We start from the raw sequence: 55,996 nt of genomic DNA on the forward strand, positions 1-55,996 counted from the left end.
TCCGCCGCGAACGGAGCGATCTTCGCCTCGGCCAGCGAACGCACCGCCTCACGGAGCATCTCGTGCTCCTCGGAGACACGGAAGAGATCGAAGTCAGCCGCGCTGCCCGCCATGGATGCCTGCCTCGTTCAGTGACCGAAGTCAATTCGGGTTAACTACCGTTCAGTACGAGATCCTAGGGCTCCGACCTGCGGCTGCCTAGCGTTGCCGGATCAACGGGCGATCCCTGCCGCCCCCGACCGGACGGATAGCATCAGGGCACCCGTACTGGTCGAGTCCGCACTAAGGGGAACCCGTGACCCTCCGCATCTCCGTGATCGGCACCGGCTACCTCGGCGCCACCCACGCCGCCGCGATGGCGGAGTTCGGCTTCGAGGTGCTGGGCCTGGACGTCGACCCGGAGAAGATCGCGACGCTGACCGCCGGCCACGTCCCGATGTACGAGCCCGGGCTCGCCGCACTGCTGCGCAAGCACGTGGTCGGGCACGAGGGTTCGACCGGGCGGCTGCGCTTCACCACCTCCGTGCAGGAGGCCGCGGAGTTCGGCGACGTGCACTTCATCTGCGTCAACACCCCTCAGCGCAAGGGCGAGTTCGCCGCCGACATGTCGTACGTGGACACCGCGATCGACGACCTGGCGCCGCACCTGACCCGCCCCGCCCTGGTGGTCGGCAAGTCCACCGTGCCGGTCGGCTCGGCGGCCCGGCTGGCCGAGCGGCTGGCCGCGCTGGCGCCGGTCGGCGAGGCCGCCGAACTCGCCTGGAACCCCGAGTTCCTGCGCGAGGGCTTCGCCGTCCAGGACACCCTGCGCCCGGACCGGATCGTGGTCGGCGCGCACAGCGAGCGCGCCGAGCGGCTGCTGCGCGAGGTGTACGCCGAGCCGATCGCGGCCGGGGTGCCGTTCCTGGTCACCGACTTCGCGACCGCCGAGCTGGTGAAGGCCGCCGCCAACTCCTTCCTGGCCACCAAGATCTCCTTCATCAACGCGATGGCCGAGGTCTGCGAAGCGGCCGGCGCCGACGTCACCCTGCTCTCCACCGCGCTGGGCCACGACGAGCGAATCGGCCGCAAGTTCCTCAACTCCGGCCTGGGCTTCGGCGGTGGCTGCCTGCCCAAGGACATCCGGGCGTTCATGGCCCGGGCCGGCGAGCTGGGCGCCGACCAGGCGCTGACCTTCCTGCGCGAGGTCGACTCGATCAACATGCGCCGCCGCTCCCGGATGGTCGAGCTGGCCCGCGAGCAGTGCGGCGGCGGCTTCCTGGGCCGCCGGGTGGCCGTGCTCGGCGCCGCGTTCAAGCCCAACTCGGACGACATCCGGGACTCCCCCGCCCTGAACGTCGCCGCCCAGATCCAGCTCCAGGGCGCCCAGGTCACCGTCTACGACCCCAAGGCCGTGGACAACGCCCGCAAGATGTTCCCGTCCCTCGCCTACGCCGACTCGGCCCTGGAGGCCGCCGAGGGCGCGCACGTCGTCCTGCACCTCACCGAGTGGGCGGAGTTCCGCGAGCTGGACCCGGCGGTGCTGGCCACCGTGGTCGCCGAGCGCCGGCTGCTGGACGGCCGCAACGTCCTCGACGCCGAGGCCTGGCGGGCCGCCGGCTGGACGTACCGCGCCCTCGGCCGCCCCAGCTGACCACCGGCCCGGGGCGAGCGGCGCCGACGGGAATCACCCGCCGGCGCCGGCCGTTGGGACCGGCATGACGAGCTACCGCGACGACGCGACGGTCCGCGAGATCCTCACCGGCACGGGCGACACCTGGGCGGTGGTCGGCCTCTCCACCAACACCGCCCGGGCCGCGTACGGCGTGGCCCGGGTCCTCCAGCGCTACGGCAAGCGCATCGTGCCGGTGCACCCGAAGGCCGAGACGGTCCTCGGCGAGCCCGGGTACCGGACGCTCGCCGAAATCCCGTTCCCGGTCGACGTGGTGGACGTGTTCGTGAACAGCGCCCTGGCCGGCGAGGTCGCCGACGAGGCGGTGGCGGTCGGCGCCAAGGCCGTCTGGTTCCAGCTCGGCGTGGTGGACGAGGCCGCCTTCGAGCGGACCACGGCGGCCGGGCTCGCCATGGTGATGGACAAGTGCCCGGCCATCGAGATCCCGCTGCTCGACTGAGCCGCCGACCGCCGCGTCACCGCGCTACCGCACGGGGACGGCGACGTCGCAGACCGGCTCGTGCGGGTCGGGCCCGGCGTAGTGGCCGAAGTAGATCTCGCGGGCCGAGCCGACGACCTCCAGCCCCGCCTCCTCCGCGGCCCGGTGGACGGCCTCGTAGGCGCCCAGGATGTGCGGGTACTCCAGCTGCGCCCGGGTCAGCCGGGTGTACAGCTGGCGGTGCGCCGGCTCGACCCGGACGGTGGCCTCCCCGGCCTGCCCGGCCAGGCCCGGGTCGACCGGGACGCAGTTCTCCACCGGGCCGTCGCTGTCCTCGCTGACCTCCCCGTGGTAGATCACGAACGGCGGGCCGGCCACCCCGCCGCAGCGCTCCGCGACCACCTCCAGGAGCCGGAAGGAGGACGGGATCCACGCCGCCAACTCCCCGATCCTGACGTGCTGCCGATCGCTCAGTACGGTCTGTTCCGGCACCTCGCGGCGCTCGATCCGATACATGCTGGGGCTCCTCTCCCTGCCACCCGACAATTGGACGCGGAGGAACACCGCCAACTCCCGCTGCACGGCGATCCGGCGTTCGACGCCCGCCCAGTACGCGGCGACCCGGTCGGCGCCGTCCCGGCCCGGCTCGGCCGCCAGCACCTCGGCGACCGTGGCGAGCGGCATGTCGATCCGCCGAAGCAGCACGATCAGCCGGGCCCGGTCGACCTGTTCGGGCCGGTAGAACCGGTAGCCGGTGCCCGGGTCGACCCGGGCGGGCGTCAGCAGGCCGAGGCGGTCGTACAGCCGCAGGGCCTTGGGCGAGAGCCGTGACCGGCGGGCGAAGTCGCCGATCGTGAGCAGGGTGTCCTCCACGCCGATCACGCTCCCGTCTGTCCCAGGGGCAAGGTCAAGCGGTCAGGAACCGTCCAGCCCGGCGAGGGTGGCGATGGACGGGCGGCGGGTGGCGCGCAGCCGGGCGGCGACCGACTCGGCGTCGCGCAGCACGCGGACGGCGTTGTGCCAGGTGAGCTTGGCCAGGTCGGCCTCGGACCAGTGCCGGCGCAGGAGTTCGGCGATCAGGTTGGGGTAGCCGGCCACCGAATCGAGGCCGTCGGGCAGGAAGGCGGTGCCGTCGAAGTCGCCGCCGATGCCGATGTGGTCGATGCCGGCGACCTCGCGCATGTGGTCGAGGTGGTCGGCGACGGTGGCCGGGGTGGCCATCGGCCGCGGGTTGGCCTCCTCGTAGGCCCGCTGGCAGGCCATCCCGGTGGGGGTGGTGTCGAGCGGGTGGAGGCCGTGGGCGCGCATGTTCTCGTCGGCGCCCAGGGTCCACTCGACGGCGGCGGGCAGGATGAACTTGGGCACGAAGGTCGCCATCGCCACACCGCCGTTGGCGGGCAGCTGGGCGAGCACGTCGTCCGGGACGTTGCGCGGGTGGGCGCAGACCGCGCGGGCGGAGGAGTGCGAGAAGACCACCGGGGCCTCGGTGACCCGCAGGGCGTCGCGCATGGTGTCGGCGGAGACGTGCGAGAGGTCGACCAGCATGCCGAGCCGGTTCATCTCCCGGACGACCTCCTCGCCGAACCGGGTCAGTCCGCCGGCCACCGGCTTGTCGGTGGCGGAGTCGGCCCACGGCACGTTGTCGTTGTGGGTGAGCGTCAGGTAGCGGACGCCGAGCTCGTACAGGGCGCGCAGGGTGGCGAGCGAGCAGTCGATGGAGTGGCCGCCCTCGGCGCCCATCAGGGAGGCGATCCGGCCCTCGGCGCGGGCGGCCTCGATGTCGTCGGCGGTGCGGGCGAGCCGGAGCCGGTCGGGGTAACGCTCGACCAGGGCGTGGACGAAGTCGATCTGTTCCAGGGTGGCGCTCACCGCGTGGTCCCCGGCGAGCCGGGTGGGCACGTAGACGGACCAGAACTGCGCACCGACCCCGCCCTGCGCGAGGCGGGCGAGGTCGGTGTGCAGGCGGTCGCTCTGGTCGGCGGCGAGGTCGAGTGCGCCGAGGTCGTACCCGGCCTGCTCGCGCATCGCCCACGGGAGGTCGTTGTGGCCGTCGACCACGGGGGCGGTGCGCAGCAGGGCGCGGGCACGGTCCAGCAGGGCGGGGTAGTCCGGCTCAGGGGTCATGCGGACTGTTCTACCCCACCCCCACCTGCGGGATTACTTGCCGAAGCCGAAGGAGGTCGATCCGGCCACCTTGGCCCGGAGCTTCTTGCCCTTCTCGGTGGCCTGGTTGTTCAGCTCGGCCTGGAAGTCGGTCATCCGCTCGGTCAGTTCGGGGTCGAACGCGGCCAGCATCCGGACGGCGAGCAGACCCGCGTTGCGCGCGCCGGCCACCGAGACGGTCGCCACCGGCACGCCGGCCGGCATCTGGACGATCGACAGCAGGCTGTCCATGCCGTCCAGGTAGCGCAGCGGCACCGGCACGCCGATGACCGGCAGCGGGGTGACGGAGGCGAGCATGCCCGGCAGGTGGGCGGCGCCGCCGGCGCCCGCGATGATCGCCTTCAGGCCGCGCCCGTGGGCGTTCTCACCGTAGGCGACCATCTCGCGCGGCATCCGGTGCGCGGAGACGACGTCCACCTCGTAGGGGATCTCGAACTCGTCGAGGGCCTGGGCGGCGGCCTCCATCACGGGCCAGTCGGAGTCCGAGCCCATCACGATGCCCACGAGGGGGTGCGCGTCAGCGCCCGAATAGGGGTGGTGGCCGGGCGACGGGTGGGCGGGAGAGGTCATTCGGTGATCGTTCCTCGCAGGTAGGCGGCCGCGTGGCGGGCGCGCTCGCGGACGTCGTCGAGGTCGTCCCCGAAGACGTTGACGTGGCCGACCTTGCGGCCGGGCTTCACGTCCTTCCCGTACATGTGGATCTTCAGGCCCGGGTCACGGGCCATGCAGTGCAGGAAGGCGTGGTACATGTCCGGGTAGTCGCCGCCGAGGACGTTGACCATGACGGTCCACCTGGCGCGCGGCCGGGGGTCACCGAGCGGGAGGTCGAGCACGGCCCGCAGGTGGTTCTCGAACTGCGAGGTGACCGCGCCGTCCTGGGTCCAGTGCCCGGAGTTGTGCGGGCGCATCGCCAGCTCGTTGACGAGGATCCGGCCGTCCCGGGTCTGGAACAGCTCGACGGCGAGGTGGCCGACGATGTCGAGCTCGCCGGCGATCCGCAGGGCGAGCTGCTGGGCCTCGGTGGAGAGGGCGGGGTCGAGGTCGGGCGCGGGGGCGGTGACCTCGGCGCAGACGCCGTTCTCCTGGACGCTCTCCACCACCGGGTAGGCGACGGCCTGGCCGCTGGGCGAGCGGACCACGTTGGCGGCCAGCTCGCGGACGAAGTCGACCTTCTCCTCGGCCAGCACCGGGACGCCCGCCAGGAACGGCGCCTCGGCCTCCTGCTCGTCGTCGACGACCCAGACGCCCTTGCCGTCGTAGCCGCCGCGGACGGTCTTCAGCACGACCGGGTAGCCGGAGCCCTCGTTCGCGAAGGCGGTGACGTCGGCCGGGTCGGCGACGATCCGGTGCCGGGGGCAGGGCACGTCGATGGAGTCGAGCTTCGCCCGCATGACGCCCTTGTCCTGGGCGTTGACCAGCGCGTCCGGGCCGGGCCGGACGGCGACGCCGTCGGCCTGGAGGGCCCGCAGGTGCTCGGTCGGCACGTGCTCGTGGTCGAAGGTGATCACGTCGCAGCCGGCGGCGAAGCGGCGCAGGGTGTCGAGGTCGCGGTAGTCACCGAGGACGACGTCGGAGACCACCTGTGCGGCGGAGTCCTGGGGCGTGTCGGCGAGGAGTTTGAACCTGACCCCGAGCGGGATGCCCGCCTGGTGTGCCATGCGGGCCAGCTGCCCGCCACCGATCATGCCCACCACTGGAAAATTCACATTGCCCGGGGAAGTCACCCCGCCAGGATATCCGGGCCGGTGGGAGGCATTGGAGCCGCGGGCGGGCCGTGAGTAGTGGACGCGCGTAGATGTCAACCCCCGCCCCTGGGGGCTGAGCCGTTCGACGGAAACGGGTAGCCTGGGCGGCTAGGTCCTCGTCCACGCAGTCGGATCATGTGCGTGCACGCAGGGCACAAAGGGTGGACGCGTCCCAACGATCCGCCCTTTCGACCCACGTGCACATGGAGGCAGCCCGGTATGGCGACGACCGCAGCTTCGAGTCCCTCGCTGGTGCAGAAACTGCGCGGGCTCACGGGCGAGGTGGTGAAGTTCGGCATCGTCGGCCTGAGTGGCGTGGTGGTCAACTTCCTCGTCTTCTGGGTCTGCATCAACGGCTTCCACCTGGCATCGCTGCGCTCCAACATCGCCGCCACGCTGATCGCCATCGCGACCAACTACCTCGGCTACCGCTACTGGCTGTACCGGGACCGGGACGCCGCCTCCCGCAAGCGCGAGATCACCCTCTTCCTGGTGTACAGCGGCATCGGCATGCTGATCGAGACCGGTGTGCTCGGCCTCTCGGTGTACGTGCTCGGGCTGGACTCGCACTACGAGCAGCTGGGCGCCAAGGTGGTCGGCCTGGCCGTGGCCACCGTGTTCCGTTTCTTCTCGTACCGCACCTGGGTGTTCAAGGCGCTGCCCGAGCCCGTCCAGGCGCCCACCGCGGCCGAGGTGCCCGCGCCGGCCACCGGGACCGGCCACGAGCTGGCCGCCCAGGCCGAGCTGATGCTGGCCGCCGAGCAGATCCGCTACGCCAAGGCCGAGTAGCCACGCCCCCTCCTCCCCCGGGGATCCTCCACTTGCCCGGCCCGCCTCCCCGAGAGGACAGTTGGTTCCGAGGGCGAGCGCGGCCGGCGAACGATCGAGGCTGAGGGGGTCCGTAGGAGGCTCGCCATGACGTTCGTCCAGATCATCGACTGCAAGACCGACAAGCTCGACGACCTCAACCGGCTGATGGACACCTGGGTCGAGACGACCAAGGGCAGGCGGACGGCTTCCCACGCGGTCGTCGGCACCGACCGCTCCGACGCCACGCACGTGGTGGAGATCGTGGAGTTCCCCTCCTACGAGGAGGCGATGAAGAACTCCAGCCTCCCCGAGACGGACCGGATCTTCCGCGAGATGGTGGCGCTCTGTGACGCCCCGCCGACCTTCACCGACCTCGACGTGGTCCGCGACGCCCAGTTCAACAAGGCCACCGCGACCCGGGTGTTCGACGAGATCGCCAAGGGCAACCTCGACGTCATCAACGAGTGCATGGCCGAGGACTACCTCGACCACGACTACGGCAGCGAGGGCGACGCGCTCGGCATAGCGGCCTTCCGCGAGCGGTGCGGCGGCTACGTCAACGCCTTCGACTTCACCTTCTCCGTCGAGAGCCAGATCGCCGAGGGCGACGAGGTCGCCACCCGGTGGACGTGGCACGCCACCCAGAAGGCCGACTTCATGGGCATGCCCTCCACCGGCAAGTCGGTGGTCGGACGCGGGACGACGACCTTCCGCTTCGCCGACGGCAAGATCAAGGAAGGCTGGTGGCAGTGGGACGTGATGAGCCTGATGCGCCAGCTCGGGATGGCGCCCGGCGCGTGAGCCCTCGGCACGCCTGAGTCCCCCGGCCCGGGTGACCGCTCCGGCGGCCGTCAGTCCTCGTGGCTGCGGCCGAGGAAGAGCGCGAACACCGGCGGCTTCAGCGACAGCAGTTCGAGCCGGCCGCCGTCCGCCTCCGCGAGGTCGCGGGCGACGGCCAGGCCGATGCCGGTCGAGTTGCGGCCGCTGACCGCGCGCTCGAACACCCGGTTGCCGAGGTCCGCGGGGACGCCGGCGCCCTGGTCCTGCACCTCGACCACCACCGAGGTGCCGGACGGCCGCACCCGCAGGGTGATCGTCCCGGCGCCGTGCATCAGCGAGTTCTCGATCAGGGTGGCGAGCACCTGGGCGACCGTCCCCGGGGTGCCGACCGCGGTCACGCCGTGCAGGCCCTCCAGCGAGAGCACCCGGCCGGTCTCGCGCAGCGACGGCCCCCACTCCTCCACCTGCTGCTTGATCACCTCGTCCAGGTCGAAGGCGACCGCGGTGGGGCTGCGCGGGTCGCGCTGGGTGGTGAGCAGCCGCTGGACGACGTCGGTGAGCCGCTCGACCTGCTGGAGGGCGATGTTCGCCTCCTCCTTGACGGTCTCCGGGTCCTCGGCGAGGGCGGTGATCTCCTCCAGCCGCATGGAGAGCGCGGTGAGCGGGGTGCGCAGCTGGTGCGAGGCGTCGGCGGCGAGCCGGCGTTCGGCGGTGAGCATCCGGGCGATCCGCTCGGCGCTGACGTCCAGCACCTCGGCGACGCGGTCGAGTTCGGGCACCCCGTAGCGGCGGTCGCGCGGGCGGGGGTCGCCGGAGCCGAGGCGCTCGGCGGTCTCGGCGAGGTCGGTGAGCGGGCGGGCGAGCCGCTTGGCCTGCCAGACGGCGAGGGCCACCGCGGCCTGGACGGCGAGCAGGGCGACCACGCCGAGCAGCAGCAGCATGTTGGCGATCTCGTGGTCGACGTCCTCGCGGGACTGCTCGACGGTGACGACCTCGCCGCTGTTGCCGCGTTCGACGGCCTTCAGCAGGTGGCCCCCGGTCGGGCGTTCGCCGCTGGAGACGACCGACGTGCCGGGGATCTGCACCTCGACGTAGCTGCCTTCGGTGACCTGGTTGTCGAAGGCCCGGGCGTTGACCGGCTCGCCCGCGTTGATCCGGTTCTCCACCAGGGCGAGCACCCGGACGGCTGCCGCGTCCACCCGGTCCTGGGCCGAGTTGACGATGGTGCGCTTCTCGACCAGGGCGAGCGGTACGCAGAACACCGCGACCACCACCAGGACGACGCCCAGCAGCGAGTTGATCATCCGGCGTTTCACGCTGCCGCTCCCCGTGGTGTTCCGCTTCATCGGCCGTCGCCCGGCCTTCCCGTCCGTACGGGATCCCGTCCGTACGGGCTAATTCTTCTCGAACCGGAAGCCGACTCCGCGCACGGTGGCGATGTAACGGGGGTTCGCCGCGTCGTCGCCGAGCTTCTTGCGCAGCCAGGAGATGTGCATGTCGAGGGTCTTGGTGGAGGTCCACCAGGTGGTGTCCCAGACCTGCCGCATGATCTCCTCGCGGGTGACCACCCGGCCGGCGTCCCGGACCAGCACCCGCAGCAGCTCGAACTCCTTGGCGGAGAGGGTGAGCTCCTCCTCGCCGAGCCAGGCGCGGTGGGACTCGATGTCGATCTTCACGCCGTGTGCGCCGGTGGTGAGCTGGTCGACGTTGCCGCGCCGGAGCAGGGCCCGGACGCGGGCGAGCAGCTCGGCCAGGCGGAAGGGCTTGGTGACGTAGTCGTCGGCGCCGGCGTCCAGACCGACCACGGTGTCCACCTCGTCGGCCCGGGCGGTGAGCACCAGAACGGGGCAGCTCTTGCCGTCGGCACGCAGGCGGCGGCAGACCTCCAGGCCGTCCATCTCGGGCAGGCCGAGGTCGAGGACGACGAGGTCGACCTCCTCGGTGAGGCCGGCGGCGAGCGCGGTCGGGCCGTCCTCGCGCACCAGCACCTCGTAGCCCTCACGGCGCAGGGCCCGGGCCAGCGGTTCGGAGATCGCCGGATCGTCCTCGGCAAGCAGCACACAGGTCATGTGGTGATGGTAGTCGGCCGGGGTGAGGCCGATCGCCCTGTGAGGTAGTTCACAGAGCGTGATCGTTATACAAGTACCTCTGTTCGCTCAACGAACAGCCCCCCACCCGCCGTTCGGCGAAGAATCTCCCTTTGGATCTTGAATACGAAGGAAGAGTTGCCCATTTACCATGGATAGGCCGGGCAGATCTGCCGAAGACTTTGCCATTTCCATACCTGATTCGTGGCTTTTGTCATCTGATAACGCCAAATATGGCCACGTAGAGTGGTTCCGTCCACGTCCGCCGCCACCCCCCTAGGCGGACGCTGTCAGGCAAGGAACCACTACTCATGGCGTCTACGACCCTGGACCCCGGCCTCAAGTCGGCCTCTCCCAGCGGCAAGACCTTCCTCGGGCACCCCCGCGGGCTCGCCACTCTCTTCATGAGCGAGATGTGGGAGCGCTTCAGCTACTACGGCATGCGTGCCCTGCTGGTGCTCTACATGACCGCCGCCGTCACGAGCGGCGGACTCGGCATGGACAAGGCGGTCGCCGCCGCCGTGTACAGCGTGTACACGGCCATGGTCTACCTGCTGGCCCTCCCGGGCGGCTGGATCGCGGACCGCTTCCTCGGCGCCCGCAAGACCGTCGCGGTCGGCGGCACGATCATCATGATCGGCCACTTCCTGCTGGCGGTCCCGTTCAGCGGCTCGTTCTTCGCGGGCCTCGGCTTCATCGCGGTCGGCTCCGGCCTGCTCAAGGCCAACATCTCGACGATGGTCGGCCACCTGTACGACGGCCCGAACGACCCGCGCCGTGACGGTGGCTTCACCGTCTTCTACATGGGCATCAACCTCGGCGCCTTCGCGGCCCCGCTGGTCATCGGCACCATCGGCCAGAACGTCAACTGGCACCTCGGCTTCGCGCTGGCCGGTGTCGGCATGGCGCTCGGCCTCGGCCAGTTCCTGCTGGGCACTCGCCACCTGAGCCCGAAGAGCGACGTCGTCACCTCGCCGATCAGTGCCGAGGAGAAGCGCTCGATCTTCAAGAAGGCCGGCATCTGGCTGGGCATCGCGGCGGTCCTCTACGCCTCGCTCGCCCTGAGCGGCTCCTTCAGCATCGACTGGGTGCTCTGGCCGCTGTCCATCGCGGGCATCGCCATCCCGGTGCTGGTCTTCACCAAGGTGAAGCGCGACAAGGACCTCGACGCCTCCGAGCAGTCCAAGATGAGCGGCTACATCTGGTTCTTCGTCGCCGCCGCCGTGTTCTGGATGATCTACGACCAGTCCGGCTCGACGCTGAGCATCTTCGCCGACGAGCACACCGCGTCGACGCTGTTCGGCTTCGACTTCCCGTCGACCTGGTTCCAGTCGCTGAACCCGCTGTACATCATGGCGCTGGCCCCGGTCTTCGCCTGGATCTGGGTCGCCCTGGCCCGCCGGTCGAAGAACCCCAGCACGACCATGAAGTTCGCCTTCGGTCTGCTGATGATCGGCGCCTCCTTCATCGTCATGATGCTGGCGATGGCCGCCGCGACCGGCGACACCAAGGTCACCCCGCTGTGGCTGGCCATGGTCTACCTGGTCCAGACCGTCGGTGAGCTCACGCTCTCCCCGGTCGGCCTGTCCGTCACCACCAAGCTGGCGCCGACCAAGTACGCCAGCCAGATGATGGGCGTCTGGTTCCTCGCGGTCACCGCGGGCGACTGCGTCGCCGCCATCTTCCAGCTGGTGCTGGGCGACAAGGTGGTCGGCGGCACCGCGTACTTCGCGGTCCAGGGCGTCATGGCGATCGTCGCCGGTGTCGCGCTGGCGATGTACCGCAAGAAGGTCGTCAAGCTCATGGGCGACGTCCACTGACGTCCTGACGACCGACCCCAGTCTCCGGGGCTGCTGTGGATTCCTGAGATCCACAGCAGCCCCGGCTGCGTTTGTGCGGCCACGCGCTCCGGCCGTGGCCGCCCGAAATCCCTCGACCGGGCCCGGGCAGGTGTGCCTATGGTCCCTGACATGCCGACAGACTCCCTCCCCCGCCAGCTCGCCCGTACCCGGCGCTTCACCCTGGGCGCCCCCACCCAGCCGAGTGTCACCGCCGACGGCGCCACCGTGCTCTTCCTGCGCAGCCGCGGCGGCACCGACCCGCTGACCTGCCTCTGGGCGCTCGACACCGGCACCGGCGAGGAACGGCTGATCGCCGACCCCGCCGCCCTCGGTGCCGGCGAGGGTGACGGCGAGCTCCCCGAGGCCGAGCGGATCCGCCGCGAACGCGCCCGGGTCTCCGCCGGCGGCATCACCGCGTACAGCACCGACGCCACCGGTCGGCTCGCCGTCTTCACCCTCGGCGGCGCGCTCTGGCTCGCCGACTGCGAGCGCGGCACCGTCCGGCCCGTCCGCACCGCCGCCGAGGTGTACGACCCACGCCTCGACCTGGCCGGCCGCCGGATCGCCTACGTCGGCGGCGGCGCCCTGCGGGTGGTGACGGTCGACGGCACCGACGACCGCGCACTGGCCGAACCCGAGGCCGCGGACGTCGCCTACGGCATCGCCGAGCACGCCGCCGCCGAGTCGATGTACCGCACCCGCGCCCACTGGTGGTCCCCGGACGGCACCGCCCTGCTGGTCGCCCGGGTCGACAACCGCCCGGTGAGCACCCTGTACCTCGCCGACCCGGCCGACCCGCAGCAGCGGCCGCGCACGATCCGCTACCCGCTGGCCGGCACCGCCAACGCCGAGGTCACGCTCCGGCTGCTCGGCCTCGACGGCGCCCGCACCGAGGTCCGCTGGGACCGCACCGCCTTCGAGTACGTGACCGCCGCCGGCTGGGACGCCCACGGTCCGTACGCCGCCGTGCAGACCCGGGACCAGCGCACCGTGCGGACCCTCGCGATCGAGCCGGACGGCACCACCCGGCTGCTCGCCGAACGGCACGACGAACACTGGGTCGAGCTCGTCCCCGGCCTGCCGGTGCGCACCGCCGCCGGCGCCCTCGTCGACGCCGCCGACCTCGGCGACACCCGCCACCTCACCGTCGACGGCAAGCCGGTCACCCCGCCCGGGCTGCAACTGGCCGAGGTGCTCGGGACGGAGGGCGAGCGGATCCTGTTCACCGCCCTCGACGAGCCGACCGAGACCCAGCTGTGGAGCCGCGAACCCGACGGCGGCCTACGGAAGTTGAGCGACGGACCGGGCGTCCACAGCGGCACCGGCCGGGCCGGCACGCTGGTCCTCACCACCCGCGCCGAGGGCCACCCGGCCGGCCGCAGCACCGTCCTGCGCGCCGGACACCCGGCGCTGCCGCTGACCTCCCACGCCCAGCCGCCCGTCCTCACCGCCCGGCCCGAGCTGCTCCGCCTCGGCCCCCGCGAACTGCGCGCCGCGCTCTTCCTGCCCACCGGCCACCGCCCCGAGGACGGCCCGCTGCCCGTCCTGCTCGCCCCGTACGCCGGGCCCGCGCTGCGCATCGTCACCACCGGCGGCGCCTGGTGGGGCCTGGTCTCCCAGTGGTACGCCGATCAGGGCTTCGCCGTGCTCGCCGTCGACGGCCGCGGCACCCCCGGGCGCGGGCCGCACTGGGACAAGACGATCCACGGGGACAAGGCCGGCCCGGCCCTGGAGGACCAGGTGGAGGGCCTGCACGCGGCCGCCCGGCTCCGCCCCGGGCTGCTCGACCTCGACCGGGTCGCCATCCGCGGCTGGTCCTACGGCGGCTACCTCGCCGCCCTCGCCGTGCTGCGCCGCCCGGACGTCTTCCACGCCGCCGTCGCCGGGGCCGCCCCCACCGACCAGCGGCTGTACGACACCCACTGGCAGGAGCGGTTCCTCGGCCACCCCGACGAGCACCCCGAGCGCTACGACGCCTGCTCGCTGCTCGCCGACGCGCCGAAGCTGCGCCGCCCGCTGCTGATCGTGCACGGCCTCGCCGACGACAACGTGCTCCCCGTGCACGCCCTGCGGCTCTCCGGCGCCCTGCTCGCCGCCGGCCGCCCGCACGAGCTGCTCCCGCTGAGCAACACCGCCCACGACCCCCGCGACGAAACCGTGGCGGAGAACCTGCACCACCACGAACTCGCCTTCCTGAAGCGCTCCTTGGGCCTCGGGTAACGGCAGCTCGGGTAAGCGGAACGTCCGAAGCAGGACGTCCCCCCGCGCGGGGTGCTGGCGCGGGGGGACGTCCTGGGTGCCGGGAGGGCTCAGACCTCCCGGACGCCCGCCCGCCAGACCGCCGCCGTCAGCGGCACGCCCGGACGGTACGCCAGGTGCACGTGCGAGGGCGCGTCCAGCAGCAGCAGGTCCGCCCGCGCGCCGACGGTGACCGTCCCGACGTCGGTGCGCCGCAGCGCGTGCGCGCCGCCGGCGGTCGCCGCCCAGACCGCCTCGTCCGGCGTCATGCCCATCTCGCGCACCGCGACCGCGATGCAGAACGCCATCGAACTGGTGAAGCTGGAGCCCGGGTTGCAGTCGGTGGACAGCGCCACCACCGCCCCCGCGTCCAGCAGCCGGCGCCCGCTCGGGTACTCGGCGCGGGTGGAGAACTCCGCGCCCGGCAGCAGGGTCGCCACCGTCGCCGAGCCGGCCAGCGCCGCCACGTCCTCGTCCGTCAGGTGGGTGCAGTGGTCCGCCGAGGCCGCGCCCAGCTCCACCGCGAGCTGCACGCCGGGCCCGTACGAGAGCTGGTTGGCGTGCACCCGGGGGGTGAGGCCGCGCTCGATGCCGGCGGTCAGCACCGCCCGGGCCTGGTCCCCGTCGAAGGCGCCCTTCTCGCAGAACACGTCCACCCACCGCGCGTACGGCGCACAGGCGTCCAGCATCTCGCCGGTCACCAGGTCGACGTACCCGGCCGGGTCCTCGGCGTACTCGGGCGCGACGACGTGCGCGCCCAGGTACGTGGTCTCCGGGGTGTGCTCGGCGGCGATCCGCAGTGCCCGGGCCTCGTCCGCCACGGTCAGTCCGTAGCCGGACTTGCACTCGATCGTCGTGGTGCCCTGGCGCAGCGCCTCCCGGACGAACCGGGCCAGGTTGGCGTCGAGTTCGGCGTCGCTGGCGGCCCGGGTGGCCGCCACCGTGGTGCGGATGCCGCCCGCCGTGTACGACTGCCCGGACATCCGGGCGTTGAACTCGGCGGTGCGGTCGCCCGCGAACACCAGGTGGGCGTGCGAGTCGACGAACCCGGGCAACAGCGCCCGGCCCTCGGCGTCGAAGCGCTCGTCGGCGGCCGGCGCCGCGGCCGCCGGGCCGACCCAGGCGACGGTGGCGCCGTCCAGGACGACGGCCGCGTCGGTCAGCAGGCCGAGCGGGCCGGTGCCGAGCCCGGGGTCGTTGGTGACCAGGCTGCCGATTCCGGTGATCAGGGTGCTCAAGGCAAGGCCTTCCGAAGGGGTGTCGTTGACGAGGGGGTGTCGTTGACGAAGGAGGTCAGCAGCGGGTCAGCAGCTCAGTGCGCCGATCGAGGCCCGCAGCGCGCCCGGCACGTCGCTGACCAGCTGGTGCACGCCGTCCCGGACGACGTGCCGGCCGCCGACCACCACGTGCCGCACGTCCGACGCCGAGGCCGCGAACACCGCGATCTCGGCGCCCAGCCGGGCCGGCGGGCCGGCGGTGCGCACCGAGTCCAGGGCGATCACGGTGAAGTCGGCCAGTGCGCCGACCTCGATCCGTCCGGCCTCCGGCCAGCCCAGCGAGGCGTGCCCGTCCTCGGTGCCGGCCCGCAGCAGCGCGTTCGCCGTCCAGTGTCCGCGGGTGCGGGTGCGGAGCCGCTCGTCCAGCTCCAGCGCGCGGGCCTCCTCGAACGGGTCGATCACGGCGTGGCTGTCACTGCCCAGGGTGACCGGGCAGCCCGCCGAGGCCAGCCGGCGGGCCGGGCCGATGCCGTCCGCGAGGTCCCGCTCGGTGGTGGGACACATGCAGATGACGGTGGAGGAGTCGGAGAGCAGTTTGACGTCCTCCTCGGTGAGGTGGGTGGCGTGCACGGCCGAGGTCCGCGGGCCGAGCGCGCCGTGGTCGGCGAGCAGCCGGGTCGGGGTGACGCCGTGTGCGGCCAGGCAGGCGTCGTTCTCGGCGGTCTGCTCGGACAGGTGGACGTGCAGCGGCGCCTTGCGCATCGCCGCCCAGTGCGCGACGGTGCCCAGCTGCTCGGCCGGGACGGCCCGCACCGAGTGGATGGCGGCGCCGATCCGGGCGTGCTCGCGCGCCTTGAGCGCGTCCGCCCGCTCGGCCCAGGCGTCGGCGTCGCCGTCGCTGAACCGCAGCTGCGGCTTGGTCGGCTCGGCGCCGAAGCCGGAGGAGAGGTAGCAGGTGTCCAGCAGGGTGATCCGGATGCCGGCCCGGGCGGCGGCCTCGATCAGCGCCTCGCCCATCGCGTTCGAGTCGTCGTACCGGCCGCCGCCGGGCGCGTGGTGCAGGTAGTGGAACTCGCCGACGGCGGTGATCCCGGCCAGTGCCATCTCCGCGTAGACGGCGGTGGCGAGCGCCAGGTAGCTGTCCGGGTCGAGCGCCCCGGCGAACCGGTACATGGTGTCGCGCCAGGTCCAGAAGGTGCCGGAGCCGACCTGGACGTGGCCGCGCAGCGCCCGGTGGAAGGCGTGCGAGTGGGCGTTGGCCTGGCCGGGCAGCAGCAGCCCGTCCAGCCGGACGGCGTCCGGCGGGCAGGGACCGCTGTCCGGGCTCACCGCGGTGATCCGGCCGCCCGGGCCGGTGGTGATCAGCACGTTCTGCTCGACCACCGGCCCGTTGGCGTGCGGCAGCCAGGCGTGCGGCGCCCAGTAGGTCGTCGACACGGCCTCGGACACGGTCGTGGACACGGTCACTGACACGCCAGGTCCTCCAGTACGTCGGCGAGGGCGGTGACCCCGGCCAGGCAGTCGGCCTCCTCGGCGTACTCCGCCGGGGAGTGCGACACACCGCTGGGGTTGCGCACGAACAGCATGGCGGTCGGGATCACCGACGCCAGGATCCCGGCGTCGTGTCCCGCGCCGGTGGGCAGCACCGGGGCGTCCAGCAGCTTGGCCAGCCGGTCGCGCAGCGGGCCGTCGAAGTCCACCACCGGGGTGTAGGACTCGCGGGTCAGCTCGACCCGGACCCCGTCGCGCTCGCCGCGCTCGGCGGCGGCCTGCTCGATCTCGGCGACCAGCGCGGTCAGCGTGGGCTCGTCGGCGGCCCGGGAGTCCAGCCAGCCGCGGACCAGCGAGGCGATCGCGTTGGTGCCGTTGGGCTCCACCGCGACCTTGCCGAAGGTGGCCAGCGCGCCCGCCAGCTTCGCCTTCTTCCGGGCGGCGAGCACGGTGTTGGCGTACGTCAGCATCGGGTCGCGGCGGTCCTCGATCCGGGTGGTGCCGGCGTGGTTGGCCTCGCCGTGGAAGTCGAACCGCCAGCGGCCGTGCGGCCAGATCGCGCTGGCCACCCCGACCGGCCGGTTCTCGGCCAGGTAGCGGCCCTGCTCGACGTGGAGTTCGACGAAGGCGCCGATCCGGGCCAGCCGGTCCTCGTCCGCGCCGATCGCGGTCGGGTCGTAGCCGGCCCGCTCCATCGCGTCGGGCAGCCGGACGCCGTCGGCGTCGCGCAGCTCGTACGCGGCCTCGCGGCCGAGCACGCCGGCGGAGAGCCGGGAGCCGATGCAGGCCACGCCGAACCGGGCGCCCTCCTCGTCGCCGAAGTTGACAATCGCCAGCGGCCTGGTGAACCCGGCTCCGCGGGAACGGAGTTCGTCCAGCGCCGCGAAGGAGGAGACCACGCCGAGCGGCCCGTCGAAGGCGCCGCCGTCCGGGACGGAGTCCAGGTGCGAGCCGGTGACGACGGCGCCGCCGGCGTTCGGATCGCCCAGCCAGGCCCACTGGTTGCCGTTGCGGTCCAGCTCGTAGGTCAGGCCCCGGTCGCGGGCCTGCTGCTCGAACCAGGCGCGGCACTCGGCGTCGGCGGAGTTCCAGGCGAAGCGGCGGTAACCGCCGGAGGAGGCGGAGCGGCCCACGGGGAGCAGCTCCGCCCACATCTCCTGGAAGGAGGAGGTCACAGCTCGCCCATGGGGATGCGGACGCCACGCTCGGCGGCGACCTCGTCGGCCCGGTCGTAGCCGGCGTCCACGTGCCGGATGACGCCCATGCCCGGGTCGTTGGTGAGCACCCGGCGGATCTTCTCCCCGGCCAGCGCGGTGCCGTCGGCCACGGTGACCTGGCCGGCGTGGATCGAGCGGCCGATGCCGACGCCGCCGCCGTGGTGGATGGAGACCCAGGACGCGCCGGAGGCGACGTTGACCATGGCGTTCAGCAGCGGCCAGTCCGCGATCGCGTCCGAGCCGTCCAGCATCGCCTCGGTCTCCCGGTACGGGGAGGCGACCGAGCCGCAGTCCAGGTGGTCGCGGCCGATCACGATCGGCGCGGACAGCTCGCCGGAGGCGACCATGTCGTTGAAGCGCTCGCCGGCCTTGTCGCGCTCGCCGTAGCCGAGCCAGCAGATGCGCGCGGGCAGGCCCTGGAAGTGCACCTTCTCCTGGGCCATCTTGATCCAGCGGTGCAGCGACTCGTTCTCCGGGAAGAGGTCGAGCACGGCCTTGTCGGTCTTGTGGATGTCCTGCGGGTCGCCGGACAGGGCCGCCCAGCGGAACGGGCCCTTGCCCTCGCAGAACAGCGGGCGGATGTACGCGGGGACGAAGCCGGGGAAGGCGAACGCCCGGTCGTAGCCGGCCAGCTGGGCCTCGCCGCGGATCGAGTTGCCGTAGTCGAAGACCTCGGCGCCGCGGTCCTGGAAGCCGACCATCGCCTCGACGTGCTTCGCCATCGACTCGCGCGAGCGGGTGGTGAACTCGGCGGGCTTCTCGGCCGCGTAGGTCGCCATGTCGTCGAAGGAGACGCCGATCGGCAGGTAGCTCAGCGGGTCGTGGGCGCTGGTCTGGTCGGTGACGATGTCGATCGGGGCGTCCATCGCGAGCAGCTCCGGGAAGAGCTCGGCGGCGTTGCCCAGCAGGCCGATGGAGAGCGGCTGCTTCTTGTCGCGGGCGGCGGTGGCCAGCTCCAGCGCGTGGCTGAGGTTCTTGGCCTCGACGTCCAGGTAGCGGTGCTCGATCCGGCGGGCGATCCGGGACGGGTCGCAGTCGATGCAGATCGCCACGCCGCCGTTCATGGTGACGGCCAGCGGCTGGGCGCCGCCCATGCCGCCGAGGCCGGCGGTGAGGGTGATGGTGCCCTCCAGCGAGCCGTTGAAGCGCTTGTTGGCGACGGCGGCGAAGGTCTCGTAGGTGCCCTGGAGGATGCCCTGGGTACCGATGTAGATCCACGACCCGGCGGTCATCTGGCCGTACATGGTGAGCCCGAGGCTCTCCAGCCGGCGGAACTCCTCCCAGTTGGCCCAGTCGCCGACCAGGTTGGAGTTGGCGATCAGCACGCGCGGCGCCCACTCGTGGGTCTGCATGACGCCGACCGGGCGGCCGGACTGGACCAGCATGGTCTCGTCCTGCTTCAGCCCCTGGAGCGTCTTCACCATGGCGTCGAACGAGCGCCAGTCCCGTGCCGCCTTGCCGGTGCCGCCGTACACCACCAGCTTCGACGGGTGCTCGGCCACCTCCGGATCGAGGTTGTTCATCAGCATCCGCAGGGCAGCCTCCTGCTGCCACCCCTGCGCCGTCAGACCCGTACCACGCGCCGCACGCACCTCGCGCGGTCCGCTCACCTGCTGCTGCACCATGTCCCGGCCTCCCTGCGGATGATTTCATTCAGACTTGGTTCGACTGAATATATCCAATCATTCAGCCCTCGACCAGACCTGAATCCATCCGATCAGCAGCAGTCGGCGCGACCCTCCAGGCACGCCGAAGCGCCCGTCCGGCGATGCCGGATCGGGGGCCTCAGGCGGCGGCGTCGCCGTCCCAGTCGATGCCGATCTCGGCCAGCCAGCGGCGGTCGGCGGCGTCGGGGGTGGGCGGGGCGGGCGGGCGGGGGATCTCCTGGACGGGGCCGAGGCCGTACTTCTCGGCGGCCGCGGCGGCTCGGGCGTCGGGTTCGATGACGCCGACGTGGACGGCGGACTCGTCGCCCGGGTCGAGGACGGTCAGTTCGGGGTCGGGCAGGCGCCGCAGGGTGACCCGGCGTCCGCAGGTGGGGCAGGACCATTCGTCGGCACCCGAGGCGAGCCGGGCGACGAACTTCATCTCGTGGATCACGCGCATGGGCGGCACCCCCTGTAGGAGGGGATGCCCGGGTTTGTGACGGCTACTCCCCCGCCGCCGCTCCAAGCCGTGCCTATTCCGGGCGCCTACTCCAGCTGCGGCTATTCCAGGAAGAGCCCGCGGGCCGCCGCCGACTGCTCGATCGCCTCCAACCGGGCCTCCGCGCCCGGGATTTCGTCGCACATGCTCTGCAACAGCACCCGACCGAGCATCATCGGCGCGCACGCGGTGTCGAAGACCAGACCGGTGCCGACGGCGGCCGGCAGCATCAGGTCGGAGAGCTTGGCGACCGGCGCGAAGGCGCTGTCGGCGACGGTCAGCACCGTCAGTCCGCAGTCCCGGGCCACCGCCAGAGCGTCCATCAGCTCGCGCGGGTAGCGCGGCAGCGCGAAGCAGAGCAGCGCCGTCGCCCCGGCCGCGGTGGCCTGCTCCAGCCGGTCGGCGAGCATGCTGCCGCCCTCGTCCAGCAGCCGGATGTCCGGGTGCACCTTGGCGGCGAAGTACGCGAAACCGCGCGCCTGCGCCGAGGCCGCCCGCAGGCCGAGCACCGGCAGCGGGCGGGAGGCGGCGAGCAGCCGGGCGGCGCGGATGATCGGCTCGGGGTCGGCGAGCAGCTCGGCGAGGTGGCGCAGGTGCTCGATCTCGGCGAGCACCGCCTGCTGGTGCTCGTTGCGCACCGCGTCGTCCGGCGTCTCGGGCGCCACCACCTCCCCCGCGCCGAGTTCGCGCAGCTGCTTGCGCAGCGCCGGGTAGCCGTCGTAGCCGAGGGCGACCGCGAACCGGGTGACGGACGGCTGGCTCACCCCGGCGAGTTCGGCGACCTCGACGCTGGAGAGGAACGGCGCCTCGTTGGCGTGCCGGACCAGCGAGTGCGCGATCCGCCGCTGGGTCGGGGTCAGCCGGTGCCCCTCGAAGAGCTGGAGCAGCCGGGCGGACGGGCCGACCGTGCCGGCCTCGTCGGTGGCGGTCATCAGCGGTACCTCCGGTGCGAGCGGTGTGGACGACGACTGTGCAGCAGCGCGTCGCGCCTGGCAAAGACGTCTCGTACGGCGGAACGCCGGGTGAGACGTCCGGTGGGCGGACGGCGTTCCCGGCGGACGGCGTTCCCTGCGGGCGGACACCGGGGGGCGCGCGGCTCGGGGTAACCCTGATTTCTCCCTGAGCCCGCCCGGATTCCCCCCGCGAACGGATGGACCGGGCCCCGCCGCGGCTCCAGGCTTCTCCCATGGACACTCGCCAGGACGAACTGCGGCGCGACCTCGACGCCACCCTGCAGGCCCGCAAGGAACTCGGCAAGGAGTACGAGTCGGAGCTGGTCGACTCCTTCATGAAGCGCCTCGACGCCCGCCTGGACGCCCGGGTCGAGCGCTCGGTCGCCGCCCGACTGGACGACGAGCCCGCGTACCGGCACCGCTCCCGCCGCCCGGGCCGCGGTGGCCCGCGCCCCGGCAGCCGGCTGGCCGTGGTCTCGCTGGCCCTCGGCATCCCGCTGACCGCGATCGCCGGCGACCCCGGGCACGGCGGCATCATCGGCCTGCTGGCCTGCTGGGCCGGCATCGTCGGGGTCAACTTCGCCGCCGCCTTCGCCGACCGCCGCGAGGAGCAGCGCACGCGGTCGCGGGACGACTGGGACTAGGGCCTTCCCAATCGCCCCGCGACCACCGGGCGAACGTCAGGCCAGCGGCCCGGTGACCTTCTCCACGGCCCGCACCAGCTCGCCGGAGGCGACCAGCGCGGCGGCGGCCTCCAGGTCCGGCGAGAGGAAGCGGTCACGCCCGGCGCCCTCGACCCCGGCCTCGCGGGCGGCGGCCAGCGCGGCCGCCGTGGCCGGGGCGATCCGGCCGGCCCCGTCGGCCTGCTGACGGATCTCCAGCGCGCGGGCGGCGGCGGTGAGCTCGACGGCCAGGATCCGGCCGAGGTTCTCGACGGCCTGCCGCAGCTTGCGGGCGGCCGACCAGCCCATCGACACGTGGTCCTCCTGCATCGCGGAGGACGGGATCGAGTCGACCGAGGCCGGGACGGCGAGCCGCTTGTTCTCGCTGACCAGCGCGGCCTGGGTGTACTGGGCGATCATCAGACCGGAGTCCACGCCCGGGTCGTCGGCCAAAAAGGCCGGCAGACCGTGCGACCGGGCCTTGTCGAGCAGCCGGTCGGTGCGGCGCTCGGAGATGGAGCCGAGGTCGGCGGCGGCGATGGCGAGGAAGTCCAGCACGTACGCGACCGGGGCGCCGTGGAAGTTGCCGTTGGACTCCACCCGGCCGTCCGGCAGCACCACCGGGTTGTCGACCGAGGCGGCCAGCTCGCGGGAGGCGACCAGCTGGGCGTGCGCGAGGGTGTCCCGGCCGGCGCCGGCGACCTGCGGGGCGCAGCGGATCGAGTAGGCGTCCTGGACGCGCGGCGCGTCGTCCTGGTGGTGGCCGGTGAGGCCGGAGTCCTTGAGCACGGCCAGCATGTTGGCGGCGCTCAGCGCCTGGCCCGGGTGCGGGCGGATCGGGGCGTGCAGCTCGGGGGCGAGCACCTTGTCGGTGCCGAGCAGCGCCTCCAGCGTCATCGCGGCGGTGATGTCGGCGGTGGTGAACAGGCGGCTGAGGTCGGAGATGGCCATCACCAGCATGCCGAGCATGCCGTCGGTGCCGTTGATGAGGGCCAGACCCTCCTTCTCCAGCAGCTCGACCGGCTCGATGCCGGCGGCGGCGAGCAGTTCGGCGGCGGGCTTCTCCACGCCGTCCGGGCCGGTGGCGACGCCCTCGCCCATCAGCACGAGCGCGCAGTGCGACAGCGGCGCGAGGTCGCCGGAGCAGCCGAGCGAGCCGAACTCCCGGACGACCGGGGTGATGTCGGCGTTGAGCAGGGCGGCCATGGTCTGCGCGACCAGCGGGCGCACCCCGGTCCGGCCGGAGGCCAGCGTCTTCATCCGCAGGAAGACGAGCGCGCGGACCACCTCGCGCTCGACCACCGGGCCCATCCCGGCCGCGTGCGAGCGCACCAGTGAACGCTGCAGCTGGGCGCGCAGCTCCGGGCTGATGTGCCGGACGGCGAGCGCGCCGAACCCGGTGGAGACGCCGTAGACGGGACGCGGCTCGGCCGCGAGGGCGTCGATCCGCGCACGCGCGGCCGCCATCTCGGCGAGCGCGTCGGGACCGATCTCGACCCGGGCATTCCCCCGGGCAACGGCCAGCACGTCCTCGGCACTCACGTCGGCCTTGCCGACCAGGACCAGCGGAGCGTCGGGGGCCACAGCACTGTGCATATCCATATACATAATCAGAGCAGGTGAATGAAGATATGACAACCGTCTGACGCCATTCGGACCAGCGAACCCCTCCCGGCACCCCGGCAGCAGGATTTTCACTCCGCCCGGTCCGTGCCGCACGCTGGGGAGCGACGGGCCGGGAACGACGGGCACGGACGGACACGGCACCGACGGACACGGAGGCGGGAGACGCGATGACGCGGGCGACGGCGCGGCGGCGGGTGGTACGGCTGCGGGGGGCGGAGCGCGGGGTGCGGCCGGACGCGCTGGCCGCGGAGGAGCCGTTGGAGATCCGGCTCGGCGGGGAGCCGCTGACCGTCACCATGCGCACCCCCGGGCAGGACTTCGACCTGGTGGCGGGCTTCCTGGTCGGCGAGGGCCTGGTGCACACCTCCGAGGAGCTGGCCGCGCTGCGGTACTGCGCCGGGACGGACGAGAGCGGCGCCAACACCTACAACGTGGTCGACGCGACCCTGCGCGGTACCGCCCGGGCGCTGCCGCTGTCCGCGCACCGCAACCTGCTCACCACCAGCGCCTGCGGCCTGTGCGGCCGGGACACCGTGGACGCGGTCCGCACCCACGTCCGCCACCCGGTCGGCGAGGACCCGCTCACCGTCCCGCCGTCGCTGCTGTACGCGCTGCCGGACCGGCTGCGGGCCGCCCAGCGGACCTTCGAGTCCACCGGCGGCCTGCACGCGGCCGGCCTGTTCGACGCGGCCACCGGCGAACTGCTCTGCGCCCGCGAGGACGTCGGCCGGCACAACGCGGTGGACAAGGTGGTCGGCTGGGCGCTGCGGGAGGGCCGGCTGCCGCTGACCGGGCACGTCCTGCTGGTCAGCGGCCGGGCCTCGTTCGAGCTCACCCAGAAGGCCGCGCTCGCGGGCGTCCCGCTGCTGGCGGCCGTCTCGGCGCCGTCCTCGCTCGCGGTGGACCTCGCCGAGGAGCTGGGCCTGACGCTGGTCGGCTTCCTGCGCGGCGAGAGCGCCAACGTCTACACCCGCCCGGACCGGATCGCCGAGGCCGTTCCGTCGGCCCTCAGCACGGCCGGCTCCTGAGCTCCGCCTCGATCAGGTCCGCCGCCCGGGTGGTGCCGCCCTCGGCCCGTCCGGCGGCGGCCAGTGCCTTGAGCCGGTCGGCCGCCTCCGGGTCGCCGAGCAGTTCCAGCAGGGCGCCGCGCAACGCCGCCGGGGTGGCCGCGTCGGTGTCCAGGCGGCGGGCCACCCCCAGGGCCACCAGCGCGTCCGCGTTGGCGAACTGGTCGGCGGCTTGCGGCACCGCGATCATCGGCACGCCGTGGAACAGCCCCTCGCCGGCGCCGCCCATGCCCGCGTGGGTGACGAAGGCGTCCGCCTGGGCCAGCACCGACAGCTGCGGCACCCAGCGGTGCACCTCGACGCCGGCCGGCAGCTCGCCGAGTTCGGCGAGGTCGGTGTGCTTGCCGATCTGCAACACCACGTGCCAGCCGGGCAGCCCGCCGAAGGCCTCCACGCAGGCCCGGTAGAACGCCGGCCGGTGGGTGAACGCCGAGCCGAGCGAGACCAGCAGCACCTTTTCGGCGTCCTTCGGGCGGTGCCACTCGCCCTGGTGGGCGCGGTCGCCGAAGCAGGGCCCGACGAAGGTGACGCGGTGCTCGTCGACCCGGTCCGCGTGGGGCTGCAGGGCACGCGGGATCAGGGCGAGCGCCCGCTCCGGGCGGCCCTTGAACGCGTCCACGTCGCGCTGCACCGCCCCGGCCTCGGCCAGCCAGTCGGCGAAGCGCCGGTAGTGCTCGGCGCCGCCGGGCGCGTTGCGGACCGCCTCGAACACCTCCGGCAGGTCCTGCTCGATGCCCTCCCAGCCGACGAAGGTGGGCGACAGCTGCACCACCGGCACGCCCAGCCGCTCGCCGTACGCCCGGGCGGCGTACCCGCCGATGTCGCAGAGCACCAGGTCGGGGCGGTCGTCCGCGAAGGCCTCCAGCAGGACGGGGTACATCGCGAGGGCGTCGTCCAGGAACAGCTCCTGGATCGCCACCGGGTCCTCCGGCCAGCCGCTCGGATCCTCGGCGAGCGGCAGGCTCGTCCGGTACGGGACGAACCGGGCGCCGGTCGACTCGACGAGCCCGGCGAAGGAGGCGTCGTTGACATAGCTCACCCGGTGGCCCCGGGCGACCAGCTCGGCGATCACGGCGAGGCTGGGGTTGACGTGCCCGTGCGCCGGGATGGAGGCCATGAGGATGTGTGCGGGGCGGGTCATGACGTACCTCCGGGGGTCGCAACGAGGCGAGACGTTTCGTCTCGCTGATGCACTCCACCATGCGACATCCCTGGCGATGCGTCAAGACAATACGTTCCGTCTCGTCATCGGAGTAGGATTCCGGCCATGCGCCGCACCACCGCCCCGGACCCGGCCCGCCGCAGCGAACGCTCGCGCGCCGCCATCCTCACCGCCGCCGCCGAACTCGTCGCCGAGGTCGGCTTCGGCAAACTCACCATCGAGGCGATCGCCGCCCGGGCCGGCGTCGGCAAACAGACCATCTACCGCTGGTGGCCCTCCAAGGGCGCCGTCGTCTTCGACGCGTTCCTCGCCGCCGGCGAGCACGAGGGCGGCCTCGCCCTCCCCGACACCGGCGACCTCGCGGCCGACCTGCGGGCCGTCCTGCGCCCCACCGCCGCCGAACTCGCCGACCCCGCCCTCGACCGCACCTACCGCGCCATCACGTCGGAGGTGCTCAACGACCCCGCGATGTTCGCCGAATACCGCGCCCGCCTGCTGGACCCACTGCTCGACGTCACCCGGGAACGCCTCCGCAGCGCCCGCGAGGCCGGCCAGCTCGCCCCCGACACGGACCTCGACCTCGCCATCGAGCTGCTCTACGGCCCGCTCCACTACCGCTGGCTGCACCGCCTCGGCCCGCTCGACGAGGCCCACGCCGACCGCCTGGTCGACGCCGCCCTGCGCGCCCTCGGCGCGGCGGGCTGAGCCCGACGGACTAGCGGCTGTTCCGGCGCCGCATCCGCACCACCAGGACGACCAGCACCACGAGCAGCAGCGCCACGGCGACGAACGCCAGCACCCGGCCGATCGCCCGGCCGAAGAAACCCTTCTTCTTCTTGTTCTTGCGCTTGCCGTGCGAGGCCGCCAACCCGGTGATCCGGTGCGTCGCCGCCCGCGCGTGCCCCACCGCCACCGGAGTCGGCGCGGCCGCCGGGGTGGTCACCGCCCGAGCACCCGGGGCGGCGGGAGCCGCCACCGCCACCCCGCCCCCGAACAGCAGCACCACCGCCACCGCCGCACCCACCAGCCGTCTGCCCACCGCACGCCCTCCCGTCCCCGCCACCTGCCGCCACCGGCCACGCTCCCACCACCCCCACCCCGCCAACACCCCCCGGCCCCCGACCGCGACCCACCCGCAACCCGCCGGTCACCAAACCGGCACATCCCCCGGCGCGCGGCGCGACGGCGGAACAGGGCGCTACAGGGTGGGTGGGGAGGCCGGGCCGGAGAGGGCTACTGAGACGAGGGCGCGCATGGCGCAGGCGGCTTGGCCGAGGGGGAGGGTGGCGTCGTCGGCGAAGAGTTCGACGAGCCAGCCGCCGGCGGGGTTCTGGCCGCCCGCGGCGACCATGCCGCGGTAGCCGGAGACGACGAGCATGGCCTCTTCGGCCGGGTCGTTGCCGGCGGCGCCGGCGCGGAGGGCGAAGGCGCCGCCGCGGACGGCGCGGCGGGTCATCGGGTAGTGGCGCAGGTCGAAGACGGCGTCGGGGGCCTCGATCTGGGCGCGCTGGGTCTCGGCGCGGCTGCTGCTGGGGCCGCTGGTCATCCGGTAGACGGCGTGCTGGGCGGTGCGCATCAGCTGGGAGCCGGGCGGGACGTACGAGACCCACCAGCCGACGGCGTCCAGCAGCCGGGCGGAGGTTTCGGCGACCAGGACGAGCTTGCCGAGGGTGTCGGCGGGGTGGACGGCCCGGGCGGTGGCGGCCTGGTCGAGGGCGGCGAGGACCGCGGTGAGCAGCTGTCCGGGGTCGGCGCTGTGGGCGGCGCCGCGGAAGCGCCGCCGGTCCCCGGCGCCGGCCCGGCCGACGGGGCCCCGGCGGCCGTCGGCGCGGTGGTGCGGGTCGGCGGCGTCGGCGAGCAGGACGGTGGGGTCGGGTGCGAAGCCGGGGCCGTGGCTGCGGCCGGCGACGACGGGGTGGGCGGCGCGGGCGGCCTTGGCCCGGTACTGGGCGGCGTCGGCGAGGCGGAACAGCCGGTCGGGGGTGGTGACGGGGCCGATCGAGTCGCCGGTGGAGGCGACCCCGCAGGCGACGCCCTCGCCCTCGGAGAGGGCCAGCGCCCGGGCGCACAGCTCCTCGGCGACGGCGACCACCTCGTCGGCCTTCTGCCCCTCGACCAGCAGGCAGAACTCGTCGCCGCCGAGCCGGGCGGCGAGGCTGCCGGGGAGTTTGGCGGCGGCCAGGGACAGTTGGTGGGCGAATCGTTCCAGCAGCCGGTCGCCCATCTCGTGGCCGAGCTGGTCGTTGACCCGTTTGAGCCCGTTGACGTCGCACACGACCAGCGAGACGACGGTGTTGTCCCGGTTGTGCGCCGTCAGGGCGCTCTCCAGCCGGGCGTCGACGGCGCGCCGGTTGGCGAGGCCGGTGAGCGGGTCGGAGAAGGCGAGTTTGCGCAGGTCGGCGAGGCGCTCGGTCTGGGCGAGGCCGGCCGAGACCTGGGCGGCGAGGAGGGTGGCGTACTCGGCGTCGGCCTCGGTGAACTCGGGCATCCCGACGGACCGGGCGAGGTAGAGCTCGCCCCAGGCCTGCCCGTGCAGCACGATCGGCGCGACGACGCAGCAGGCCCGTCCGCGCCGGCGCAGCGCCGCGGCGCGCTCCTGGCAGTACGCGCCGGCGGTGGGGTGTGCGTGCCCGGCGTGCGGTTCGGTGTTCTCGGCGGTCTGCAGCCAGGCGCGGGGCAGGCGCCCGGTGGTCCAGCGCTCCTCCAGGTAGGTGACGATCTCCGGGAAGTCGGCCACCGGGTACGACTCGTCCTCGGGGAGCTCCTCCTCGCCGGCCGCGAGTTCGCCGTGGTTGACCAGGACCCGCAGCCGGCCGGATTCGCGGTCCCAGACCGAGACGGCGGCCATGGTGGCGCCGAGCGCCTCGGTGGCCCGGGCGGCGGCGGCCCGGACGGCCTCCAAGGGGGTGAGCGCGCCCGCCATGTCCTGGGCGAGTTCGACCACCGACTGCAACCGCAGGTCGGGCAGCGGGTCCGGCTGGTGGGGGCGGCCGCAGTCGCAACCGCGGTCCGTCATGATCGCCTCGCTGCTCACCGGCTCGCCTCGCTCCCTGTGCTCGGTGGTGCCCGGTCACGCCCGGCCCGAAGGACCGGCCCGACAGCCCGGCCCGAAGGCCCCAGCGCGACAGGCCAGCCCGCCGGCCCAGCCCGAAAGCCCGGCCGCTTGCACCAAGACTATGGCGATTTCGTTCGGTTATGCCCCGTTTGCCGAGATGGACCCGCACCGGACCGTACGGGTTTCAACCGTTCGCCGCCCGAAGAGCCGACCGCGAAGCATCGCCTCGGGCCCGGGGCCCGGGGCTCCCGCTACTCCTCGCGCAGCCGCCGCGACAACAGCCAGGGCTCGACCAGCCCCAGCCCCCGCACCGGCCGCCGCCACATCGGTTGCAGGTTGAACCGGTGCCCGGCGTCCGGGCCCGGCACCGGCAGGCCGGAGGCGGGCATCCCGGCCGCCGCGGAGAGCGCCTCGGCGAGGCCGGGCCCGTCCGCGTCGGCCGGGGCGACGCTGCCGTTCTGCTCCAGCGCGACGGCGAACTCCCCGTCGATCAGCACCGCGTCCTTGGGCGCGATGGAGGTCAGCCGGCTGGCCAGGTTGACGGTGGTGCCGAAGACGTCGCCCATCCGCGAGGTGACCGTGCCGAAGGCCATGCCGACCCGCAGCGCCGGGATGGTGTCGTCCTCGGCCAGCGCCTCGATCAGGCTCAGCGCGATCTCGGCGGCGGTCCCCGGGTCCTCGGAGACGTAGAGGATCTCGTCGCCGAGGGTCTTGATCACCCGGCCGCCCTGGCCGGCGATCAGGTCGGAGCAGGTGTTCTCGAAGGTCTCGACGAGTTTGCCGAGCTCCTCCTCCTCCAGCCGGCGGGAGAGCCGGGTGAAGCCGACCAGGTCGGCGAAGCCGACAGCGAGCCGACCGCTGGTGATCTCGTGGTCCTCGGCGGCCTGCACCACCCGGCCGGTGACGGCGGCGAGCTGTCGGCGCCACACGTAGACCAGGAACTGCTCCAGCTCCGGCAGCAGCAGTTCGACCAGCGGGTAGGCGACGTCGGCGCGGGTCAGCCCGGGTTCGACGGCCTGGGTGAGGTTCTCCAGGAAGGTGTCCATCTGCCAGCCGGCCAGCCGCGCGGTGGTCTGCCCGGTGGAGCGGGCGACCTGGATCGCCATCGACTCGCTGAGCAGGCCGGACTCGATCAGGCCGGCGAGCCGCCGCAGCGCGATGACGTCACCGTCGGTGAGGGCCCGGGACTGCCCGATGTCCGGGAAGCCCATGGCCCGCCAGAAGCGGGTCGCCAGCTCCATCGGGACGTCGGCGGCCCGCGCGGCCTGGTACGGGGTGTAGCGGCGTGGCGCGTCCAGGATCAGGCGTTCCAGTTCGAGCGCGACCGTGGGGTCGTGGGTGCCCGCCGTCGCGCCGCTGCTGCCGTCCTCTGCCACCGGTCCGTCCCCGTGCGGTCGCCGCACTTGCCTCGTGTCCTAGCTGTCCGGGCGCGCGCCCGCCACCCGGCGGGCAGTGGCGCTCCTCACACCCTTGCCAGGTGGAATGTTCGCACGGAATCGCGTGATCCGGGGCATCCGCCCGGGTCAAGGTGAGGTGAAGACTGCCGTTCAGCGGGGCTCGGGGCGCACGTGGACGACGTCGCCCGCGCCGACCGCCCGGCGTGCGCCGTCGGCGGTGCGGACGACCAGGTGGCCGTCGCCGTCGATGGCCACCGCCTCGCCGGTCAGCTCCCGGTCGCCGGGCAGGTGCACCCTGACCTGGCGGCCGAGCGTGGTGCAGCGGTCCAGGTAGGCGGTCAGCAGTCCGCTGGCGTGCGGGTCGCCGGCGGCGGCCGTCCACTCCCGGTACAGGTCGGCGAACTCGCGCAGCAGGGCGCGCAGCAGGATGCTCCGGTCGGTGACCTCGGCGCCGGCCAGCGCGAGCGAGGCGGCGGTGGGGACGGGCAGTTCGGCCTCGCGCAGCGAGACGTTGAGGCCGAGGCCGGCGACCACCGCGCCGCCGCTCAGCTCGGTGAGGATGCCGCCGATCTTGCGTTCCGCGCCGTCGATCTCGACCTGGAGGTCATTGGGCCACTTGAGTCCGACCTCGGCCCCGGCGACCCGGTGCAGGGTGCTGGCCGCCGCCACCCCGACCAGGACCGGCAGCCAGCCGTACCGCTCGACCGGCACCTGCTCGGGGCGCAGCAGGACGGACAGGAACAGCCCGGAGCGGGCGGGGGCGGTCCACTGCCGTTCCAGCCGGCCGCGCCCGGCGCTCTGCGCCTCGGCGACCAGCACCGCGCCCTGCGGGGCACCGGCCCGGGCGCGGGCGGCGAGGTCACTGTTGGTGGAGCCGGTCTCGGTGACGACGTCCAACGAGGTCCAGAACCCGCCCGGCACCACCAGGTCGCGGCGCAGCGCCGCCTCGTCCAGCGGCGGCCGGTCCAGATCGGTCCACGGCGACGGCCCGCTCTGGCCGAAGCCGCGCAGTCCACTGCGGCGGGGGGTCTCGGGTGCGGTCATGGGGCCACCCTAGAGGCGGGACGCGCCCGACGGTGGGACGCGGGCCTGGGGCCAGACCGCCCCATCGTGCCGCAGAACGCGCGCCGACACACTGTGTCGCTGACCATAACGGCCGGGCGTTACGCATGGCCCTGCGCGCTGGCTACGCTACTCAACGGTAGTTCGCAGCGCCGCCCTGCCCTCCTGCGCGAGCCCCCACACCGGCCCGCGCGCACTCGAACAGGTCGCGGCCATGGATCAGGGAGAGCCACCGGATGACCGAGGCGCCGTACGACCCCCACACCACCGCCGGCAAGCTCGCCGACCTGCGGCGCAGGCTCGACGAGGCGGTGCACTCCGGCTCCGCCAAGGCCGTGGAGAAGCAGCACGCCAAGGGCAAGCTGACGGCCCGCGAGCGGGTCGCGGAGCTGCTGGACGAGGACTCGTTCGTCGAGTTCGACGAGTTCGCCCGGCACCGTTCGACCAACTTCGGGCAGGAGAAGAACCGCCCGTACGGCGACGGCGTGGTGACCGGCTACGGCACCGTGGACGGCCGTCAGGTCGCGGTCTTCGCCCAGGACTTCACCGTGTTCGGCGGCTCCCTCGGCGAGGTGTTCGGCGAGAAGATCGTCAAGGTGATGGACTTCGCGCTGAAGACCGGCTGCCCGGTCATCGGCATCAACGACTCCGGCGGCGCCCGGATCCAGGAGGGCGTGGTCTCGCTCGGCCTGTACGGCGAGATCTTCCGCCGCAACGTGCACGCCTCCGGGGTGATCCCGCAGATCTCGCTGATCATGGGCCCCTGTGCGGGCGGCGCGGTGTACTCCCCGGCGATCACCGACTTCGTGGTGATGGCGGACCAGACCTCGCACATGTTCATCACCGGCCCGGACGTCATCAAGACCGTCACCGGCGAGGACGTCGGCATGGAGGAGCTGGGCGGCGCGCGCACCCACAACACCAAGTCCGGCAACGCGCACTACCTGGCCGCGGACGAGAAGGAGGCGGTGGAGTACGTCAAGAGCCTGCTCTCGTACCTGCCGTCCAACAACCTCTCGGACCCGCCGGCCTACCCCGAGCAGGCGGACCTCACCGTCACCGACGAGGACCTCGAACTCGACACCATCGTGCCGGACTCGGCGAACCAGCCGTACGACATGCGCAAGGTGATCGAGCACATCGTCGACGACGGCGAGTTCCTGGAGACCCAGCCGCTGTTCGCGGGCAACATCATCACCGGCTTCGGCCGGGTCGAGGGCCACTCCGTCGGCATCGTCGGCAGCCAGCCGATGGACCTGGCCGGCTGCCTGGACATCAACGCCAGCGAGAAGGCCGCCCGCTTCATCCGCACCTGCGACTCGTTCAACATCCCGGTGCTGACCTTCGTCGACGTGCCCGGCTTCCTGCCCGGCACCGAGCAGGAGTGGGACGGCATCATCCGCCGCGGTGCCAAGCTGATCTACGCCTACGCCGAGGCCACCGTCCCGCTGATCACCGTGATCACCCGCAAGGCCTTCGGCGGCGCGTACGACGTCATGGGGTCCAAGCACCTGGGCGCCGACCTCAACCTGGCCTGGCCGACCGCGCAGATCGCGGTGATGGGCGCGCAGGGCGCGGCCAACATCGTCTACCGCCGCGAGCTGGCCGAGGCCGCCGCGGCCGGCGAGGACGTCGACGCCCGGCGGGCCGAGCTGGTCGCCGAGTACGAGGACACCCTGCTGAACCCGTACCTGGCGGCCGAACGCGGCTACGTGGACGCGGTGATCGCGCCGAGCGAGACCCGCCGGCACATCGTCCGGGGCCTGCGGGCGCTGCGCGGCAAGCGCGAGGTGCTGCCGCCGAAGAAGCACGGCAACATCCCCCTGTAGGCCCTCGTCGGGAGAGAATCGAACCATGGCCCCGATCCACGTACTGCACGGGCAGCCGACCCCCGAGGAGCTTGCCACCGTCCTGGCGGTGGTCCAGGCCCGGGCCGCCGCCGCGCAGGCCGCCGCCGAGGCGGCGCGCCTGTCCGGTGCCGGCCCGGCCTCCCCGTGGAACGACCGTGCCCGCATGCTCCGCCCGGCCCTCCACCCGGGCCCGCACGCCTGGCGGACCTCCGGCTGGGCGCGCTGACCCGGCACTGAAGCAGACGCACGGAGTGGGAAGTCGACCTGGTCGACTTCCCACTCCGTCTGCTTTTTCCGACCCGCCCCGACCCGCCCGGACCCGCCCGGATCGCCCGAAACCTGAGTACGGATACTCAGGCGCCCGGACCCGGGCGCGGCGCACTCTGAACGGGTGCTCTGGTCAGACCCTCGCGACGAACCCTCCCCCGAGGCGCGGCAGATGCAGGAACGGATGCAACGCGCCGGGCAGGTGCTGGCCGCCATGGTGCTGGTCGGCTCCGCCCTGATGATGCTGTGCCTGCTGTTCACCTGAACGGCCACACGGGCACGCCCTACCCTGGTGGGCATGACCGACCAGCGCACCCTCGTCCTCGCCTCCGCCTCCCCCGCCCGTCTCGGGCTGCTGCGCCAGGCGGGCCTCGACCCGCGCGTGGTGGTCAGCGGCGTCGACGAGGACGCGATCAACGCCGCCACCCCGGCCGAGCTCGCCCTGGTGCTGGCCGAGGCCAAGGCGAAGGCCGTCGCCGCCGAACTGACCGGCGGTGAGCTGGTGATCGGCTGCGACTCCGTCCTGGAGCTGGACGGCCAGGCCCTCGGCAAGCCCGCCGACGCCGCCGAGGCCCTTGCTCGCTGGCGGTCGATGCGCGGCCGGGCCGGGGTGCTGCGCACCGGCCACTGCGTGATCGACACCGTGACCGGCGAACAGTCCTCGGCGACCGCCTCCACCACCGTCCGCTTCGGCACCCCGGACGACGCCGAGATCGCCGCGTACGTGGCCTCCGGCGAACCCCTGCACGTGGCCGGGGCGTTCACCCTGGACGGCCGCTCGGCGCCGTTCGTCGAGGGCATCGACGGCGACCCGGGCAACGTCATCGGCCTCTCCCTGCCGCTGCTGCGCACCCTGCTCGCCGAACTCGGCGTCCGCATCACGGATCTCTGGACCAAGTGACGCTCCCGCTCTGGGCGTTCGGCCACAGCCCGCACTAGGCTGGCCGCCGTTTCGAACGGGGAGGGGACGCGGCGATGACCGACAGCGTGCTCAACGTGGTGCTGGGGCTGGTGGCGAGCGCCATCAGCGCCGGGCTCGGCTGGCTCGCGCAGGCCCTGCGCCGGCGCCGCCGGGTGGAGCGGGTGCGGGCGTTCTTCGGGCTGCCGGCCGGCAGCGAGTGCCTGATCGTGGTGCCCCGCAGCGTCGGGACGGGCTCGCACGCCAACACCGTGACCCGCCGGGACGCCTACGCGCTGATGTGGCTGGCCGGACTGGTCGAGGAGTGCGGGGCGCGGCCCGAACTGGTCGCGCACGACGCGGCCAACCGCGGCCTCGGCGTCAAAACCGAGCTCTGCCTGGGCGGCCCGGTCAGCAACGAGCGGATGGCCGCCCACCTGGCCTGGGGCCTGCCGGGGGCGCTGGTCACCTCCGGGCCCGAGCCGGGCAGCAACGTGATCCTGGTCGGCGACCGCGACTTCATCGCCGACCAGGACCAGGCGCACACCCTGCTGGCCCGGATCGCCACCCCGGACGGCGGGCGCCCGGTCTTCCTGATCTCGGGCCAGACCGGCACCGCCAACCAGGCGGGCGTCCGCTACCTGGTCGCCCACCACCGCGAACTCGCCCGCAAGCACGGCAGGGACGGCACCTTCGCGCTCGTCCTGCGGGTGGTCAACCCGGAGGCGTACGGGCCGGACATGGTGGAGGTGGCCGCCGACGTCACGGCCGAGGCGCTGCGCCGTCCCGCCGCCCGCTCCACCGCCGCCTGAGTCGGCTGCGCCAGAGTGTGTTCCATGCCACCGCCCCGCCACGCCGCCGCCCGGTCACCCGCCGTGGCCCCACCCGGTCCGGCCGTACCGGGCGCGACCTGCGGCGTCGTCCGCGGGGCGGCGGCGCCACCCCGGAAATTCATCACCGTCCGTGTGGGATAGTTCACAACCTGGGGCTACTCGCCGGTACCGCCCAGGAATCCATAAACTCGTCGAGGTTCAAGAAGGGAGCCACAGTGCGCAAGGTGCTCATCGCCAACCGCGGGGAAATCGCTGTCCGCGTCGCCCGGGCCTGCTCGGACGCCGGTATCGCCAGCGTCGCCGTCTACGCCGAGCCGGACCGGGATGCGCTGCACGTCCGCGCGGCCGACGAGGCTTACGCGCTGGGCGGTGACACCCCCGGCACCAGTTACCTGGACATCGCCAAGGTCCTGAAGGCCGCGGAGGACTCCGGCGCCGACGCCGTCCACCCCGGCTACGGGTTCCTGTCGGAGAACGCCGACTTCGCCCAGGCCGTCATCGACGCGGGCCTGACCTGGATCGGTCCGCCGCCGCAGGCCATCCGCGACCTGGGCGACAAGGTGACCGCCCGCCACGTCGCCCAGCGCGCCGGCGCGCCGCTGGTCGCGGGCACTCCGGACCCGGTCTCGGGCGCCGACGAGGTCGTCGTGTTCGCCCGGGAGCACGGCCTGCCGGTTGCTATCAAGGCGGCGTTCGGCGGCGGCGGCCGCGGCCTCAAGGTCGCCCGCACCCTGGAGGAGATCCCGGAGCTGTACGAGTCCGCGGTGCGCGAGGCGGTCGCCGCCTTCGGCCGGGGCGAGTGCTTCGTGGAGCGCTACCTGGACAACCCGCGGCACGTCGAGACCCAGTGCCTGGCGGACCAGCACGGCAACGTCGTGGTCGTCTCCACCCGTGACTGCTCGCTCCAGCGCCGGCACCAGAAGCTGGTCGAGGAGGCGCCCGCGCCGTTCCTGACCCCGGAGCAGAACGCCGAGCTGTACCGCGCGTCCAAGGCCATCCTCAAGGAGGCCGGCTACGTCGGCGCCGGGACCTGCGAGTTCCTGGTGGCGGTGGACGGCACGATCTCCTTCCTGGAGGTCAACACCCGTCTCCAGGTCGAGCACCCGGTCACCGAGGAGGTCACCGGGATCGACCTGGTCCGCGAGATGTTCCGGATCGCCGACGGCGAGGAGCTGGGTTACGGCGACCCCGAGGTGCGCGGTCACTCCTTCGAGTTCCGCATCAACGGCGAGGACCCGGGCCGCAACTTCCTGCCCGCGCCCGGCACCGTCACGCTGTTCGCGCCGCCGTCCGGCCCGGGCGTCCGGCTGGACTCCGGCGTGGAGACCGGCTCGGTCATCGGCCCGGCCTGGGACTCCCTGCTGGCCAAGCTGATCGTCTCCGGCCGGGACCGCAAGCAGGCCCTGGAGCGGGCGAAGCGCGCGCTGGCCGAGTTCAAGGTCGAGGGCATGGCCACGGCCATCCCGTTCCACCAGGCGGTCGTCGTCGACCCGGCGTTCGCGCCCGAGGTGCACGGCGAGGACGGACCGTTCAAGGTCTACACCCGGTGGATCGAGACCGAGTTCGACAACACCATCCCGGCGTTCACCGGCGCGGCCGGTGAGGGCGAGGAGGCCGAGGGCCGGGAGACCGTCGTGGTCGAGGTCGGCGGCAAGCGGATCGAGGTCTCGCTGCCGTCCTCGCTGGGCGTCTCGGCGGCCCCGGCGGCCGGTGCCGCGGGTGCCGCGAAGGCCAAGCGCCGGGTCGGCGCCAAGAAGGCCGGTGCGGCGGTCAGCGGGGACACCCTGGCCTCGCCGATGCAGGGCACCATCGTCAAGGTCGCCGTCGAGGAGGGCCAGGTCGTCGCCGAGGGCGAGCTGATCGTGGTCCTGGAGGCGATGAAGATGGAGCAGCCGCTGAACGCCCACAAGGCGGGCACCGTCGTCGGCCTCAAGGCCGAGGTGGGCGCCAGCGTCAGCAGCGGCGCCGCGCTCTGCGAGATCAAGGACTGACGTCCCGGAGCCTCGACCGACCGGTCCGTACGCCCCACGGGGGTGTGCGGACCGGTCGCGTTTCCGGCCTCACCGCCCGCGCGGGACCCCGAGCTCGGCCAGCCGGACCGGCAGGCCGCCCGGGCCGCCGTGCGCGCCGGGGCGGCGCTGGCCGGGCAGCGGGGCGCCGCCGGGGGGCGGGGCGGCCCGGCGGGCCAGCGGACCGGGCTGGGTCTGGTGGACGGGACCGCTGCCGGTGCCGTGCACCGGGGCGTCCCCGGTGGGGGCAGCGCCGAGCGGGGCCAGGTCGATCTGCACCCCGCAGTCGGCCAGCGCGTCCAGCTCCCGGGCGGTGGTGTCGTCGGCGGTGGCACCCTCGTCGGTGACCAGCCGGGTGATGGTCTCGGTGGGGACGGTCTGGAACATGCCCGCCGCGCCGAGCTTGGTGTGGTCGGCGAGGACGATGACCTCGGCGGCCGACTGCACCAGAGCCCGGTCCACGCTCGCGGACAGCATGTTCGCCGTCGACAGCCCGCGCTCGGCCGTCAGCCCGCTGCCCGAGACGAAGGCCTTGGAGACCCGCAGCCCGTGCAGCGACTGCTCGGCACCGCTGCCGACCAGCGCGTAGTTGGAGCCCCGCAGCGTGCCACCGGTCATCACCACCTCCACCCGGTTGGCGTGCGCCAGCGCCTGGGCGACCAGCAGCGAGTTGGTGACCACGGTGAGACCGGGCACCCGGGCCAGCCGGCGGGCCAGCTCCTGGGTGGTGGTCCCGGCGCCGACGACCACCGCGTCGCCCTCCTCCACCAGGCCGGCGGCGAGGTCCGCGATGGCGCTCTTCTCGGCCGCGGAGAGGTGGGTCTTCTGTGGGTAGCCGGGTTCGCGGCTGAAGCCGCCGGGGAGCACCGCGCCGCCGTGCCGGCGGTCGAGGAGCCCTTCTGCCTCCAGCGCCCGTACGTCGCGGCGCACGGTCACTTCGGAGGTCTGGACGACGCGGGCCAACTCCCGGAGCGAGACGGCTCCGTTGGCGCGCACCATTTCGAGGATCAACTGGCGACGTTCTGCTGCAAACACAGAACCGACGGTAACCTGCGTGACCGTCTGCTTTCAGGCGTTTGCAGCTGGTAGCGGGAAATGCTCACGCCCGAGCGGCGCGTGACCGTACAATACGCGCCGTCAGCAACCCGCTACTGCGCCCGCCGTACGGGTGATGCGCCGGCCCGCGCGAAGGGCGGCCGCCGATCGGCAGCCGCCCTCAACTGTGCGCCGGATGCTCAGGATTCGCCGTCGGCCCGCTTGCGGATGTGCAGCTGCCGGGCAGCCTCGGCGGTCGAGCCGGAGACCGACGGGTAGACGGTGAAGGCGCTGGCCACCTGTTCGACCGTCAGATTGGCGTCCACCGCGAGCGAGATCGGGTGGATCAGCTCGCTCGCGCGCGGGGCGACGACCACGCCGCCGACCACGATGCCGGTGCCCGGGCGGCAGAACAGCTTCACGAAGCCGTCCCGGATGCCCTGCATCTTGGCGCGCGGGTTGCCGCGCAACGGCAGCTTGACCACGACCGCGTCCATCTTGCCGCACTCCACGTCGGCCGCGGTGTAGCCGACGGTGGCGATCTCCGGGTCGGTGAAGACGTTGGAGGCGACGGTCTTCAGGTTCAGCGGCTGCACCGCGTCGCCGAGGGCGTGGTACATCGCGATCCGGCCCTGCATGGCCGCCACCGAGGCGAGCATGAAGACGCCGGTGCAGTCGCCGGCCGCGTACACGCCGGGGGCGCTGGTGCGGGAGACCCGGTCGACCTGGATCTGGCCCCAGTCGTTGAGCTTGACCCCGGCCTCCTCCAGGCCCATGTCGGCGGTGTTGGGGATCGAGCCGACCGCCATCAGGCAGTGCGTGCCCTCGATCACCGTGCCGTCGGAGAGCGTCACCTCGACCTTGTCGCCGATGCGCTTGGCGCTCTCGGCGCGGGAGCGGCTCATCACGTTCATGCCGCGCCGGCGGAAGACGTCCTCCAGCACCTCGGCGGCGTCCGGGTCCTCGCCCGGCAGCACCCGGTCGCGGCTCGACACCAGGGTGACCTTGGAGCCGATCGCCTGGTAGGCGCCGGCGAACTCGGCGCCGGTCACACCGGAACCGACCACGATCAGCTCGCGCGGCAGCTCCTCCAGGTCGTACACCTGGGTCCAGGTGAGGATCCGCTCGCCGTCCGGCTGGGCGTCCGGCAGCTCGCGCGGGTGGGCACCGGTCGCGATCAGCACCGCGTCGGCGCGCAGCGACTGGACGGTGCCGTCGGGCGCGTCCACCAGCACCTCGCGGGAGCCGTCCACGGCCTGCCCGCCGGCGCCGAGCCGGCCGCGGCCGCGCAGCACGGTGACCCCGGCGCGGGTGACCGACTGGGTGATGTCGTGGGACTGCGCGATCGCCAGGCGCTTCACACGGCGGTTGACCTTGCCCAGGTCCACGCCGATGACCCGGGCGGCCACCTCGTTGGGCGGGGTGTCGTCCGCGACGATGATGCCCAGCTCCTCGTACGAGCTGTCGAAGGTGGTCATCACCTCCGCGGTCGCGATCAGGGTCTTCGACGGAACGCAGTCCGTGAGCACCGCCGATCCGCCCAGACCGTCGCGGTCGACGACGGTCACCTCCGCGCCGAGCTGTGCGGCGACCAGGGCCGCCTCGTAGCCGCCGGGTCCGCCACCGATGATCACGATCCGAGTCACGTGCACCATTGTCCCGCACGCCGAGAGTGCTGCCACGCCGGGGTCCGGGCTTCTGTGCGATCGCCCACTGACCGTACGCTGACCCCCATGCCCCTTTACGCCGCGTATGCCACCAACCTCGATGCCCGGCAGATGACCCGCCGCGCCCCGCACTCCCCGCTGCGCGGCACCGGGTGGCTGGACGGCTGGCGGCTCACCTTCGGCGGCGAACAGCTCGGCTGGGAGGGCTCGTTGGCCACCGTCGTCGAGGACGAGAAGGACCGGGTCTTCGTCTCGCTGTACGACGTAGCGCCGATGGACGAGGAGGGCCTGGACCGCTGGGAGGGGGTCCAGCTCGGCATCTACCGCAAGATCAAGCTGCGCGCGCAGACCCTGGACGGCGACATCCCGGTCTGGACGTACGTGCTCAACGACTACGAGGGCGGCCTGCCCGCGGCCCGCTACCTCGGCCTGATCGCCGACGCGGCGGAGAGCGCCGGCGCCCCGCACGACTACGTGCTGGACCTTCGCCGCCGGCCCTGCTGACCGGCGGCTCCGGGCCCCGCCGCGGCTCCTGTGCGTACCGACGAGCCCGTCACCCGAAAAGCGCCACCGAGCTGTGTTTTCGGGTCAACCGGGTAACGATCCGGCATGCCGCGCTTGATTTTCTACGCGCGTAGCCGATTCCCGTCTATCCTCGGACCCGTGAACGCAACTCCTCAGTCGGTCGTCTCCGCCGACCCCTACGCCGCCGCCCAGGCCGCCGCCGAGCGCCTGCGCGAGCTGACCGGTGCCGAGCGGCACGACGTCGCCCTGGTGATGGGCTCCGGCTGGGTGCCGGCCGCCGACGCCCTGGGCGAGACCGTGGCCGAGTTCCCGGTCACCGACCTCCCGGGCTTCCCCGCCCCCGCCGTGGCCGGCCACGCCGGCAAGATCCGCTCGGTGAAGATCGGCGACAAGCGCGCCCTGATCTTCCTCGGCCGCAACCACTACTACGAGGGCCACGGCGTGGCCACCGTCGTCCACGGCGTGCGCACCGCCGCCGCGGCCGGCTGCGGCATCATCGTGCTGACCAACGGCTGCGGCGGCCTGCGCCAGGGCTGGGTCCCCGGCCAGCCGGTCCTGATCAGCGACCACATCAACCTCACCGCGGACTCCCCGATCGTCGGCGCCAACTTCGTCGACCTGACGGACCTCTACTCCAAGCGCCTGCGCACCCTCTGCCGCGAGGTCGACCCGACCCTCGACGAGGCCGTGTACGTCCAGTTCCGCGGCCCGCACTACGAGACCCCGGCCGAGGTCAACATGGCCCGGGTGATCGGCGGCGAGCTGGTCGGCATGTCCACCACCCTGGAGGCCATCGCCGCCCGCGAGGCCGGCGCCGAGGTGCTGGGCATCTCCCTGGTCACCAACCTGGCCGCCGGCATCACCGGCGAGCCGCTCAACCACGAAGAGGTGCTGGAGGCCGGCAAGGCCTCCGCCGAGCGCATGGGTGAGCTGCTGGCGAAGGTCCTCGAGCGGATCTGACGCCCACCAGGCATGAGCGACGGGGCCCGCAGGCGGTCGTGATCCGCTGATCACACCCGCCTGCGGGCCCCGTCCGCGTGCCACCCGTCGCTTCGCGATGGAGCTGGCAGCCTTGACCTCACCGCGCCCGAAGTCGCGGCCGCTCTCCCTCGCGAGCGGGCGTTTCTGCTTCATCGCCGGTTGCCGACCTGGATCACCAGCAGGGGACGGTGTGCCGCCCATCGGTCCTACACCAGCTCCACAGACCTGACTTCCCGCCGGCCCGGCGGTAGGCCTCGGCGAACGCCTATCGTCACCAAGGCACCACAGAGAGTATCACCCGTTCAGACCCCCCGGGTCCGCATCCGGGGTACCCACCCAAGGAGTTGGGATGACGCAGGCACCCACCACCGACCTCCTCGCCCGGGCCCGGGCCTGGCTGGCCGAGGACCCCGACCCGCAGACCCGCGAGGAGCTGACCGCCCTGCTGGCCCGCGCCGAGGCCCCGGAGGCCGAGGCGGACAGCAAGCTCGCCTGGGCGGAGCTCACCGAACGCTTCTCCGACCGGCTCCAGTTCGGCACCGCCGGCCTGCGCGGCGAACTCGGCGCCGGCCCGATGCGGATGAACCGCGCCGTGGTCATCCGGGCCGCGGCCGGCCTGGTCGCGTACCTGAAGAAGGAGAACCTCGGCGACCTGGTCGTCATCGGCTACGACGCCCGCCACAAGTCGTACGACTTCGCCCGGGACACCGCCGCCGTGGTGGTCGGCGCCGGCCTGCGCGCCGCCCTGCTGCCCCGCCCGCTGCCGACCCCGGTGCTCGCCTTCGCCGTCCGCCACCTCGGCGCGGCCGCCGGCGTGACCGTCACGGCCAGCCACAACCCGCCGCAGGACAACGGCTACAAGGTCTACCTGGGCGACGGCTCGCAGATCGTCCCGCCCGCCGACGCCGGGATCGCCGCCGAGATCGACGCCATCGGCTCGCTCGCCGAGCTCCCGCTCGCCGCGGACGGCTGGGAGGTGCTCGGCGAGGACGTGATCGAGGCCTACCTCGACCGGGCCGTCACCATCGTCGACCAGCACAGCCCGCGCGACCTCGACGTGGTCTACACCCCGATGCACGGGGTCGGCCGCGACACCCTGGTCGCCGCCTTCCGCCGGGCCGGCTTCCCGGCGCCCACCGTGGTCGCCGAACAGGCCGAGCCCGACCCGGACTTCCCGACCGTGGCCTTCCCCAACCCGGAGGAGCCGGGGGCGATGGACCTCGCCTTCCGCACCGCCGCCTCGGTCGGCCCCGACATCGTGATCGCCAACGACCCGGACGCCGACCGCTGCGCGGTGGCCGTCCCGGTCAACGGCAACGCCGCCGGCAGCGGCAACGGCACCTCCGGCTGGCGGATGCTGCGCGGCGACGAGGTCGGCGCGCTGCTCGGCGCGGCCCTGGTCGCCAAGAAGGCCGAGGGCACCTTCGCCACCACCATCGTCTCCGCCACCCTGCTCGGCCGGATCGCCGAGGCCGCGGGCCTCGGCTACGCCGAGACCCTGACCGGCTTCAAGTGGATCTCCCGCGCCGACGGCCTGCGCTACGGCTACGAGGAGGCCCTCGGCTACTGCGTCGACCCGGAGGGCGTCCGGGACAAGGACGGCATCACCGCCGCCCTGCTGGTCGCCGAGCTGGCCGCCACCCTGAAGAAGTCCGGCCGCACCCTGAGCGACCTGCTGGACGACCTGGCGCTGGAGCACGGCCTGCACGCCACCGACCAGCTGTCCGTCCGGGTCCAGGATCTCTCGCTGATCGCCGACGCGATGCGCCGCCTGCGCGAGCAGCCGCCGACCGTCCTGGCCGGCCTCCAGGTCACCCGCGCCGACGACCTCAGCGCCGGCTCCGCCGAGCTGCCGCCCACCGACGGCCTGCGCTACTACCTGGCCGGCGAGGCCGTCCGCTCGGCCCGCATCGTGGTCCGCCCGTCGGGCACCGAGCCCAAGCTCAAGTGCTACCTGGAGGTCGTCCTCCCGGTCGCCACCGCCGCCGACCTCACCGCCACCCGCGCCCGCGCCACCGCCCTCCTCGACGCCGTCAAGGACGACCTCGCCCGAGCCGCCGGCATCACCTCCTGACACCCCGGTACGACGAAGGGGCCCGCCGGTGTGCGACCGGCGGGCCCCTTCGGTGTGTCCGGGGCGTCAGGGTGTCCCGGGGGTGTCAGACCGCGATGACGGTGATCAGGGCGGCGAGGCCGACCAGGGTGGGGGCGATGATCCACCAGCACCAGCGGACCACGACCGGGCCGGTCGCATCGGGGCGGGAGGCATTGCGCTCGGCCATCTCCTGGAGGACACCGGTCACCTGGTCGGACCAGGCGCGGGTGGGGTCCGAGGAGCCCTGGACCTCGGGGGTGGACGGCCGGTTGCCGAAGACCACGCCCATCCGGGAGACGTGCTGGTCCCCGCCGCGCTGGCGGGCCTGGCTGGCCCGCTTGCGCTGGCGCAGCGACACCGGCACCGCCCACACCTGGTACTTCTTGCCCTCGGCGAGCAGTTCGACCGAGTACCCGGCGCGCAGCGCGTCCACCGCGGCCCAGGGGGCGGTGATCGTCCGCCACGGGTTGCGCACCACGATCCGCCGGTCGTTGGCCAGCACGGCCGGCCGCAGGGTGTAGGCGATCACCGGGAAGGCGAACAGCGGCACCGCGGCGAGCGAGACGTACGGCGTCTTCCCGGTGCCGTTCAGCGCGGCGTCGACGATCAACCAGCCGGCGACGGCCAGCAGCAGCACTCCGGAGATCACGCCGGGAACGGAGCGGTACACGCGGTCCGCGTACCCGGGCTCCCCGTCGGGGGCGGCCGAGCCCTGGTGGGGCTTGCCGTCGGAATCGGTCATGGCCTCGATTCTGCCCCATGCCTCCCATGATGAGGTCTCGGTCCGGCCACGAAAGGTGGGCCCTCTAGCGGTCGGCTACGCGCGTAGATATGCTGGTCTGGTGACTATGTCCACTGTTGCAGCCAATGCCCCCGGCGTTGCGGGCAGCGGCCTTCAGGACGTTGCGGCGTCCGAGGCCTCGCTCCGCCGCTTCCTGCACGGCCTGCCCGGCGTCGACCAGGTCGGCCTGGAGGCGCGTGCCGCCACCCTCGGTACCCGCTCGATCAAGACCACGGCGAAGGCGTACGCCATCGACCTGGCGATCTCCATGATCGACCTGACCACGCTGGAAGGCGCGGACACGGTCGGCAAGGTGCGCGCGCTGTGCGCCAAGGGCAGGACCCCCGACCCGACCGACCCGACCACCCCCCGCGTCGCCGCCATCTGTGTCTACCCGGACATGGTCGCCACCGCGAAGGACGCGCTGCGGGGCACCGACATCCAGGTCGCCTCCGTCGCCACCGCCTTCCCGGCCGGCCGTGCCGCCCTCCCGGTGAAGCTCGCCGACACCGCCGACGCGGTCGCCGCCGGCGCCGACGAGATCGACATGGTGATCGACCGCGGCGCCTTCCTCTCCGGCCGCTACTTCGACGTCTACCAGGAGATCGTCGCCGTCAAGGAGGCGTGCAAGCGCCCGGACGGCAGCTACGCCCACCTCAAGGTGATCTTCGAGACCGGTGAGCTGCAGACGTACGACAACGTCCGCCGCGCCTCCTGGCTGGCGATGCTGGCCGGTGCCGACTTCATCAAGACCTCGACCGGCAAGGTCGCCGTCAACGCGACCCCGCCGGTCACCCTGCTGATGCTGGAGGCGGTCCGCGACTTCCGCGCGCAGACCGGCGTCCAGGTCGGCGTGAAGCCCGCCGGGGGCATCAAGACCACCAAGGACGCCATGAAGTACCTGGTGATGGTCAACGAGACCCTCGGCGACGACTGGCTGACCCCGCACTGGTTCCGCTTCGGCGCCTCCAGCCTGCTCAACGACCTGCTGATGCAGCGCCAGAAGCTCGCCACCGGACGCTACTCCGGCCCCGACTACGTGACGGTGGACTGATCACCATGGCCAAGAAGAAGAACGTCGAGGAGCTCACGGCCAAGCCGGCCGGAGGCCTCTTCGAGTACGCCCCGGCTCCCGAGTCCCCCGCCGCCGCGGGTGACATCGCCACCTCCTACGGCCACTTCATCGGCGGCGAGTTCGTCGACTCCTCCGGCAGCGAGGCCCTGAAGACGGTCAACCCGGCCACCGAGCAGGTGCTCGCCGAGTTCGCCCAGGGCACCGACGAGGACGTCGACCGCGCCGTCGCCGCCGCCCGCAAGGCCTTCGCCGACTGGTCGGCGCTGCCGGGCAGCGAGCGCGCCAAGTACCTGTTCCGGATCGCCCGGATCATCCAGGAGCGCAGCCGCGAGCTGGCCGTCCTGGAGTCGATCGACAACGGCAAGCCGATCCGCGAGACCCGTGACGTCGACCTCCCGCTGGTCGCCGCGCACTTCTTCTACTACGCGGGCTGGGCCGACAAGCTGGACTACGCCGGCTACGGTCCCGCCCCGAAGCCGCTGGGCGTGGCCGGCCAGGTCATCCCGTGGAACTTCCCGCTGCTGATGCTGGCGTGGAAGATCGCGCCCGCGCTGGCGACCGGCAACACGGTCGTCCTCAAGCCGGCCGAGACGACCCCGCTGACCGCCCTGCGCTTCGCCGACATCTGCCGCCAGGCCGGTCTGCCGAAGGGCGTCGTCAACATCGTCACCGGTGACGGCCGCACCGGCGCCGCGCTGACCGCGCACCCGGACGTCAACAAGGTCGCCTTCACCGGCTCCACCCCGGTCGGCCGGGCGATCGCCAAGCAGCTGGCCGGCACCCGCAAGAAGCTGTCGCTGGAGCTGGGCGGCAAGGCCGCCAACATCGTCTTCGACGACGCGCCGCTCGACCAGGCGGTCGAGGGCATCGTCAACGGCATCTTCTTCAACCAGGGCCACGTCTGCTGCGCGGGCTCGCGCCTGCTGGTCCAGGAGTCGATCCAGGACGAGCTGCTGGACGCCCTGAAGCGCCGGATGGCCACCCTGCGGGTCGGCGACCCGCTGGACAAGAACACCGACATCGGTGCCATCAACTCGGCCGAGCAGCTGGCCCGGATCACCGCGCTGACCGACGCCGGCGAGGCCGAGGGCGCCGAGCGCTGGTCGCCGGCCTGCGAACTCCCGGGCACCGGCTTCTGGTTCAAGCCGACCCTGTTCACCGGCGTCAGCCAGGCCCACCGGATCGCGCAGGAGGAGATCTTCGGCCCGGTCCTCTCGGTGCTGACCTTCCGCACCCCCGAGGAGGCGGTCGCGAAGGCCAACAACACCCCGTACGGCCTCTCCGCCGGCATCTGGACGGAGAAGGGCTCGCGCATCCTCTGGATGGCCAACAAGCTCAAGGCCGGTGTGGTCTGGGCCAACACCTTCAACAAGTTCGACCCGACCTCGCCGTTCGGCGGCTACAAGGAGTCGGGCTACGGCCGCGAGGGTGGCCGCCACGGTCTGGAGGCCTACCTCGATGTCTGATGTCGTTGCGCGTCTTGACGTCCTCAAGACCTACAAGCTGTACGTCGGCGGGAAGTTCCCGCGCTCCGAGAGCGGGCGGGTGTACGAGGTGACGAGGGCTGCATCAGCCGCTGACGCGGCGGGGAAGCGCGAGTGGCTCGCCAACGCCCCGCTGGGCACCCGCAAGGACACCCGCGACGCCGTCGTGGCCGCCCGCGCGGCGGTCAAGGGCTGGGCCGGCACCACCGCGTACAACCGCGGCCAGGTGCTGTACCGGGTGGCCGAGATGCTCCAGGGCCGGCGCGAGCAGTTCGCCGCCGAGGTGGCCCTCTCCGAGGGCATCGGCCCGAAGAAGGCCGCCGCCCTGGTGGACGCCGCGATCGACCGCTGGGTCTGGTACGCGGGCTGGACGGACAAGGTCGCCCAGATCGCGGGCGGCGCCAACCCGGTCGCCGGGCCGTTCTTCAACCTGTCCACCCCGGAGCCGACCGGCGTGGTCGGGATCGTGGCCCCGCAGGCCGGGTACGGGCACTCGCTGCTCGGCCTGGTCTCGGTGATCGCCCCGGCGATCGCCACCGGCAACACGGTGGTCGTCGCGGCCGCCGCGGACGCTCCGCTGCCCGCCCTGTCGCTGGGCGAGGTGCTCGCCACCTCGGACGTCCCGGGCGGTGTGGTCAACATCCTCTCCGGCAAGACCGCCGACATCGCGCCGACCCTGGCCTCGCACCAGGACGTCAACGCGCTGGACCTCACCGGGGCGATCGCGGCCGACGGTCCCGGCGCGGCGCCGGCCCTGGAGGCGGCCGCCGCGGATACCCTGAAGCGGGTGGTCCGTCCGGAGCTGGACCCGTTCGCCCAGGACTGGACCAATGCGCCCGGTACGGACCGGCTACTCTCCTTCCTGGAGACGAAGACGGTCTGGCACCCGATGGGGATCTGACCGTCCCCGTCCGCTGAGTTCACAACTCCACAGACTGGCCGTCCCCAGTGCCCTCTCCCCCCCAGGGCCCGGACGGTCATTGGACGGACCCGCGCCTCTCCCCCCCTGGCGCGGGTCCGTCGACTTTTGTCGCCGCCCGGTTCCGCCTTTCGGCGCTCCCGGCCCGGATCCGGCCCGGGAAGAATCGGCCGTGACCGGGAACGATCAGGGGAGGACGCTGTGGGCGAGCTCGTGGGCGAGCTGATGGCACTGTTCGCGGACGGGTTCCTGCGCAGACTGCACGTGGCCCGCACCCGCCGCCGGCTGGCCGCCGGGCGGCCCGTCCGGGTGCCCTGCTCGGCCCGCTCCGACCGGCCCGGCTGGCAGCGCGCGTACGTCAACGGCCGGCTGCGCATCACCCCGGGAGCCGCCCGCGTCGGCTTCGGCTCACGTGTCCTCGGCCACACCGAACTGGCCGCCGGCGGCACCTTCCACGAGCCCGAGCCCGACACCTGGCACAGCCAGGACTGGGCCGCCACCGCCTACCAGCCGCCCGGCGGCGGCCACCCGGTCCGCCTCCAGGTCGACAGCCGGTACCTGCCGCTGGTTCAGGCCGCCCTCACCGACCCCCGGGCCGTGGCGAAAGCCTGATCCGGACGGTTTCGGCATCGGGCCCGGATGCGTCAGACTGGTGTCCCGTGAGTGACGACCCGCTGAACCCCGCGCCGACGACCCACGCCCGGGTGATCCTGCTGTCCGGCCCCTCCGGATCCGGAAAGTCCTCGCTCGCCGAGCGCAGCGGCCTGCCGGTGCTCCAGCTGGACGACTTCTACAAGGACGGGGACGACCCGACCCTCCCGCGACTGCCCGACGGCGCGGTCGACTGGGACTCCCCGCTCGCCTGGCACCGCGACCAGGCCGTCGCCGCCATCCGCGGCCTGTACCGGACCGGCCGCACCGAGGTCCCGGTGTACTCGATCCCGGACAACGGCCGCGTCGCCACCCGCACGCTGGACCTGGCCGGCGCGCCCGCGTTCATCGCCGAGGGCATCTTCGCCGCCGAGATCACCGCCGAGTGCGCCGCCGAGGGGCTGCTGGGCGACGCCCTGTGCCTGCGCAACGGCGCGCTCACCACGGCCTGGCGCCGACTGCGCCGGGACGTCCGTGAGGGCCGCAAGTCGCTGCCGGTGCTGCTGCGCCGGGGCTGGCGGCTGATGCGCGCCGAGCGCTCCATCGTCGAACGCCAGGTCGCCCTCGGCTCCCACCCGTGCGCCGGGGCGGAGGCCGCCCGCCGGATCACCGCGGCGGCCGCACGGCAGCCGGCGGCCGTCGGAGCCTAGGGCCTGTCCGACGGCCGGATCGGCGCAGCGGAACGGGCCCGGTGCGTCTCCCCCGCACCGGGCCCGTTCGCCTCGGGCTGCGGTCTCCCCCCGGCCACCGCTCCCCCGAGTCGGTCGCCGTGTTCCCGCGGCCCTCTTCACCCGTCCCCCGACGGGAGTCCTGTTCCTGCGCGTTACGCGACCAGCTCGCCGAACGCCCGGACGGTGTCGCCCGACTTGTTCAGGTGCTCGTCGTCGCGCAGCCGGCGCAGTGCGCGCCAGATGCTGCTCTTGACCGTACCGACGCTGATGTTCAGCACGTCGGCGATCTCCGGGTCGGTCTTGCCCTCGTAGTACCGCAGCACCAGCATGGTCCGCTGGTTCTCCGGCAGCTTCGCCAGCGCCTGCCAGAGCACGGCGCGCAGCTCGGTGCCGCCCATCGCGTCGGTGTCGCCGGCCGTCTCCGGCAGCTCCTCGGTCGGGTACTCGTTGACCTTGCGGCGCCGCCAGGCGGAGATGTGCAGGTTGGTCATGGTGCGGCGGAGGTAACCCCCGACCGCCGCCTTGTCCGTGATCCGGCCCCAGGCCCGGTAGGTGCTGAAGAGCGCGCTCTGCAGCAGGTCCTCGGCCTCGTAGCGGTCACCGGTGAGGTGGTACGCCGTGGCGTACAGGGAGGCGCGGCGCTCGCGCACGTACGCGGTGAACTCCGTGATGTGGTCCTCCGCGACGGCCGGGTGCTCCCCCTGCGCGCCTCCCTGTCCCGCCTCGTTGGTGCGGGCCGCCGCGGGGTTCAACCGCAGCAGCGTCGCACCGGCGGCCGAACGGCCGGCCGACTCCCCCGAGTCGACCGTCCGCAGACCGCTTCCCCCGATCCCCCGGTTCCCCCCCAGGGCGTCCTTGCCCTCGACGCGGACGGGGAGGATCCCCCGCAGCGTGAGGGTGTTGGCGGAGTCGGCCGCACTCCCCATCCGGCCGATCCCGTGCAGCTCCCCCGTCCTGCCGCCGCCGCTCACCCGGCGGGCGACAGGGTTTCCACCGGTGCTGTGCGCGCACCCCCGTACGGTCACGGCACCGGAGTTCTCGTCGGTCCTGACCTCGTACCGGGTCCGGTGGGTCACCGACGAACGCGCGGTGCCGACAGCCGGGTTGGTCCGGGTCTGAAGCATGGCGTTCATCGTGCGCCCCCTTGGTTCGGTACGAGCGGTTCCTGTTGCCGCCTTCCAGCCGGCCGGTTGGCCCGCTGTCCTGCGGCGACATGGAAAATCCTGCCCGCCGGTTGTGATGGCGCTGTCCGCCGACTGTCACAGGGGTGTCACAGGGGCGGGCCTTTCGTCCCGGTCCGCCTCCCTCCCTAGCGGACGCCGGTGGCGCTCCTTCCGGTTCCCGTAACGCCGGTGATCGGTCCGGGGGGTGATTCGGCGCGGCCGGTGGGCCAAAATGGGGCCGTGCCTTTCCTCCTACTGATCGAGGACGACGACGCCATCCGGACCGGCCTCGAACTCGCCCTCACCCGCCAGGGCCACCGTGTGGCCACCGCCGCCTCCGGCGAGGACGGTCTGAGGCTCTTCAAGGAGCAGCGGCCCGACCTGATCGTGCTGGACGTCATGCTGCCCGGAATCGACGGCTTCGAGGTCTGCCGCCGGATCCGCCGCACCGACCAGCTGCCGATCATCCTGCTGACCGCACGCTCGGACGACATCGACGTGGTGGTCGGCCTGGAGTCCGGCGCGGACGACTACGTGGTGAAGCCGGTGCAGCCGCGGGTCCTGGACGCCCGCATCCGGGCCGTGCTGCGCCGCGGTGAGCGGGAGAGCTCCGACTCCTCCGCGTACGGCACCGTGGTGATCGACCGGGCCGCGATGACCGTCACCAAGGACGGCCAGGACCTCCAACTCACCCCGACCGAGCTGCGGCTGCTGCTGGAGCTCAGCCGCCGGCCCGGACAGGCGCTCTCCCGCCAGCAGTTGCTGCGCCTGGTCTGGGAGCACGACTACCTGGGCGACTCGCGCCTGGTGGACGCCTGCGTGCAACGGCTGCGGGCGAAGGTCGAGGACGTGCCGTCCGCGCCGACGCTGATCCGGACCGTGCGCGGGGTCGGCTACCGGCTGGACCCGCCGGCCTGACCGCACTCCCGATCCCTTCAGAATCCGCTGAACTCCCGTACGACGACAGGCTCCTGTGACTGACCATCAGACGACGACCCGACGGTTCGCCGCGGGCCCGTGGCGAAAGCTGCGCTCGCTGCGGGTGCGGCTGATCGCGGTGTTCGCGGCGGTCGCGCTGCTCGCCGCCGTCTCGGCCTCCGGCATCGCGTACTGGCTGAACCGCGACGCGGTGCTCAAGCGCGCCCAGGACACCGCGCTGAACGACTTCCGGGTCTCGCTCAGCCGCAACGTCTCCGAGCTTCCGGTGAACGCCGACTGCCTGCAACTGAAGACGCTCGCGTCCAACGTGGCCAGCTCCGGACTGAGTTACGACGTGGTGGTGGTCGACCCGGCGCACCCGGAGTGCCCGGCCTCCTCCGACCCCGGGCGCTTCACGGTGGCCGACGTCCCGACGGCGCTGCAGTCCACCGTGGCCAAGCAGCGCGAGGTCACCGAGAGCAACCCGTACGCGTACCACCTGTACTGGCTGCGGCAGAACATGGATGGCCGGCCGTTCGTGATCGGTGGCACCAAGGTGGTGCCGACCGGCCCGACGGCGTACATGTTCAAGTCGCTGGAGAACGAGCGGGCCGACCTCAACACGCTGGGCTGGTCGCTGGCCATCGCCACCCTGCTCGCGCTGATCGGCTCGGCGCTGCTGGCCCAGGCCGCCTCGGCGACCGTGCTGCGGCCGGTCAAGCGGCTCGGCGACGCCGCCCGCCGGCTCGGCGAGGGCCACCTGGACACCCGGCTCGAAGTCGACGGTTCGGACGAACTCGCCGACCTGGCACGGACGTTCAACCGGGCCGCGGAGCAGCTGCACGAGCAGGTCGAGGAGTTGAGCGCGCGCGAGGCGCAGAGCCGGCGGTTCGTCGCCGACATGTCGCACGAACTGCGCACGCCGCTGACCGCGATGACCGCCGTCACCGACATCCTGGAGGACGAGGCCGAGTCGCTGGACCCGATGATCGAGCCGGCCGTCCGGCTCGTGGTCAGCGAGACGCGCCGGCTCTCCGACCTCGTGGAGAACCTGATGGAGGTGACCCGCTTCGACGCCGGCACCGCCAAGCTGGTCGCCGACGAGGTGGACGTCGCGGACCTGATCATGTCCTGCATCGACGGCCGGGCCTGGTACGACGCGGTCGAACTGGACGCGCCGCGCGGCATCCTGGCCGTGGTCGACCCGCGCCGCCTCGACGTGGTCTTCGCCAACCTGATCGGCAACGCGCTCAAGCACGGCGGCTCGCCCGTGCGGGTCAAGGTCCGGGAGTCCGACGGCTCGGTGGTGGTCGAGGTGTCGGACAGCGGCCCGGGCATCCCGGAGGACGTGCTGCCGCACGTGTTCGACCGGTTCTACAAGGCGGACCGGGGGCGGGCCCGCTCGGAGGGCAGTGGTCTGGGGCTGTCGATCGCGATGGCCAACGCGCAGATCCACGGGGGGACGATCACGGCGGCGAACGGGGAGGTCGGGGCGGTGTTCACACTGACGCTGCCGCTGACCCCGCCGCCTCCGCCGTCCACGGGCGGGACCGGCGACGGTCCCGTCGGCGACGCCGTCGAGGACAAGGACGTCAAGTGACCGCCCCCACCCGCACCACCCGTACGACCGCGCGCCGCGCCGCCGGCGCGCTGCTCCTGCTCGCACTGGCCACCGGCTGCGGCATCCGGCCGACCGCCGTCCCGGTGGACGCGGGCGCGCCGGCCAGCCGGACGGCCTGCCCCACCGCCCCGCACATACCGACCGCCCTGGCCACCCCGCCCGCCCCGGCCACGAGCGCGCCCACCGCCCGGACCAGCAAGGCGAGCGCGGCCCCGAGCCCCTCCCCCACCCCCGCGGCGCCCGGCACGCCGGCCACCGCCCCGCCGCCGGACAACGTGTTCAGCGCGGTCCCGACGACGTCCCCCAACGCCTGCCGCTGAGCGGCCGAGTAAGGGGTCAGGGGCGTGCGCGGGAATGTTCACGCCCGACGTGGAACCGTCGTGCCACCGGCTCACGTCCTTCCTCCCGTGCAGCGAGATGGCACCAGGACACTCGACGAGCGTTCCGGCGTGCGGACCGAGACCCGGCCGGCGGCGGCCGTCCACCGTCCCCTCCGGCTGGCCGGGCTGATGGGCCTGGCCTTCCACCTGACCCTGGTGCTCTGGCTGGTGCTGAGACCCCTGCCGGTGGCCTGGGTGGACGACGCCAACCTGACGCCGCTGGCCTCGCTCCGCTCCTCCACCGCCTGGCAGGTGGTCGGCGAGCTGCTGCTGCTGGCCCCGCTCGGCGTCCTGCTGCCGCTGGCGGGCGGCCGGCCACGGGGGCCCTTCCTGCCGTCCTTCCTGCGCACCACCGGGGCCTCCGCGCTGCTGGCGACCGGCCTGGAGTTCCTGTCCTCCTGGACGCCCGGGCACGTGCTCAACGTCGACCACATACTGTTCGCCGTGATCGGTGTCGGCGTCACCCACCTGGCCCTGGTGCCCGGGCTGCGGCGGCTGCTGCGGGAGCCGCGTCCGCGGCTGCGGGCGCCGCAGGTGGTCTCCCTGGGCGGCCCGGCGTCGGCCGGCGTCGCACCGATCGCGCCCGTGGCCCCGGTCGGCCAGGTGGCACCGGTCGGCCCCGTCGCCTACGCCGAACCGACCCCGCCCGTCCGGTAGCCGCCGGCCCACCGGCCCATTAGGCCGCCACCGCACGGACCCGGCCGCCGACCTCGATCAGCCCGCCCGGGCGCGGCCCGGTCAGCAGCTGCGACCCCCGCCCCTGGGTGATGGTCAGCGCCCGGCCGAGCCGCGCGGTCAGCAGCAGGGCGGCCGCACCGGTCGCCTCGTCCTCGTCGATCCCGTCGCCCCGCCCGGGGAAGGCCCGCGCACGCACGGTGCCGGCCGGCTCGTCCTGCCAGGCCCAGGCGTAGATCCACTCCCCCGGCGGCGGCACCTCCAGGGCGTCCACCTCGGCCGCCGAACCGTACTGCCGCAGCGTACGGTCCGGGGCCCACTCGGCCCGCGCCTCGATCCGGGTCAGCCCGGCCTCCCGTCGGACGCCCACCACCCCGGCGGGGGTGACCAGTTGGTCCACGCCGAGCAGCCAGCCGGCGCCCACGCAGGGGTGGCCGGCGAACGGCAGCCGCAGCGTCGGGGTGTAGATGTCGATCACCCCGCGCGCCGGGTCGTCGACGAACACCGTCTCGCTGAAGCCGAGTTGCCGGGCGAGGGCCTGCCGGTCGGCCCGGTCCGGCAGGGCGGCGCCGTCCCGGACCACGCCGAGTTCGTTCCCGTGGTCGCCGTCGGGCCCGCAAAAGACCCGCAGCACCTCATAGTCCGTCATTTCCCACCTCGTCAACGGCCGTCCCGCCGGAGCGAAACGACTCCGTGATGAAACCGCGGCGACGAATGTCGGCCGCCTCCAGTACTGTGCGCTCTCGTCCCCGGCGGTCTCCGCCATTTCTTGCCTCCCCCAGGAATCCTCCTTGAGCAGCAATATCGACTTCAGCCTCGACCCGCTCTTCGCCTGGTACGTCGTGGCGTTGGGAGCCAGCGGTGTCCTCATGCTGGTGCTCGGCGCCTTCAGCTTCGGCGGCGGCATCAAGGCCGGCGCGCGCGTCCTGATCGTCCTCGCCGGCCTCGGGTTCCTGGGCTACGCGTACTACATGGCGTTCATGTTCCAGGGCCGCGAGTACGTCCTGTTCTACAAGGTCTTCATCCTGCCGGTGGCGATCATCTTCTACGGGGTGAAGACGATCGTCGAGCGCGGCAATGCCAAGGCCGCCGCCCAGCGGGCCACCCCGCAGCCGGCCGGGTACCACCCCAACGCGGCGCCGTACAACCCGAACGCCCCGCAGCCCGGCGCCGCGGTCCCGCCGCAGGCCGTGCCCTACCAGCCGGCCGCGCAGGCCACGCCGCCCGTCCCGCCGGGCCAGCCGGTGGCGAACAACCCCTACGCGCAGCCCGCGGCGCCGGCCCAGCCCGGCCAGCAGCCGCCGCAGTAACCGGCCGGCCGATCCGGCGCCTCCGACCGACCGTCGGAGGCTCTCAGCCACCGCACCGGACGGAAGGCCCGTCCGTCACCGCCGGGCAGCGGGTGACGGACGGGCCTTCCGCTGTCCGGGTCACTTCCCGGCGCCCCGCGCGCCCTTGCGCCGGTGGCGCGCCACCACCAGGGTGCCCAGGCCGAGGGCGATCGCGGTCGCACCGGTGATCGCCATCGGGGCGCTGGACGAGCCGCCGCCGGTGGAGGCCAGCTCGGGGCCGGCCGCCGGGGCCTGGGCCGCCGCCACCGGGGCCACCGCGACCGGGGCCACCGGCACCGCACTCGGCGAGGCACTCACGGTCGGGCTCGGTGCCTCGGCGACGGGCTGCGCCACCGGCACCACCGGGACGAACGGAACCACCGGCGCGAAGGTCGGGAGGGCGGGCGGCACGGCCGTGGTCGGCGCCGCGCCGGTGGCCGGGGAGGTGGCGGTCGGCGTCCCGGTCGCACCGGCCGGGGCCTCGATGGTGAAGTCGGCCTTCGGGCTGCTGGTCCCGTTCTGGGTCTCGCCCGCCCCGGGCAGGCTGCCGCCGTTGAACGTCAGCGACCGGGCACCGGGCTGGGCGTCCTTGGTGAAGGCCAGCCGGACGTTGACCGTCCGGGTCCCGCCCTTGGGCAGGGCGACGGCGTCGGCCTCCTTGTCGCCGGTGCGCAGCCACACCGGGAACTGGGTGCCGGGGATCTCCCACTCCTCGGGCGTGCCGGCCAGCCACTCGCCGTTCGGGGCCTGGAACTCCAGCTTGACCGCGGGGGCGCGGAGCACGTTCGGCCCCTCGAACACGATCCAGGGGAGGACCCGCAGGTCCTTGCCGGTGTGGTTGGTGAGGACCAGCCGGAAGGCCTTCGCCTCGCCGCCGGCGGTGAAGGAGGCCGGCAGGCCCTCGACCGTCAGGTCCGGCAGCCCGGCCGGGGTCGGGGTGCTGGTCGGACGGGGGTCGACGACGGTGAAGTTCGGGGTGCCGCCGCTGCCGGTGGCGGTGCGCTCCCCCGCGGGCAGGGTGGGGTCGGAGGACACGATGAGGAGGCCGCCCGCGGCCCGGCCGGGGTGGGCGTCCGCGGCGAAGGTCAGGCGCAGGTGGTAGTCGACCGAGCCGTGGGCGGCCAGTTGCAGCCGGGTGTCGAAGGTGTCGAGCTGCCAGCCGGCGCCGGCGGTCCAACCCGCCTGGACCTTGGCGTCCTGCCACTGCGCGCTGCCGGGCCGCTGGAACTCCAGCCTGAGCTGGGACTGCTGGAGACCGCCGTCGACTGCGGCGAGGCTGAACGCGCTCTCGACGTCGATCTGGTGGTCGGCGGTGTTCCGCAGGGTCGCGGTGAACTCCACCGCGCTGCCGGCCTTCAC

Annotated in this window: 51 protein-coding genes and 1 pseudogene (1 of these 52 cut by a window edge); 28 read left to right on the plus strand and 24 right to left on the minus strand. The window is 73.1% G+C overall.

Annotated features, from left to right (window positions below):
• Positions 1-295 precede the first annotated feature (295 nt).
• Both ABTY15_RS20150 and ABTY15_RS20155 read left to right on the plus strand, forming a co-directional pair.
• The gene (locus ABTY15_RS20150) at positions 296-1,633 is read left to right on the plus strand and encodes a UDP-glucose dehydrogenase family protein (protein WP_350593375.1); all 1,338 of its coding nucleotides are present in this window, start codon (positions 296-298) and stop codon (positions 1,631-1,633) included.
• Between the two features lie 64 nt (positions 1,634-1,697).
• A complete protein-coding gene (locus ABTY15_RS20155; protein WP_350593379.1) occupies positions 1,698-2,111 on the plus strand; it encodes a CoA-binding protein in 414 nt (137 codons plus the stop codon).
• A 24-nt stretch (positions 2,112-2,135) separates the two neighbouring features.
• Here the strand turns inward: ABTY15_RS20155 and ABTY15_RS20160 are convergent, their stop codons facing one another.
• From ABTY15_RS20160 to ABTY15_RS20175, 4 genes are read right to left on the minus strand one after another with little or no spacing between them, the layout of a single operon-like run.
• Positions 2,136-2,972, minus strand: coding sequence for a MerR family transcriptional regulator (locus ABTY15_RS20160; protein ID WP_350593385.1), 837 nt, complete (start codon positions 2,970-2,972; stop codon positions 2,136-2,138).
• A gap of 33 nt (positions 2,973-3,005) precedes the next feature.
• A complete protein-coding gene (locus ABTY15_RS20165) occupies positions 3,006-4,214 on the minus strand; it encodes a dipeptidase (RefSeq protein ID WP_350593391.1) in 1,209 nt (402 codons plus the stop codon).
• Between the two features lie 33 nt (positions 4,215-4,247).
• Positions 4,248-4,823: a 5-(carboxyamino)imidazole ribonucleotide mutase gene (gene purE / locus ABTY15_RS20170; RefSeq protein ID WP_350593398.1), complete on the minus strand. Its 576-nt coding sequence runs from the start codon at positions 4,821-4,823 to the stop codon at positions 4,248-4,250.
• Positions 4,820-5,959, minus strand: a complete 1,140-nt coding sequence (locus ABTY15_RS20175; protein ID WP_350593849.1) for a 5-(carboxyamino)imidazole ribonucleotide synthase — start codon at positions 5,957-5,959, stop codon at positions 4,820-4,822. The genes purE and ABTY15_RS20175 overlap by 4 nt, the downstream gene beginning before the upstream one ends.
• A 258-nt stretch (positions 5,960-6,217) precedes the next feature.
• Between ABTY15_RS20175 and ABTY15_RS20180 the strand changes: the two genes are divergently transcribed.
• Complete coding sequence (locus tag ABTY15_RS20180) at positions 6,218-6,787, plus strand: GtrA family protein (RefSeq protein WP_350593403.1); 570 nt, start codon at positions 6,218-6,220, stop codon at positions 6,785-6,787.
• A gap of 126 nt (positions 6,788-6,913) precedes the next feature.
• Positions 6,914-7,609, plus strand: coding sequence for an ester cyclase (locus ABTY15_RS20185; RefSeq protein WP_350593407.1), 696 nt, complete (start codon positions 6,914-6,916; stop codon positions 7,607-7,609).
• Between the two features lie 50 nt (positions 7,610-7,659).
• On the opposite strand, the gene ABTY15_RS20190 is transcribed toward ABTY15_RS20185, so the two are convergent.
• Entirely contained in the window at positions 7,660-8,904 is a 1,245-nt protein-coding gene (locus ABTY15_RS20190; protein ID WP_350593411.1) for a sensor histidine kinase, read from the minus strand.
• Between the two features lie 78 nt (positions 8,905-8,982).
• Positions 8,983-9,657: a response regulator transcription factor gene (locus ABTY15_RS20195; protein WP_030290974.1), complete on the minus strand. Its 675-nt coding sequence runs from the start codon at positions 9,655-9,657 to the stop codon at positions 8,983-8,985.
• A gap of 329 nt (positions 9,658-9,986) precedes the next feature.
• Here ABTY15_RS20195 and ABTY15_RS20200 point away from each other — a divergent pair, with 329 nt between their 5' ends.
• Positions 9,987-11,495 carry a peptide MFS transporter gene (locus ABTY15_RS20200; protein WP_350593417.1) on the plus strand — a complete coding sequence of 503 codons (1,509 nt, stop codon included), beginning with the start codon at positions 9,987-9,989 and terminating at the stop codon, positions 11,493-11,495.
• Between the two features lie 150 nt (positions 11,496-11,645).
• On the plus strand, positions 11,646-13,736 hold the full coding sequence (locus tag ABTY15_RS20205) for a S9 family peptidase (RefSeq protein WP_350593423.1): 2,091 nt from the start codon (positions 11,646-11,648) through the stop codon (positions 13,734-13,736).
• An 89-nt stretch (positions 13,737-13,825) separates the two neighbouring features.
• On the opposite strand, the gene hutI is transcribed toward ABTY15_RS20205, so the two are convergent.
• The 6 genes from hutI to ABTY15_RS20235 all read right to left on the minus strand — a co-directional run bounded on the left by hutI (position 13,826) and on the right by ABTY15_RS20235 (position 20,756).
• Positions 13,826-14,992 carry an imidazolonepropionase gene (gene hutI, locus ABTY15_RS20210; RefSeq protein ID WP_350593430.1) on the minus strand — a complete coding sequence of 389 codons (1,167 nt, stop codon included), beginning with the start codon at positions 14,990-14,992 and terminating at the stop codon, positions 13,826-13,828.
• Between the two features lie 66 nt (positions 14,993-15,058).
• Positions 15,059-16,444, minus strand: a complete 1,386-nt coding sequence (locus ABTY15_RS20215; RefSeq protein WP_350593435.1) for a formimidoylglutamate deiminase — start codon at positions 16,442-16,444, stop codon at positions 15,059-15,061.
• The gene (locus tag ABTY15_RS20220) at positions 16,435-17,616 is read right to left on the minus strand and encodes an allantoate amidohydrolase (RefSeq protein ID WP_350593860.1); all 1,182 of its coding nucleotides are present in this window, start codon (positions 17,614-17,616) and stop codon (positions 16,435-16,437) included. Before ABTY15_RS20220 ends, ABTY15_RS20215 begins: the two co-directional genes overlap by 10 nt.
• 17 nt (positions 17,617-17,633) lie before the next feature.
• Positions 17,634-19,289 carry a urocanate hydratase gene (gene hutU / locus ABTY15_RS20225; RefSeq protein WP_350593871.1) on the minus strand — a complete coding sequence of 552 codons (1,656 nt, stop codon included), beginning with the start codon at positions 19,287-19,289 and terminating at the stop codon, positions 17,634-17,636.
• Between the two features lie 175 nt (positions 19,290-19,464).
• Positions 19,465-19,785, minus strand: coding sequence for a hypothetical protein (locus ABTY15_RS20230; RefSeq protein WP_350593440.1), 321 nt, complete (start codon positions 19,783-19,785; stop codon positions 19,465-19,467).
• A 101-nt stretch (positions 19,786-19,886) separates the two neighbouring features.
• A complete protein-coding gene (locus ABTY15_RS20235; RefSeq protein WP_350593445.1) occupies positions 19,887-20,756 on the minus strand; it encodes a MurR/RpiR family transcriptional regulator in 870 nt (289 codons plus the stop codon).
• A 254-nt stretch (positions 20,757-21,010) separates the two neighbouring features.
• Here ABTY15_RS20235 and ABTY15_RS20240 point away from each other — a divergent pair, with 254 nt between their 5' ends.
• The gene (locus ABTY15_RS20240) at positions 21,011-21,421 is read left to right on the plus strand and encodes a hypothetical protein (RefSeq protein WP_350593450.1); all 411 of its coding nucleotides are present in this window, start codon (positions 21,011-21,013) and stop codon (positions 21,419-21,421) included.
• A gap of 36 nt (positions 21,422-21,457) precedes the next feature.
• Here ABTY15_RS20240 and hutH read toward each other — a convergent pair whose 3' ends face one another.
• A complete protein-coding gene (gene hutH / locus ABTY15_RS20245) occupies positions 21,458-23,035 on the minus strand; it encodes a histidine ammonia-lyase (protein ID WP_350593455.1) in 1,578 nt (525 codons plus the stop codon).
• Between the two features lie 197 nt (positions 23,036-23,232).
• Here hutH and fdhD point away from each other — a divergent pair, with 197 nt between their 5' ends.
• The gene (gene fdhD / locus ABTY15_RS20250; protein ID WP_350593461.1) at positions 23,233-24,093 is read left to right on the plus strand and encodes a formate dehydrogenase accessory sulfurtransferase FdhD; all 861 of its coding nucleotides are present in this window, start codon (positions 23,233-23,235) and stop codon (positions 24,091-24,093) included.
• Here the strand turns inward: fdhD and ABTY15_RS20255 are convergent.
• The gene (locus ABTY15_RS20255) at positions 24,074-25,273 is read right to left on the minus strand and encodes a macrolide family glycosyltransferase (protein ID WP_350593471.1); all 1,200 of its coding nucleotides are present in this window, start codon (positions 25,271-25,273) and stop codon (positions 24,074-24,076) included. The genes fdhD and ABTY15_RS20255 overlap by 20 nt on opposite strands.
• Before the next feature lie 126 nt (positions 25,274-25,399).
• Between ABTY15_RS20255 and ABTY15_RS20260 the strand changes: the two genes are divergently transcribed.
• Positions 25,400-25,999 carry a TetR/AcrR family transcriptional regulator gene (locus ABTY15_RS20260; protein WP_350593476.1) on the plus strand — a complete coding sequence of 200 codons (600 nt, stop codon included), beginning with the start codon at positions 25,400-25,402 and terminating at the stop codon, positions 25,997-25,999.
• 10 nt (positions 26,000-26,009) lie between these two features.
• On the opposite strand, the gene ABTY15_RS20265 is transcribed toward ABTY15_RS20260, so the two are convergent.
• From ABTY15_RS20265 to ABTY15_RS20280, 4 genes and pseudogenes are all read right to left on the minus strand, one after another.
• On the minus strand, positions 26,010-26,333 hold the full coding sequence (locus ABTY15_RS20265) for a hypothetical protein (RefSeq protein ID WP_350593480.1): 324 nt from the start codon (positions 26,331-26,333) through the stop codon (positions 26,010-26,012).
• A 726-nt stretch (positions 26,334-27,059) separates the two neighbouring features.
• Positions 27,060-28,217: pseudogene (locus ABTY15_RS20270) on the minus strand (GGDEF domain-containing protein); the annotation flags it as partial.
• 383 nt (positions 28,218-28,600) lie between these two features.
• Positions 28,601-29,725 carry an adenylate/guanylate cyclase domain-containing protein gene (locus ABTY15_RS20275; RefSeq protein ID WP_350593485.1) on the minus strand — a complete coding sequence of 375 codons (1,125 nt, stop codon included), beginning with the start codon at positions 29,723-29,725 and terminating at the stop codon, positions 28,601-28,603.
• A gap of 171 nt (positions 29,726-29,896) precedes the next feature.
• Positions 29,897-30,790, minus strand: coding sequence for a biotin--[acetyl-CoA-carboxylase] ligase (locus ABTY15_RS20280; RefSeq protein WP_350593491.1), 894 nt, complete (start codon positions 30,788-30,790; stop codon positions 29,897-29,899).
• A 254-nt stretch (positions 30,791-31,044) separates the two neighbouring features.
• Here ABTY15_RS20280 and ABTY15_RS20285 point away from each other — a divergent pair, with 254 nt between their 5' ends.
• From ABTY15_RS20285 to ABTY15_RS20305, 6 genes are all read left to right on the plus strand, one after another.
• Positions 31,045-32,637 (plus strand): acyl-CoA carboxylase subunit beta, encoded by a 1,593-nt coding sequence (locus ABTY15_RS20285; RefSeq protein ID WP_350593497.1) that lies wholly within the window; start codon positions 31,045-31,047, stop codon positions 32,635-32,637.
• Positions 32,638-32,662: 25 nt separating this feature from the next.
• The gene (locus tag ABTY15_RS20290; protein ID WP_350593502.1) at positions 32,663-32,884 is read left to right on the plus strand and encodes an acyl-CoA carboxylase subunit epsilon; all 222 of its coding nucleotides are present in this window, start codon (positions 32,663-32,665) and stop codon (positions 32,882-32,884) included.
• A 165-nt stretch (positions 32,885-33,049) separates the two neighbouring features.
• On the plus strand, positions 33,050-33,190 hold the full coding sequence (mmpB, locus tag ABTY15_RS39805) for a morphogenic membrane protein MmpB (protein WP_502893545.1): 141 nt from the start codon (positions 33,050-33,052) through the stop codon (positions 33,188-33,190).
• 33 nt (positions 33,191-33,223) lie between these two features.
• Positions 33,224-33,826 (plus strand): nucleoside triphosphate pyrophosphatase, encoded by a 603-nt coding sequence (locus ABTY15_RS20295; protein WP_350593507.1) that lies wholly within the window; start codon positions 33,224-33,226, stop codon positions 33,824-33,826.
• 74 nt (positions 33,827-33,900) lie between these two features.
• Complete coding sequence (locus ABTY15_RS20300; RefSeq protein ID WP_350593510.1) at positions 33,901-34,635, plus strand: hypothetical protein; 735 nt, start codon at positions 33,901-33,903, stop codon at positions 34,633-34,635.
• Between the two features lie 236 nt (positions 34,636-34,871).
• Positions 34,872-36,647 (plus strand): acetyl/propionyl/methylcrotonyl-CoA carboxylase subunit alpha, encoded by a 1,776-nt coding sequence (locus tag ABTY15_RS20305; RefSeq protein ID WP_350593517.1) that lies wholly within the window; start codon positions 34,872-34,874, stop codon positions 36,645-36,647.
• A gap of 69 nt (positions 36,648-36,716) precedes the next feature.
• Here ABTY15_RS20305 and ABTY15_RS20310 read toward each other — a convergent pair whose 3' ends face one another.
• A complete protein-coding gene (locus ABTY15_RS20310; protein ID WP_502893549.1) occupies positions 36,717-37,664 on the minus strand; it encodes a DeoR/GlpR family DNA-binding transcription regulator in 948 nt (315 codons plus the stop codon).
• Between the two features lie 236 nt (positions 37,665-37,900).
• Positions 37,901-39,355: an NAD(P)H-quinone dehydrogenase gene (locus tag ABTY15_RS20315; protein ID WP_350593524.1), complete on the minus strand. Its 1,455-nt coding sequence runs from the start codon at positions 39,353-39,355 to the stop codon at positions 37,901-37,903.
• 78 nt (positions 39,356-39,433) lie between these two features.
• On the opposite strand from ABTY15_RS20315, the gene ABTY15_RS20320 reads away from it, so the two are divergent.
• From ABTY15_RS20320 to ABTY15_RS20330, 3 genes are all read left to right on the plus strand, one after another.
• The gene (locus ABTY15_RS20320) at positions 39,434-39,871 is read left to right on the plus strand and encodes a gamma-glutamylcyclotransferase family protein (RefSeq protein ID WP_350593530.1); all 438 of its coding nucleotides are present in this window, start codon (positions 39,434-39,436) and stop codon (positions 39,869-39,871) included.
• A gap of 159 nt (positions 39,872-40,030) precedes the next feature.
• Positions 40,031-40,852, plus strand: coding sequence for a purine-nucleoside phosphorylase (locus ABTY15_RS20325; protein WP_502893546.1), 822 nt, complete (start codon positions 40,031-40,033; stop codon positions 40,850-40,852).
• 370 nt (positions 40,853-41,222) lie between these two features.
• The gene (locus ABTY15_RS20330) at positions 41,223-42,947 is read left to right on the plus strand and encodes a phospho-sugar mutase (RefSeq protein WP_350593540.1); all 1,725 of its coding nucleotides are present in this window, start codon (positions 41,223-41,225) and stop codon (positions 42,945-42,947) included.
• 85 nt (positions 42,948-43,032) lie between these two features.
• Here ABTY15_RS20330 and ABTY15_RS20335 read toward each other — a convergent pair whose 3' ends face one another.
• Complete coding sequence (locus ABTY15_RS20335; RefSeq protein WP_350593544.1) at positions 43,033-43,710, minus strand: PH domain-containing protein; 678 nt, start codon at positions 43,708-43,710, stop codon at positions 43,033-43,035.
• Between the two features lie 106 nt (positions 43,711-43,816).
• Here ABTY15_RS20335 and deoC point away from each other — a divergent pair, with 106 nt between their 5' ends.
• From deoC to ABTY15_RS20360, 5 genes are all read left to right on the plus strand, one after another.
• Complete coding sequence (gene deoC / locus ABTY15_RS20340) at positions 43,817-44,803, plus strand: deoxyribose-phosphate aldolase (protein WP_350593550.1); 987 nt, start codon at positions 43,817-43,819, stop codon at positions 44,801-44,803.
• A 5-nt stretch (positions 44,804-44,808) separates the two neighbouring features.
• Positions 44,809-46,290 (plus strand): aldehyde dehydrogenase family protein, encoded by a 1,482-nt coding sequence (locus tag ABTY15_RS20345; RefSeq protein ID WP_350593559.1) that lies wholly within the window; start codon positions 44,809-44,811, stop codon positions 46,288-46,290.
• A complete protein-coding gene (locus ABTY15_RS20350) occupies positions 46,283-47,209 on the plus strand; it encodes an aldehyde dehydrogenase family protein (protein ID WP_350593564.1) in 927 nt (308 codons plus the stop codon). The genes ABTY15_RS20345 and ABTY15_RS20350 overlap by 8 nt, the downstream gene beginning before the upstream one ends.
• A 219-nt stretch (positions 47,210-47,428) precedes the next feature.
• Complete coding sequence (locus tag ABTY15_RS20355) at positions 47,429-47,839, plus strand: hypothetical protein (protein WP_350593568.1); 411 nt, start codon at positions 47,429-47,431, stop codon at positions 47,837-47,839.
• A 47-nt stretch (positions 47,840-47,886) separates the two neighbouring features.
• The gene (locus ABTY15_RS20360; protein ID WP_350593572.1) at positions 47,887-48,528 is read left to right on the plus strand and encodes an ATP-binding protein; all 642 of its coding nucleotides are present in this window, start codon (positions 47,887-47,889) and stop codon (positions 48,526-48,528) included.
• A gap of 173 nt (positions 48,529-48,701) precedes the next feature.
• On the opposite strand, the gene ABTY15_RS20365 is transcribed toward ABTY15_RS20360, so the two are convergent.
• Complete coding sequence (locus ABTY15_RS20365) at positions 48,702-49,673, minus strand: SigE family RNA polymerase sigma factor (protein WP_502893550.1); 972 nt, start codon at positions 49,671-49,673, stop codon at positions 48,702-48,704.
• 279 nt (positions 49,674-49,952) lie between these two features.
• Here ABTY15_RS20365 and ABTY15_RS20370 point away from each other — a divergent pair, with 279 nt between their 5' ends.
• From ABTY15_RS20370 to ABTY15_RS20385, 4 genes are all read left to right on the plus strand, one after another.
• Positions 49,953-50,630 (plus strand): response regulator, encoded by a 678-nt coding sequence (locus ABTY15_RS20370; protein ID WP_063349065.1) that lies wholly within the window; start codon positions 49,953-49,955, stop codon positions 50,628-50,630.
• A gap of 55 nt (positions 50,631-50,685) precedes the next feature.
• Positions 50,686-52,230, plus strand: coding sequence for an ATP-binding protein (locus ABTY15_RS20375; protein ID WP_350593579.1), 1,545 nt, complete (start codon positions 50,686-50,688; stop codon positions 52,228-52,230).
• Positions 52,227-52,571, plus strand: coding sequence for a hypothetical protein (locus tag ABTY15_RS20380; RefSeq protein ID WP_350593584.1), 345 nt, complete (start codon positions 52,227-52,229; stop codon positions 52,569-52,571). Before ABTY15_RS20375 ends, ABTY15_RS20380 begins: the two co-directional genes overlap by 4 nt.
• A gap of 129 nt (positions 52,572-52,700) precedes the next feature.
• Positions 52,701-53,288 (plus strand): VanZ family protein, encoded by a 588-nt coding sequence (locus ABTY15_RS20385; RefSeq protein ID WP_350593592.1) that lies wholly within the window; start codon positions 52,701-52,703, stop codon positions 53,286-53,288.
• 19 nt (positions 53,289-53,307) lie between these two features.
• Here ABTY15_RS20385 and ABTY15_RS20390 read toward each other — a convergent pair whose 3' ends face one another.
• The gene (locus tag ABTY15_RS20390) at positions 53,308-53,955 is read right to left on the minus strand and encodes a PhzF family phenazine biosynthesis protein (protein ID WP_350593599.1); all 648 of its coding nucleotides are present in this window, start codon (positions 53,953-53,955) and stop codon (positions 53,308-53,310) included.
• Between the two features lie 142 nt (positions 53,956-54,097).
• Between ABTY15_RS20390 and ABTY15_RS20395 the strand changes: the two genes are divergently transcribed.
• Positions 54,098-54,616 (plus strand): hypothetical protein, encoded by a 519-nt coding sequence (locus tag ABTY15_RS20395; protein ID WP_350593603.1) that lies wholly within the window; start codon positions 54,098-54,100, stop codon positions 54,614-54,616.
• A 120-nt stretch (positions 54,617-54,736) separates the two neighbouring features.
• Here ABTY15_RS20395 and ABTY15_RS20400 read toward each other — a convergent pair whose 3' ends face one another.
• A protein-coding gene (locus tag ABTY15_RS20400; protein WP_350593608.1) for a hypothetical protein crosses the window boundary here: on the minus strand, positions 54,737-55,996 show its 3' portion. 177 nt of this gene lie beyond the right edge of the window; the window shows 1,260 of its 1,437 coding nt (coding positions 178-1,437); its start codon lies beyond the right edge, outside the window; it ends in the stop codon at positions 54,737-54,739.

Origin of the sequence: Kitasatospora sp. NPDC097643 (assembly GCF_040302625.1) — a bacterium.
Classification (GTDB): Bacteria; Actinomycetota; Actinomycetes; order Streptomycetales; family Streptomycetaceae; genus Kitasatospora.

Bases quoted from the DNA above. Each gene is read 5' to 3' on its own strand.
- ABTY15_RS20155 (WP_350593379.1), top strand. From the start codon at position 1,698: ATGACGAGCTACCGCGACGACGCGACGGTCCGCGAGATCCTCACCGGC.
- ABTY15_RS20165 (WP_350593391.1), bottom strand. From the start codon at position 4,214: ATGACCCCTGAGCCGGACTACCCCGCCCTGCTGGACCGTGCCCGCGCC.
- purE (WP_350593398.1), bottom strand. From the start codon at position 4,823: ATGACCTCTCCCGCCCACCCGTCGCCCGGCCACCACCCCTATTCGGGC.
- ABTY15_RS20180 (WP_350593403.1), top strand. From the start codon at position 6,218: ATGGCGACGACCGCAGCTTCGAGTCCCTCGCTGGTGCAGAAACTGCGC.
- ABTY15_RS20185 (WP_350593407.1), top strand. From the start codon at position 6,914: ATGACGTTCGTCCAGATCATCGACTGCAAGACCGACAAGCTCGACGAC.
- ABTY15_RS20195 (WP_030290974.1), bottom strand. From the start codon at position 9,657: ATGACCTGTGTGCTGCTTGCCGAGGACGATCCGGCGATCTCCGAACCG.
- ABTY15_RS20200 (WP_350593417.1), top strand. From the start codon at position 9,987: ATGGCGTCTACGACCCTGGACCCCGGCCTCAAGTCGGCCTCTCCCAGC.
- ABTY15_RS20205 (WP_350593423.1), top strand. From the start codon at position 11,646: ATGCCGACAGACTCCCTCCCCCGCCAGCTCGCCCGTACCCGGCGCTTC.
- ABTY15_RS20220 (WP_350593860.1), bottom strand. From the start codon at position 17,616: ATGTGGGCGGAGCTGCTCCCCGTGGGCCGCTCCGCCTCCTCCGGCGGT.
- ABTY15_RS20230 (WP_350593440.1), bottom strand. From the start codon at position 19,785: ATGCGCGTGATCCACGAGATGAAGTTCGTCGCCCGGCTCGCCTCGGGT.
- ABTY15_RS20235 (WP_350593445.1), bottom strand. From the start codon at position 20,756: ATGACCGCCACCGACGAGGCCGGCACGGTCGGCCCGTCCGCCCGGCTG.
- ABTY15_RS20240 (WP_350593450.1), top strand. From the start codon at position 21,011: ATGGACACTCGCCAGGACGAACTGCGGCGCGACCTCGACGCCACCCTG.
- hutH (WP_350593455.1), bottom strand. From the start codon at position 23,035: ATGCACAGTGCTGTGGCCCCCGACGCTCCGCTGGTCCTGGTCGGCAAG.
- fdhD (WP_350593461.1), top strand. From the start codon at position 23,233: ATGACGCGGGCGACGGCGCGGCGGCGGGTGGTACGGCTGCGGGGGGCG.
- ABTY15_RS20255 (WP_350593471.1), bottom strand. From the start codon at position 25,273: ATGACCCGCCCCGCACACATCCTCATGGCCTCCATCCCGGCGCACGGG.
- ABTY15_RS20260 (WP_350593476.1), top strand. From the start codon at position 25,400: ATGCGCCGCACCACCGCCCCGGACCCGGCCCGCCGCAGCGAACGCTCG.
- ABTY15_RS20280 (WP_350593491.1), bottom strand. From the start codon at position 30,790: ATGACCGCACCCGAGACCCCCCGCCGCAGTGGACTGCGCGGCTTCGGC.
- ABTY15_RS20285 (WP_350593497.1), top strand. From the start codon at position 31,045: ATGACCGAGGCGCCGTACGACCCCCACACCACCGCCGGCAAGCTCGCC.
- ABTY15_RS20290 (WP_350593502.1), top strand. From the start codon at position 32,663: ATGGCCCCGATCCACGTACTGCACGGGCAGCCGACCCCCGAGGAGCTT.
- ABTY15_RS20295 (WP_350593507.1), top strand. From the start codon at position 33,224: ATGACCGACCAGCGCACCCTCGTCCTCGCCTCCGCCTCCCCCGCCCGT.
- ABTY15_RS20300 (WP_350593510.1), top strand. From the start codon at position 33,901: ATGACCGACAGCGTGCTCAACGTGGTGCTGGGGCTGGTGGCGAGCGCC.
- ABTY15_RS20310 (WP_502893549.1), bottom strand. From the start codon at position 37,664: ATGGTGCGCGCCAACGGAGCCGTCTCGCTCCGGGAGTTGGCCCGCGTC.
- ABTY15_RS20315 (WP_350593524.1), bottom strand. From the start codon at position 39,355: ATGGTGCACGTGACTCGGATCGTGATCATCGGTGGCGGACCCGGCGGC.
- ABTY15_RS20320 (WP_350593530.1), top strand. From the start codon at position 39,434: ATGCCCCTTTACGCCGCGTATGCCACCAACCTCGATGCCCGGCAGATG.
- ABTY15_RS20330 (WP_350593540.1), top strand. From the start codon at position 41,223: ATGACGCAGGCACCCACCACCGACCTCCTCGCCCGGGCCCGGGCCTGG.
- ABTY15_RS20335 (WP_350593544.1), bottom strand. From the start codon at position 43,710: ATGACCGATTCCGACGGCAAGCCCCACCAGGGCTCGGCCGCCCCCGAC.
- deoC (WP_350593550.1), top strand. From the start codon at position 43,817: ATGTCCACTGTTGCAGCCAATGCCCCCGGCGTTGCGGGCAGCGGCCTT.
- ABTY15_RS20345 (WP_350593559.1), top strand. From the start codon at position 44,809: ATGGCCAAGAAGAAGAACGTCGAGGAGCTCACGGCCAAGCCGGCCGGA.
- ABTY15_RS20350 (WP_350593564.1), top strand. From the start codon at position 46,283: ATGTCTGATGTCGTTGCGCGTCTTGACGTCCTCAAGACCTACAAGCTG.
- ABTY15_RS20365 (WP_502893550.1), bottom strand. From the start codon at position 49,673: ATGCTTCAGACCCGGACCAACCCGGCTGTCGGCACCGCGCGTTCGTCG.
- ABTY15_RS20390 (WP_350593599.1), bottom strand. From the start codon at position 53,955: ATGACGGACTATGAGGTGCTGCGGGTCTTTTGCGGGCCCGACGGCGAC.